At 34.9% G+C, this 57,671-nt stretch carries 44 protein-coding genes (2 of these 44 running past the window's edge); 20 read left to right on the top strand and 24 right to left on the bottom strand.

The features are described 5' to 3' along the window. The 11 genes from L1S35_RS04065 to L1S35_RS04015 all read left to right on the top strand — a co-directional run. Positions 1-83, top strand: partial view of an NAD(P)-dependent oxidoreductase gene (locus L1S35_RS04065; RefSeq protein ID WP_236396872.1) — the 3' end only. 1,123 nt of this gene lie to the left of the window's left edge; only the last 83 of its 1,206 coding nucleotides appear in the window; its start codon lies beyond the left edge, outside the window; the stop codon is at positions 81-83. 92 nt (positions 84-175) lie between these two features. Beyond that, on the top strand, positions 176-2,920 hold the full coding sequence (locus L1S35_RS04060; protein ID WP_236396870.1) for a helix-turn-helix and ligand-binding sensor domain-containing protein: 2,745 nt from the start codon (positions 176-178) through the stop codon (positions 2,918-2,920). A 250-nt stretch (positions 2,921-3,170) separates the two neighbouring features. Next, complete coding sequence (locus L1S35_RS04055) at positions 3,171-6,152, top strand: SusC/RagA family TonB-linked outer membrane protein (RefSeq protein ID WP_236396868.1); 2,982 nt, start codon at positions 3,171-3,173, stop codon at positions 6,150-6,152. A gap of 12 nt (positions 6,153-6,164) precedes the next feature. Next, the gene (locus tag L1S35_RS04050) at positions 6,165-7,628 is read left to right on the top strand and encodes a RagB/SusD family nutrient uptake outer membrane protein (RefSeq protein ID WP_236396866.1); all 1,464 of its coding nucleotides are present in this window, start codon (positions 6,165-6,167) and stop codon (positions 7,626-7,628) included. Positions 7,629-7,670: 42 nt separating this feature from the next. Further along, on the top strand, positions 7,671-8,576 hold the full coding sequence (locus L1S35_RS04045; RefSeq protein ID WP_236396864.1) for a LamG-like jellyroll fold domain-containing protein: 906 nt from the start codon (positions 7,671-7,673) through the stop codon (positions 8,574-8,576). An 80-nt stretch (positions 8,577-8,656) separates the two neighbouring features. Beyond that, complete coding sequence (locus L1S35_RS04040; RefSeq protein WP_236396862.1) at positions 8,657-10,024, top strand: glucoamylase family protein; 1,368 nt, start codon at positions 8,657-8,659, stop codon at positions 10,022-10,024. A gap of 15 nt (positions 10,025-10,039) precedes the next feature. Next, entirely contained in the window at positions 10,040-10,738 is a 699-nt protein-coding gene (locus L1S35_RS04035) for a carboxylesterase family protein (RefSeq protein ID WP_236396860.1), read from the top strand. Between the two features lie 14 nt (positions 10,739-10,752). Next, positions 10,753-13,035 carry a beta-glucosidase BglX gene (gene bglX, locus L1S35_RS04030; RefSeq protein ID WP_236396858.1) on the top strand — a complete coding sequence of 761 codons (2,283 nt, stop codon included), beginning with the start codon at positions 10,753-10,755 and terminating at the stop codon, positions 13,033-13,035. Positions 13,036-13,134: 99 nt separating this feature from the next. Beyond that, positions 13,135-15,234 (top strand): glycoside hydrolase family 97 protein, encoded by a 2,100-nt coding sequence (locus L1S35_RS04025; RefSeq protein ID WP_236396856.1) that lies wholly within the window; start codon positions 13,135-13,137, stop codon positions 15,232-15,234. Positions 15,235-15,241: 7 nt separating this feature from the next. After that, on the top strand, positions 15,242-16,999 hold the full coding sequence (locus L1S35_RS04020; RefSeq protein ID WP_236396854.1) for a discoidin domain-containing protein: 1,758 nt from the start codon (positions 15,242-15,244) through the stop codon (positions 16,997-16,999). 100 nt (positions 17,000-17,099) lie between these two features. After that, positions 17,100-18,536: an MFS transporter gene (locus L1S35_RS04015; protein WP_236396851.1), complete on the top strand. Its 1,437-nt coding sequence runs from the start codon at positions 17,100-17,102 to the stop codon at positions 18,534-18,536. Positions 18,537-18,633: 97 nt separating this feature from the next. Here the strand turns inward: L1S35_RS04015 and L1S35_RS04010 are convergent, their stop codons facing one another. Further along, positions 18,634-19,251, bottom strand: coding sequence for a hypothetical protein (locus tag L1S35_RS04010; RefSeq protein ID WP_236396849.1), 618 nt, complete (start codon positions 19,249-19,251; stop codon positions 18,634-18,636). Positions 19,252-19,534: 283 nt separating this feature from the next. On the opposite strand from L1S35_RS04010, the gene L1S35_RS04005 reads away from it, so the two are divergent. Next, positions 19,535-20,713 (top strand): M28 family peptidase, encoded by a 1,179-nt coding sequence (locus tag L1S35_RS04005; RefSeq protein WP_236396847.1) that lies wholly within the window; start codon positions 19,535-19,537, stop codon positions 20,711-20,713. Positions 20,714-20,758: 45 nt separating this feature from the next. On the opposite strand, the gene uvrA is transcribed toward L1S35_RS04005, so the two are convergent. Beyond that, the gene (uvrA, locus tag L1S35_RS04000; RefSeq protein WP_236396845.1) at positions 20,759-23,548 is read right to left on the bottom strand and encodes an excinuclease ABC subunit UvrA; all 2,790 of its coding nucleotides are present in this window, start codon (positions 23,546-23,548) and stop codon (positions 20,759-20,761) included. Positions 23,549-23,853: 305 nt separating this feature from the next. On the opposite strand from uvrA, the gene L1S35_RS03995 reads away from it, so the two are divergent. Next, positions 23,854-24,441, top strand: coding sequence for an RNA polymerase sigma factor (locus L1S35_RS03995; RefSeq protein ID WP_236396844.1), 588 nt, complete (start codon positions 23,854-23,856; stop codon positions 24,439-24,441). A gap of 219 nt (positions 24,442-24,660) precedes the next feature. On the opposite strand, the gene L1S35_RS03990 is transcribed toward L1S35_RS03995, so the two are convergent. Then, positions 24,661-25,320: an endonuclease III domain-containing protein gene (locus L1S35_RS03990; protein ID WP_236396841.1), complete on the bottom strand. Its 660-nt coding sequence runs from the start codon at positions 25,318-25,320 to the stop codon at positions 24,661-24,663. Positions 25,321-25,398: 78 nt separating this feature from the next. Between L1S35_RS03990 and bcp the strand changes: the two genes are divergently transcribed. Then, positions 25,399-25,857, top strand: a complete 459-nt coding sequence (bcp, locus tag L1S35_RS03985) for a thioredoxin-dependent thiol peroxidase (RefSeq protein WP_236396839.1) — start codon at positions 25,399-25,401, stop codon at positions 25,855-25,857. Between the two features lie 52 nt (positions 25,858-25,909). On the opposite strand, the gene L1S35_RS03980 is transcribed toward bcp, so the two are convergent. Then, positions 25,910-27,376, bottom strand: a complete 1,467-nt coding sequence (locus tag L1S35_RS03980) for a TonB-dependent receptor (RefSeq protein ID WP_236396837.1) — start codon at positions 27,374-27,376, stop codon at positions 25,910-25,912. Between the two features lie 138 nt (positions 27,377-27,514). On the opposite strand from L1S35_RS03980, the gene L1S35_RS03975 reads away from it, so the two are divergent. Genes L1S35_RS03975 through L1S35_RS03965 form a run of 3 tightly spaced genes read left to right on the top strand, consistent with a single transcriptional unit; the run spans position 27,515 to position 29,294 of the window. Next, entirely contained in the window at positions 27,515-28,282 is a 768-nt protein-coding gene (locus L1S35_RS03975; protein ID WP_236396835.1) for an MBL fold metallo-hydrolase, read from the top strand. 4 nt (positions 28,283-28,286) lie between these two features. After that, positions 28,287-28,787: a hypothetical protein gene (locus L1S35_RS03970; RefSeq protein ID WP_236396834.1), complete on the top strand. Its 501-nt coding sequence runs from the start codon at positions 28,287-28,289 to the stop codon at positions 28,785-28,787. Positions 28,788-28,805: 18 nt separating this feature from the next. Next, complete coding sequence (locus L1S35_RS03965) at positions 28,806-29,294, top strand: hypothetical protein (protein WP_236396833.1); 489 nt, start codon at positions 28,806-28,808, stop codon at positions 29,292-29,294. 33 nt (positions 29,295-29,327) lie between these two features. Here the strand turns inward: L1S35_RS03965 and L1S35_RS03960 are convergent, their stop codons facing one another. From L1S35_RS03960 to L1S35_RS03915, 10 genes are all read right to left on the bottom strand, one after another. Continuing rightward, positions 29,328-29,972 carry an alpha/beta hydrolase gene (locus tag L1S35_RS03960; protein WP_236396832.1) on the bottom strand — a complete coding sequence of 215 codons (645 nt, stop codon included), beginning with the start codon at positions 29,970-29,972 and terminating at the stop codon, positions 29,328-29,330. Continuing rightward, entirely contained in the window at positions 29,972-30,295 is a 324-nt protein-coding gene (locus L1S35_RS03955; RefSeq protein WP_236396831.1) for a magnetosome magnetite crystal formation protein family, read from the bottom strand. Before L1S35_RS03955 ends, L1S35_RS03960 begins: the two co-directional genes overlap by 1 nt. Before the next feature lies 1 nt (position 30,296). Continuing rightward, the gene (locus L1S35_RS03950) at positions 30,297-31,550 is read right to left on the bottom strand and encodes a dihydroorotase (protein WP_236396830.1); all 1,254 of its coding nucleotides are present in this window, start codon (positions 31,548-31,550) and stop codon (positions 30,297-30,299) included. Next, a complete protein-coding gene (locus tag L1S35_RS03945) occupies positions 31,547-33,475 on the bottom strand; it encodes a vWA domain-containing protein (protein WP_236396829.1) in 1,929 nt (642 codons plus the stop codon). Before L1S35_RS03945 ends, L1S35_RS03950 begins: the two co-directional genes overlap by 4 nt. 105 nt (positions 33,476-33,580) lie before the next feature. Continuing rightward, positions 33,581-34,924 (bottom strand): DEAD/DEAH box helicase, encoded by a 1,344-nt coding sequence (locus L1S35_RS03940; RefSeq protein WP_236396828.1) that lies wholly within the window; start codon positions 34,922-34,924, stop codon positions 33,581-33,583. 210 nt (positions 34,925-35,134) lie between these two features. Then, on the bottom strand, positions 35,135-37,183 hold the full coding sequence (locus L1S35_RS03935) for a M3 family metallopeptidase (RefSeq protein ID WP_236396826.1): 2,049 nt from the start codon (positions 37,181-37,183) through the stop codon (positions 35,135-35,137). 171 nt (positions 37,184-37,354) lie between these two features. Continuing rightward, complete coding sequence (locus L1S35_RS03930) at positions 37,355-38,398, bottom strand: ligand-binding sensor domain-containing protein (RefSeq protein WP_236396824.1); 1,044 nt, start codon at positions 38,396-38,398, stop codon at positions 37,355-37,357. A 623-nt stretch (positions 38,399-39,021) separates the two neighbouring features. Next, positions 39,022-40,260, bottom strand: a complete 1,239-nt coding sequence (locus tag L1S35_RS03925) for a DUF6161 domain-containing protein (RefSeq protein ID WP_236396823.1) — start codon at positions 40,258-40,260, stop codon at positions 39,022-39,024. Between the two features lie 203 nt (positions 40,261-40,463). Next, positions 40,464-41,420 (bottom strand): hypothetical protein, encoded by a 957-nt coding sequence (locus L1S35_RS03920; RefSeq protein WP_236396821.1) that lies wholly within the window; start codon positions 41,418-41,420, stop codon positions 40,464-40,466. Position 41,421: 1 nt separating this feature from the next. Beyond that, on the bottom strand, positions 41,422-42,180 hold the full coding sequence (locus L1S35_RS03915) for a hypothetical protein (RefSeq protein ID WP_236396819.1): 759 nt from the start codon (positions 42,178-42,180) through the stop codon (positions 41,422-41,424). A 414-nt stretch (positions 42,181-42,594) separates the two neighbouring features. On the opposite strand from L1S35_RS03915, the gene L1S35_RS03910 reads away from it, so the two are divergent. After that, complete coding sequence (locus tag L1S35_RS03910; RefSeq protein WP_236396817.1) at positions 42,595-43,113, top strand: hypothetical protein; 519 nt, start codon at positions 42,595-42,597, stop codon at positions 43,111-43,113. Positions 43,114-43,241: 128 nt separating this feature from the next. Here the strand turns inward: L1S35_RS03910 and L1S35_RS03905 are convergent, their stop codons facing one another. The 6 genes from L1S35_RS03905 to L1S35_RS03880 all read right to left on the bottom strand — a co-directional run bounded on the left by L1S35_RS03905 (position 43,242) and on the right by L1S35_RS03880 (position 52,355). Next, complete coding sequence (locus tag L1S35_RS03905; RefSeq protein ID WP_236396815.1) at positions 43,242-46,886, bottom strand: ABC transporter permease/M1 family aminopeptidase; 3,645 nt, start codon at positions 46,884-46,886, stop codon at positions 43,242-43,244. Between the two features lie 33 nt (positions 46,887-46,919). After that, positions 46,920-47,807 (bottom strand): ABC transporter ATP-binding protein, encoded by an 888-nt coding sequence (locus L1S35_RS03900; RefSeq protein ID WP_236396813.1) that lies wholly within the window; start codon positions 47,805-47,807, stop codon positions 46,920-46,922. A gap of 115 nt (positions 47,808-47,922) precedes the next feature. Next, a complete protein-coding gene (locus L1S35_RS03895; protein WP_236396811.1) occupies positions 47,923-49,098 on the bottom strand; it encodes an acetyltransferase domain-containing protein in 1,176 nt (391 codons plus the stop codon). A gap of 144 nt (positions 49,099-49,242) precedes the next feature. After that, positions 49,243-50,007 (bottom strand): TIGR02757 family protein, encoded by a 765-nt coding sequence (locus tag L1S35_RS03890; RefSeq protein WP_236396809.1) that lies wholly within the window; start codon positions 50,005-50,007, stop codon positions 49,243-49,245. Next, positions 50,000-51,691, bottom strand: coding sequence for an LIC_10190 family membrane protein (locus tag L1S35_RS03885; RefSeq protein ID WP_236396807.1), 1,692 nt, complete (start codon positions 51,689-51,691; stop codon positions 50,000-50,002). The genes L1S35_RS03890 and L1S35_RS03885 overlap by 8 nt, the downstream gene beginning before the upstream one ends. A gap of 4 nt (positions 51,692-51,695) precedes the next feature. Next, positions 51,696-52,355, bottom strand: coding sequence for an ABC transporter ATP-binding protein (locus L1S35_RS03880; protein WP_236396805.1), 660 nt, complete (start codon positions 52,353-52,355; stop codon positions 51,696-51,698). A 150-nt stretch (positions 52,356-52,505) separates the two neighbouring features. On the opposite strand from L1S35_RS03880, the gene folE reads away from it, so the two are divergent. Next, the gene (gene folE / locus L1S35_RS03875) at positions 52,506-53,177 is read left to right on the top strand and encodes a GTP cyclohydrolase I FolE (protein ID WP_236396803.1); all 672 of its coding nucleotides are present in this window, start codon (positions 52,506-52,508) and stop codon (positions 53,175-53,177) included. Between the two features lie 41 nt (positions 53,178-53,218). Here folE and L1S35_RS03870 read toward each other — a convergent pair whose 3' ends face one another. The 4 genes from L1S35_RS03870 to serC form a co-directional block, all read right to left on the bottom strand. Further along, the gene (locus L1S35_RS03870; RefSeq protein ID WP_236396801.1) at positions 53,219-53,533 is read right to left on the bottom strand and encodes a DUF6787 family protein; all 315 of its coding nucleotides are present in this window, start codon (positions 53,531-53,533) and stop codon (positions 53,219-53,221) included. A gap of 30 nt (positions 53,534-53,563) precedes the next feature. Next, the gene (locus L1S35_RS03865; protein WP_236396799.1) at positions 53,564-53,998 is read right to left on the bottom strand and encodes a DUF6146 family protein; all 435 of its coding nucleotides are present in this window, start codon (positions 53,996-53,998) and stop codon (positions 53,564-53,566) included. A 112-nt stretch (positions 53,999-54,110) separates the two neighbouring features. Further along, on the bottom strand, positions 54,111-55,073 hold the full coding sequence (locus L1S35_RS03860) for a D-2-hydroxyacid dehydrogenase (protein ID WP_236396797.1): 963 nt from the start codon (positions 55,071-55,073) through the stop codon (positions 54,111-54,113). A gap of 126 nt (positions 55,074-55,199) precedes the next feature. Next, positions 55,200-56,291: a 3-phosphoserine/phosphohydroxythreonine transaminase gene (serC, locus tag L1S35_RS03855; protein ID WP_236396795.1), complete on the bottom strand. Its 1,092-nt coding sequence runs from the start codon at positions 56,289-56,291 to the stop codon at positions 55,200-55,202. Between the two features lie 285 nt (positions 56,292-56,576). Here serC and L1S35_RS03850 point away from each other — a divergent pair, with 285 nt between their 5' ends. Continuing rightward, positions 56,577-57,671, top strand: partial view of a T9SS type B sorting domain-containing protein gene (locus L1S35_RS03850; RefSeq protein WP_236396793.1) — the beginning only. 1,629 nt of this gene lie beyond the right edge of the window; only the first 1,095 of its 2,724 coding nucleotides appear in the window; the start codon lies at positions 56,577-56,579; its stop codon lies off the right edge, out of view.

Genomic DNA, 57,671 nt, shown 5'->3' with positions numbered 1-57,671 from the left:
TTCTGCAACGAGCCAAAATAACTGAAAACGGAAAACTAACAGAACGTTTTGCTTATCTGCAAGATTATGTTGATGGAAAATAGTTAATTTTGCTGCGGATACATTTGTTTGTTTCCCATAAAATTGGAGTTTAATACAATATCTTTTTTACATTTGGATTGTCAAATCTAATTTCGTGAAAAAGATATTTTTTTATTTTTTATTACTACTATCTGTTTGTTCAGTTCAATCTCAGGAACTGCTTCCCTTTGTAGAAAATTTCACGAAGTCAAATTATTTTGGAGACAACCAGGTTTGGAGTGTTGCACAAGGAAGTGACAATGCACTTTATTATGCCAACAATCATTATTTTTTGCGTTATAATGGCGTAAAATGGGAAAAATATACTTTGCCAAACAAGACTATACTTCGTTCCGTTTTTGTTGATGGTGATAAGGTGTATACAGGTTCTTATAATGAATTTGGTTATTGGAAAAGAATCTCCGGAAAAATGGTGTATACCTCATTAAGCAGAGACAAGAAACTTTTTACCGGCGCTTCTATTAATGAAGAGATTTGGAAAATTTTCAAGCATCAGAATAAAATCTATTTTCAATCGTTTAATGAGCTTTTTGTTTATACCGATGGCAAAATTGTAAAGACCAGAATTCCGTTTCAGATTTCTTATTGTTTTGTTGTGAATGATAGCATTTATATGGCTTCAGTAAATAATGGAGTGTATTTATTTGAAAATAAATCGTTTAAAAAAGTCACTAAATGGCAAGGATTAGAAAATAATATCATTCATGGAATTGCTACTAACAAAGGCCAAATCTATATTTTTACCCAAAAAAATGGTGTTTTTGTAGAAGAAAACGGAAAGCTAATTCCGTGGAATAATTCCTTGAATGCGATACTTAAAAAAGAAATAATCATCACGGCTAAGTTTATTGATGATAACCGATTGGCTATTGGAACCGCTTTTAAAGGTCTGTACATAGTCGATTTAAAATCTAATGCGCATCAGAATATCAACAGAAACAATTCGCTGATAAACAATTCAGTGCTTTGCATTGGTTTTGATAAAGAGAATGATTTGTGGTTGGGTTTGGATAATGGCATTTCTCATATCGAAATTAATTCGCCTTACACCATTTTCTCTGATAATACGGGTGTTTTAGGTTCTGTTTATACATTAGCAGCTATAAAAAACGGTTACTTGCTAGGTTCTAATCATGGCGTTTTTAAATATCAGGATAAAAACCTGCAGTTGTTACCAAACTCGCAGGGACAGGTTTGGGACATTCATAAGAATGGAACAAAATATATTATCGGTCACAATGACGGAACGTTTATTTATGAAAATGATGTGCTTAAAAAGGTAAACACTATTAGTGGAGGATGGAAATTTCAGGAAAGTGATTATGACAATAAATATTTTCAAGCTAATTATTCGGGAATTATTTTATACAATTCGCCTATTGACTTTACAAAATATAAAATCGTTGATAATTTAACCAAACCCATTAAAAACATAGCCCAAAATAAACCAAAAGAACTTTGGGCGGTTGACAACTATAGAAGTCTATACCGGATAACTTTTAATAATCTTTATGAAGTCGAAAGGGTTGAAAACATTACGCATCAAAACAAAATATGGAATGATTATGGTGTGAAGATTTTTGATTATAAGAATGAAATTTTGTTCTTTATAGATAATGTTTGGTACAACTTTAATTCCATTTCCAATAAGCTGGAAAAGAATGAAATCTTTAATAAAAACTTTGCCGATATTTCTGAAATAATCCCGGTTAACAATTCTAATTTCATTGTATTAAAAGATAAATTGTTATATGTTATTCATCAAATAGGTGAGAACTATATTTGGGATTTAATTCCCGAAAAGTATTATGAAGGAAAAATCATTAATCAGGATACTAAAGTTTTTAGAGATGGTAATCAATTATTGATGAATCTCGATGATGGTTTCTTTTCTTTTCCTCTTAAAAACGCTAAAACTAAAAATCAAAAAATTGCTACTGAAGCATTTTATCAAGGGAAAATGATTGATGGAAATACTTCTATACACTATAATCAATCTGTTGAAGTTGATATAATTTCAGAATATTACGGTTATAACCGACTCGGATTATTTTATAAGCTAAATGATACCAAAACATTTTTTCCGGTAAAATCAGGAAATATAGTTTTAAATAATCTTTCGAGTGGCAGCCAGAGTTTGAAAATATATTACAATAACGGAGAAAATTTTATACAGGTTGCTGATTATCAATTTAATGTTGATAAGCCTTGGTATTTCTCTTTGGTGATGATTTTGGTTTATATACTGATAATTTCAGGTAGTTTTTATTTGTATTATAAATGGAATAAGATACGCTATCTCGAAAAGTTAAAACTAAAGGAAGAAGAACTGAAGCATCAAAAACAAATTCTTCAATTAGAGCTCATTGCCGAAAACAAATTGAAAATGCAGGAATATGACAAACACATATTAGAAATGCAGATACAATCAAAAGCTTCGGAGGTTGCGGGCAAATCACTTTCGATTGCAAAACAGTCGGAAATGATTGATACTATTCAGAGTATATTAGATAATGAAAGCGATATAAATCAACTTAAGAACAAAATCAAAAAGTCGATCAAAATTAATTCAATCAATAAAAATGAATGGCAAAGTTTTGAAAAGAATCTAATGCAAAGCCACGAAGATTTTGTACATAAACTAACACATAATTATCCTCAGCTAACTTCAAAGGATATAAAACTCTGTATCTACCTAAAAATGAATTTATCATCTAAAGAGATTGCACCTTTGATGAATATTTCATTTAGAGGCGTTGAACTTCATCGCTACAGATTAAGAAAGAAATTAGAGCTCAATCAGGATATCAACCTTTCCAAGTTTATGATAAACTTATAAATTTTTATTTATTTTTATTAATAATAAAATAAATATCCACTTTTTTTATCGTTTTATAATGCATCATAACTACATCAAATAATTATTTATTAGATGTGTTTTTTGCAATACAATATCATTTTAAATCATTGTTATTTAGGTTTTTAAAACAATAAAAAATTGTTTTGATGTAGTATTGTAGTGATTATTGTATGCAAACTATAACGATGTAATTGACTATATTAGCCTTACCAAACCAAAAACTTATTTTATGAAAGGCATTTTTAGTTTCTTATTACTTTTTCTGGTTACTTCAATCGCGAATTCACAAACAATAAAAGGAGTAGTTTTAGATGATACAAATCAGCCTTTGCCAGGTGTAAATATTATAGTCAAAGCCTCCGGCAAATCAGCCGTGTCAGACATTGATGGAAAATTTTCAATCGAAGCCAATGTTGGGGATATAATTAGTCTTTCCTTTATAGGTTATGAAACTGTCACCCAAAAAGCAACATCAGAATCAATGACTGTTGTTCTAAAAACCGTATCAAATAATCTAAATGAAGTTGTTGTTATTGGATATGGAACAAAGAAAATGGGTTCTATTACGGGATCAGTTGTACAAATAAAATCAGCTGACATTACAAAGACTGCTGCTCAATCGCCAATACAAGCCATACAAGGTAAAGCTGCCGGAGTTAATATAGTAACAAACGATGAACCCGGAGCCAATCCTTCGATACGAATCAGAGGTTTAGGAACCATACTTGGTGGCCGTGATCCATTATATGTTGTAGACGGAATTGAAACAAGTCTGAATGGATTAAGTCCAAACGAGATAGCTACAATTGATATACTAAAAGACGCATCTTCATTGGCAATCTATGGTCAAAAAGGAGCAAATGGCGTTGTTATTATTACTACCAAAAAAGGAAAATTAGGACAGATTAAAGTTTCCTATGATTCGTATTACGGACAAAAGTTTATTCAGAAAAAAGTAGAGATGGCCGATTCGTATCGTTTTGCCTATTATAATAATACGGCTGCAGGTTCTTCTTCCTATTATAGTTTTGACCAACCTTATAATACAAACTGGCTTGATGAAATAACAGATACCGGTGAAGTATTGAATAATCATGTTTCGATTTCGGGCGCTAATGAAAATGCGAGCTATTATTTTGCCGCTACAAACTATAAAGAAAAAGGTATTTTGATGGGAACAGAATACGAGAGAAACAATATCAACTCGCGCAATGAATTCAAATTGCTTGACAAAAAATTAAAAATTTCTCAAAACATCAACGTAACCATAGCCAGAAACAATACAAAACCATTAAGTGCCTTTACAAATGCTTACAAGCAGTCACCAATTGTTCCGGTTCGTTTTGATAATGGAAGATGGGGAGTTCCGCTTAGAAATCCATCCACAGGTCTTATTGATATTAACGGTAGCGATCGTTTTAATAATGTTGGAAATCCTGTTGCGCAATTGTATTATACAAATGATAAAAACAAAGATGTAACATTATTTGGTTCTGTTGCTGCCGAGCTTAAACTCTCAAAGGACTTTACCTATACTTCAAATTTTGGAGCCAGCTATAATAACTACAAAGGCTTTTCATTTATTCCGAATGATCAAATTTATCTTTCGCAAAACGCCACCAGCAGTATTGAGGACTACGAGGCTTCATTTGGAACCAATGAGATTAAATACAATACACTCACACAAAAGCGAAGCGATTATTACGAATTCAACTGGGACAATTATCTAACCTTTAAAAGAACTTTTGGCAATCATGATGTGACAGCTGTAGTGGGTATGTCTAGAACGACTAAAAAGAATTTTGAAAATTTAGAAGGAACTCGATTTAACGTTCCGGTGCAACCTAACTATTGGTCTTTTGATTTATCTTCTTATAATACACCGATAGCACCAGATGCAGTAGTTACTAATCATCGTGATACACCAGTTGTATCGTTAGCTTATTTTGGAAGATTAGAATATGAATATAATGGAAAGTACTTGGTCTCTGCAACTATGAGAAGGGAAGGGACAAGTATATTTCAGGAAAGTAAAAAATGGGGCGTTTTCCCTTCTATATCTGCCGGTTGGTTGGTAAGTGAAGAAAAGTTTATGGAAAAGTTTAAATTCATTAACTTCTTAAAAGTACGTGGTGGTTATGGAGAAATCGGTAATGCAAATTCATTAAACTCTTTAAACATTCCAATTTTTTCATCCGGAGCAAATTATGCTTTGGGCAGCAATCAAAATATTTCTCCGGGAAGTTATCAGCCTTATACTGTCGATCCTAATTTAACTTGGGAAACGATGCAGGAACTTGATTTCGGTATCGATTTTAAAGTTTTGAAAAACAGATTATCAGGAACAATTGATTTGTATGACCGAAAATCATTAGATGTGATTTTACCCGTTGATCTTCCGGATGTTATTTCAGAAGGCAGAACAGTCGTAAATACTGGTGACGTTAGCAATAAAGGAGTTGAAGTTTCTTTGCGATGGGATACTAAAATAAATGATAATTGGAGTTATTGGGTAGGAGGAAATTACTCCTATAACAAAAACGAATTGGTAAAAGCGGATAACTCCTATTTCGCGACTTTAATTGGTGGTGGATTGGGTAACGGTCAATGGACAAAACAAGTACTCGTTGGAGAAGCTTTAGGTAGTTTCTATGTGTATCAGGTTACCGGTAAAAATGCTGACGGAAACTTTACTTACAGCAACGAAAGAGTGGTAGCAGGTTCGTATCTGCCAACTTATACTTATGGTTTGAGTTTTGGAATCAATTATAAAAACTTCGATTTTTCAACCGATGCCTATGGTGTTGGAGGGAATAAAGTTTATAACGGAAAAAAAGCGCAACGTTTTGGAGGTGAGAATATTGAGTATGATTATTTAAATAGTTTTTGGACACCTTCAACTCCAAATGGTACAAATCCGGCTCCATTCAATGAAGTGCCAATTGCATCAACTTATTATGTAGAAGATGGTTCTTATTTAAGAATAAACAACATTACACTTGGATATACATTTCCAAAATTCTTTGAAAAAATTGATAAGGTTAGAGTGTATGCAACCGCTATAAATCCATTTATTTTTACTAAATATTCAGGGTATTCGCCTGAAATATCAGGTAGCAATAATGCTGATCCATTAGGTAGTGCCGGAATTGAATTGGATGCTTATCCAACCAACAAAACATTTCTATTTGGTTTGAATGTAAGTTTTTAATAAAAGATTAATATGAAAAATATAGTAAATAGTAAACTAATAGCTTTTTTATTTTTAGCATTAACATTCACCACTAATTCGTGTGAAGACGATTTGAATGTGGAACCCAATGATGTTCAAAATGTTGATGATTTTTTGAAAGATCCGAATAACGCAATACAACTAGTTAACGGAGTTTACAGCAAACAGTTAGATTATAATATGTATTCCTTTTCATGGATTGGAATTACAAGCATAACTTCTGATGACGCTGATAAAGGATCAACGCCTTCTGATAGCGGAACAGATAAAAACAGAATGGATAATTTGACATTTTCGCCAAGCAGTATTTCATTCAGTGATGTTTGGGAAGGCAGATATCAGTTAATTGGAAGAGCAAATACAGCACTTTTCTATTTGGAGCAATTTGATATTGATGAAACTCAGAAAAGCAGATTTATTGGAGAAGTTAAATTCTTAAGAGCTTTGTCTTATTTTGATTTAGTGCGCTGCTTCGGAGGTGTTCCGGTAGTAACGACTAAAATCGATATCAATGATTCAGAAGCTATTAATAATATTGTTTACACCCGAAAAACCAAGCAGGAAACCTATGCACAAATAGAAGCTGATTTATTAGATGCAATAGACAGATTACCGCTCAAAAGTACCTATGCAACCAATGATTTAGGCAGAGCAAGTAAAGGTGCAGCCCAGGCTCTTTTGGCAAAAGCTTACTTATATCAGGAAAAATGGCAGCAAGCCTACGATATGTCCGGACTGGTTATTTCATCTGGTCAATATGCATTGCTCCCAAGTTATGCTGATGTATGGAGAGAAGTTGGTGAAAACAGCTCTGAATCCATCTACGAAGTACAAGCCACACTTACAAAAGGACTTGTAGATTATACCAATGTACAAGGCCCAAGAGGAACACCCGATTTAGGATGGGGTTTTAACACACCGTCTTTAACTTTAGTAAATTCTTATGAAGCCGGAGATCTTAGAAAGGACGCAACGGTTATGTTCGTTCCATCAGTATTGTGGGATGGATTTATTGCACCAATTACATGGACAAATCCAAGATACAATTATAAGGCCTACCAAAGTACAGTTGCTGAATCATGGAATGGAGACAAAGGTCAGACGGCTAAAAATCTGAGAATATTAAAATACAGCGACATTCTTCTGATTAGAGCTGAAGCAGGCTTCCATATTGGTGCGACGTCTGAAGCTGTAGATAGAATTTCAGAAATCAGAGTTCGGGCTGGATTGTCAGCTGTTACTTCGGTAACACTTGAATCAATTCTTAAAGAGCGAAGAGCCGAAATGGCAATGGAACATGATCGTTGGTTTGACATTGTAAGAACAGGCCAAGCACAATCAGCAATGAACCTTGATGGAAAAACCTTTATAGTAGGAACACACGAATTGTTTCCGATTCCACAAGACCAAATTATCGCAAGCGATAACAGGTTAACACAAAATCCAGGATATTAACATTAACATTTATATTAACTTAATAATTAAATATTTTAAATCATGAAAACAAACAAAATTTTAGTTTCAGCATTTGCATTTTCTTTAGCATTTGCATCATTTACAAGCTGTAGCAGTGACTCGGGTAGTTCATTACCGCCAATTGGAGGTTACAACAATTCTGATGAAGTAGCAGCTTCAGCTTTAAAAGCGTATTGGCCATTGGACGGGAACGGAAAAGAATCCGTTTCAAACACATCTCCATCCACTACCGTTGCGACAACCTATGTAACTGGTATGAAAGGTCAGGCAGCAAATTTTAATTCAGGTTACATGGCATATCCTGAGATACCGGCATTAAACACAACTTCGGGAAGTGTATCTATTTCTGCTTGGGTTAAAGTTTCTAATAATAAAGTAAACCCAACTGCAGTTAGTACAACTTCTCCAATCTTCTCTTTAACAAGAACAGGAGAAGTCTTTGGTAATTTAAACCTTATGGCTGAAACTCACGGATTAGTTACTAGTGATTCTATTCAGATGAAAGGTGTATTCAGAATTAAAAATACTGACGGTTCTGAATTTGGTGGTGATGCTGTAAACATGATCAAACAAGAACCATGGATGGATGCAACTCACACATGGGCAGCTAACAAAATTGGAGGACAATGGGCTCATGTTGTTTATGTTTTCGACGGACCAACAGGGACTAACAAAATTTATGTAAACGGAGCAAAAATTTCTAACTCTGCATGGGAAGTTAGAAATGGTGGTGCTCCAAAACCATTAAACCACTTCCTTCCAACAAGACCGGTTATAGGAGCTTTAGAGACAGTAGTAAACGGTACAAATGTTGACACTTGGAACGCTGCTTTAAAAGGAGGAGTTGACGAGCTAAGAATTTATGACAAAACCCTTACTACAGCAGAAATTGGAGCTTTGTATGAATTAGGATTAGCAGGTAGATAATTAGTATAATTAAAGCCTAACAGGTATACTATCTGTTAGGCTTTATATAAAAACCACACCCAATTTACACATCATCAATCATGAAATGTCTAGTTAAATTATTAATAATTTTTCAGTTTTTCCTTGTTTCCTGTTCTTGTTCCAACAAGTCGGGAGATGCAGAGGAAGAGGTTATTCCTTTAACCGATGATCAACTGCTGGACAAAGTGCAACAGGATGCTTTTAAATATTTTTGGGATTACGCAGAATTTAACTCTAAGCTAGCCCGGGAACGTTATCATACTGATGAAACTTGGGTAGATGCAAATTTGGTAACAACAGGAGGTTCGGGTTTCGGACTAATGACAATTTTAGTAGGTATAGAAAGAAATTTTGTGCCAAGAGACGAAGCTGTCGCCAGACTAAATACAGCCTTAACCTTTTTAGAAAATGCAGACCGATTTCATGGAGCATGGCCTCATTGGATTAACGGAACTAATGGAAATGTAGTTCCTTTTGGAGCAGATGATGACGGAGGCGATATTGTAGAAACCTCATTTTTGTGTCAGGGATTAATTTGCGTTAGAGAATATTTTAAAAACGGAACTCCAGCCGAACAAGCCTTAGCTCAAAAAGCCGACGACCTATGGAAAGGTGTTGAGTGGAATTGGTATACCAAAGGCGAAAACGCAATGTATTGGCACTGGTCACCAAATTTTGCATGGATTAAAAATTTCAAACTAGAAGGATACAACGAATGTCTGATTACCTATGTTATGGGAGCAGCTTCTCCAACTCATGCCATACCATCCGCTGCTTATCATGAGGCTTGGGCAAGAAATGGAGCAATTGTTCACGCAGGTAGTCGATACGGAATTCCTGTAGTTTTTAATTATAACGGTTCAACCGGAAACGTTGGCCCAATGTTCTGGGCTCATTATTCCTATCTAGGTTTAGACCCAAGAGGATTATCTGACCAATATGCAAATTATTGGACATTAGTTCAGAATCATGCCAAAATAATGAATCAATATTGTGTTACTAATCCTGTTGGTTGGATTGGATATGGAGAAAATTGTTGGGGTTTAACCGCAAGTTATACCAGAAATCCTAATGGAAGTGTCGGTTATACTGATCATAAACCTAGTAACGACCGTGGTGTAATTTCACCAACAGCCGCTTTATCCGATTTTCCATATACACCAACAGAATCAATGAAAGCTTTGCGTTTCTTTTACGAAAATTCAGAATGGAAAGACAGATTGATAGGAGCAGCCGGACCTTATGACGCATTTTCACCACATCATGATTGGGTTACACCAAGATATTTAGCTATCGATCAAGGTACAATCGTTCCGATGATAGAAAATCATAGAACCGGACTTTTATGGAATTTATTCATGCAGGCACCGGAAGTCCAAACCGGACTTCAAAATTTAGGATTTTCATCAACACAACACGGATTTTAAGTAAGTTATAAAATTATGAAAATAAAAACCATACTTATTATCTGTTTAATAAGCACGCCTTTTTTGTCCCAATCACAAGAAATAAAAGCGACATTTTCAAAAGAAGTTATTACTAAACTGGAATTAAATTACATTCTACAATTGCCTGATAGCCAAAAAGATAAATTTCCATTGTTAGTTTTTCTCCATGGTTCCGGTGAAAGAGATTCTGATTTAGAATCAGTTAAAAATCATAGTCCTTTTACCTATCAAAATTTAATAAAAAAACCCTTAGCTTTGCTTGCGCCTCATTGCCCAAAAGGCATTCAATGGGATACAACTGCTTTGTATAAACTTATAATAGATATTAGCTCTAAATATAATATTGATAAATCCAGAATTTATCTAACCGGTTTGAGTATGGGCGGATGGGGAACATGGAAATTGGCAGAAGAACATCCCGAACTTTTTGCCGCGATTGCTCCGGTTTGTGGTCCGGTTGATGATTATATGTTGGAAGATGCAGTAAAATTAAAAGATTTGCCTATACGTATCTATCATGGTGCTTTGGATGATCTTGTTTCACCAACTTATGCAATAACAATGCATCAGGAACTTAAAAAAGTAAATGCTAATGCCCAGATTTTTATTTTTTCAAATGACAATCACAATAGTTGGGATTCGACGTATTCTGATCCTAAATTTTATGAATGGATTTTAGCACAACATAAATAATTAAACCAACCAGAATGAAATTGCAGCAAAACATATCGATTCTACTGCTAATAGTAAGCTTTACAATTCAGGCACAACAAAATCCGGCAAGAGAAAAATTTGTCAATGAACTAATGGCAAAAATGACTTTAGATGAAAAAATCGGGCAACTAAATTTACCAACATCCGGCGATATCACCACAGGTCAAGCCAACAGTTCTAACATCGCCAAAAAAATTGAAGAAGGCAAAGTAGGTGGTTTATTCAATATAAAATCGGTTCAGAAAATAAAAGAAGTTCAAAAAATAGCCATTGAAAAAAGTCGTCTGAAAATCCCGCTGCTTTTTGGTATGGATGTTATTCATGGATATGAAACGACATTTCCAATTCCGTTAGGTTTATCCAGTAGTTGGAATATGGATTTGATAAAACGAAGTGCTCAAATTGCTGCACAGGAAGCTTCGGCAGATGGAATCAACTGGACATTTTCGCCTATGGTTGATATTTCACGTGAACCACGCTGGGGAAGAGTTTCCGAAGGTTCAGGAGAAGATCCTTACCTCGGAAGTCAAATCGCAAAAGCAATGGTTCAGGGCTATCAAGGCGATGATTTATCAAAAAACAATACGATTTTATCCTGTGTAAAACACTTTGCTCTTTATGGTGCGCCCGAAGCAGGAAGAGAATACAATACGGTAGATATGAGTAGAATTAGAATGTACAACGATTATTTTCCACCATACAAAGCCGCAGTTGATGCCGGAGTAAGTTCTGTAATGGCGTCTTTCAATGAAATAGATGGAATTCCGGCCACATGCAATAAATGGTTAATGACTGATGTTTTAAGGAAACAATGGGGTTTTAAAGGATTTGTAGTTACTGATTATACAGCAATACCGGAAATGTCAGAACATGGAATTGGCGATTTACAAACCGTTTCTGCCTTAGCATTAAAAGCCGGAATTGAAATGGATATGGTTGGAGAAGGTTTCTTAACTACTCTGAAGAAATCACTTGATGAAGGAAAAGTTACTTTGACAGAAATTAACAATGCTGTGAAATTAATTCTCAATGCAAAATACGACTTAGGATTATTTCAAGATCCCTATAAATATTGCGATTTAAACAGAGCAAAAACCGAAATTTTTACAAAATCAAACAGAGCCGAAGCCAGAAAAATTGCTTCTGAATCTATGGTTCTGTTAAAAAATAAAAACCAACTTTTACCTTTAAAAAAATCCGGAACAATTGCTCTTATTGGCCCATTGGCTGATGCCAAAGAAAATATGGCAGGAACTTGGAGTGTAGCAACTAAACAGGAAAATTCAATTTCATTATTGGCAGGTATGAAATCTGTCGTTGGAACTTCTGCCAAAATACTATATGCCAAAGGAAGCAATCTCGATGATGATGCAGCTCTTGAAGAAAGAGGAACTATGTTTGGAAAAACCCTGCATAGGGACAGTAGAACTAAAGAAGAATTGCTAAACGAAGCATTAAAAATTGCCATTCATTCTGATGTTATTGTAGCGGCACTTGGAGAATCAGCCGAATTAAGCGGCGAATGCAGCAGCAGAACCAATCTTGAAATTCCTCAGACTCAAAAAGAGTTATTACAGGCTTTATTAAAAACAGGCAAACCGGTTGTTTTGGTTTTATTCAACGGAAGACCTTTAGTTTTAAATCAGGAGAACGACACTGTACCTGCCATATTAGATGTTTGGTTTGCAGGAAGCGAAGCTGGATTAGCTATTGCTGATGTTTTGTTTGGCGATGAAAATCCGTCTGGAAAATTAACGATAACTTTCCCAAGAAGTTTAGGGCAAGTGCCAATTTATTACAATCATAAAAATACAGGAAGACCATTAGGTAACAAGGATGGCGTTTTTGAAAAGTTTAAATCTAATTATATTGATGAAAGAAACGAACCTTTATTTCCTTTCGGTTACGGACTAAGTTATACTACTTTTGAGTATTCCAACTTAAAAATTTCATCGACTAAAATTTCAACTTCGCAAACGTTAAAAGTAACTGTTGATGTTGTGAATACAGGAAATTTTGACGGAAAAGAGGTGGTGCAGTTATACATCAGGGATTTAGTTGGCTCGGTTACAAGACCTGTCAGAGAATTAAAAGGATTTCAAAAAATTGCTATTAAAAAAGGAGAAAAACAAACCGTAACATTTCAGATTACGGAAGAAGATTTAAAGTTCTATAATTCAGATTTACAATTCGTTGCAGAACCAGGTCAATTTGAAATTTTTGTTGGAAGCAATTCCAATGCAGAGTTAAAAACTTTATTTGAGTTAGGTCAGTAAGTTTTTTTTGTGTACTTCGAGGAAAACCCTTTAGTCAGAACTAGAGGGTTTTTTTGAAAATAATGCTGCGTTCTTTTTATCTTTATAAAAATTATCATCATGAAAAATTATATTGCCATTTCATTTTTGCTATTCGCTTTCTACAGCAATGCACAAACCGTTCAGTCTCCGTCAAAACAAATTACACTCGATTTTAATTTGGGCGAAAACGGAAAACCAACGTATTCAGTAATATATAAAAATAAACCGGTAATTGTCACGAGCAAATTAGGCATAAAACTTAAAGAAGGTGGCGACTTACTGGATGGTTTTAGCATCGATAGCGTTGGACGATTGACTATTAATGAAACTTGGAAGCCGGTTTTGGGCGAACAGTCCAGTATCAAAAATAACTGCAATCAAATAACTATTGCGCTTTCGCAAAAAGCAACCGGAAGAAAAATCAATATTATTTTCAAAGCTTTTGATGAAGGCGTTGCTTTTCGTTATGAATTTCCAAAACAAAAGAACCTAAATTATTTTATTATTTCGGATGAAAAATCAGAATTCAATCTAACCGGAAATCACAAAACATTCTGGCTTCCCGGAGATTTTGACAGTCAGGAATATGCTTATACCGAATCAAAACTTTCTGAAGTAAATACCGATAATATAGATAAAAATAACGGTATCAATTTAAAAAGCATAGCCGGAAAATATGTTATTCAATCACCATTAATGATGAAATCGGCTGACGGTTTGTACATCAATATTTTTGAAGCTGCTGTAGTAAATTATCCTTTGATGCATTTGGATTTGGTGCCAAATGAATTCAAGCTAACATCACATTTAGTTCCTAATGCTATTGGCGATAAAGCCTATTTACAAACGCCATGTGTTTCGCCTTGGAGAACAATTATGATAAGCGATGATGCTCGTGATATTGTGGGTTCCAAAATGATTTTAAACTTAAATGAACCGTCCAAAATTGAAGATACTTCCTGGATAAAACCAATGAAATATGTTGGTGTTTGGTGGGAAATGCATGTCGGGAAATCAACTTGGGATTTTGCCGGTTCACAAAATGCACAAAATGCAGCCGATGGAAAATTAATTCCAACTGGAAAGCACGGAGCTACTACTGAAAACACAAAACATTATATTGATTTTGCTGCCAAAAATGGTTTTGACGGCGTTCTCGTTGAAGGCTGGAATGTAGGTTGGGAAGATTGGTTTGGCAACTGGAAAGAAAATGTATTCGATTTCACTACACCTTATCCCGATTTTGATTTGAAAGCAGTTAATGATTATGCCAAATCTAAAGGAGTAAAAATGATTATGCATCACGAAACTTCGGGTTCGGTTGCCAATTATGAAAGACATTTAGACAGAGCAATGGATTTGATGAAAAAGTATGGTTATCCGGCAGTGAAGTCAGGTTATGTTGGAAGAATTATTCCGCGTGGTGAATTTCATGATGGTCAAACTATGGTCAATCATTTTAACTATGTAGCCCAGCGAATGGCAGAAAATAAATTGATGGTGAACTCGCACGAGAGTTCAAGACCAACAGGTTATAGCAGAACGTATCCAAACTACATAGCAGCAGAAGCCGCAAGAGGAAATGAATTCAATGCGTGGAGTAACGGAAATCCGCCAATGCACGAAACCATTTTACCATTCACAAGATTACTAGGCGGACCAATGGATTACACACCCGGAATTTTTGAAATCAAGATGAGCTTTTATGACAAAACCAAAACTGCTCAAGTACATACTACATTGGCAAAACAATTGGCACTATATGTAACGATGTATTCGCCACTTCAAATGGCTGCTGATTTACCTGAGAATTATGAAAAATATGCGGATGCTTTTCAATTTATAAAAGATGTTGCTGTCGATTGGCAGGATTCCAAATATCTCGAAGCTGAACCTGGCGATTATTTGACAGTTGCCCGTAAAGACAAAAAATCAGAGAACTGGTTTTTAGGAGCAGTTAGCGATGAGAATCCAAGAAATACCGAAATCAAACTTGATTTTCTTTCACCAAATAAAAAATACAAAGCCATCATTTATCAGGATGGAAAAACGGCGCATTGGGAGAAAAATCCAATCAATTATGAAATCAAAACTATGACTGTAACTTCCAAAAGCAAATTGAAATTAGTTTTAGCGGCTGGTGGTGGAGCAGCTGTTAGTTTTCAACCTATCAACTAAACTTTAAATGAAAAAAAGCATTGCTCTATTGTTTTTGTTATTGATTGTGGAAAGTAGTTTTTCGCAGCAAAAAACGTATTGCAATCCGATTAATATTGATTACGGTTATTGCCCGATTCCCGATTTTGTAAAACAAGGGAAACACAGAGCTACAGCCGATCCGGTAATTACTTTCTTTAAAGGAGAATATTATTTGTTTGCGACGAATCAATGGGGTTATTGGCATAGTAAAGACATGTTGAACTGGAAGTTTATTTCCAGAAAGTTTTTAAAACCTGAGAATAAAGTTTGGGATGAATTGTGTGCGCCATCTTTAGCATTTATAAATGACACCCTTACTGTAATTGGTTCAACACACACCAAAGAATTTGCTTTGTGGATGAGTAAAAATCCTGATAAAGATGATTGGAAAAAACTGGTCGAAAATCATCAGACCGGAGCTTGGGATCCACAAATTTTTTGGGACAAAGAAAAAGATGAACTTTATGAATATTACGGTTCGAGTAATTTATATCCTTTGTATGGTGTAAAACTCAACAGAAAAACATTCCAACCCGAAGGCGAAGTTATTCCGGTTTTAGCTTTGAATGATGACGAACACGGTTGGGAACGCTTTGGCGAACACAACGACAATACCTTTTTGCAACCGTTTACCGAAGGTGCTTTCATGACCAAGTTCAACAATAAATATTACTTACAATATGGTGCGCCGGGAACGGAGTTTAGCGGTTATGCCGATGGCGTTTATGTTGGCAACAATCCATTAGGACCGTTTGAATACCAATCGCACAATCCGTTTTCGTATAAGCCTGGAGGTTTTGCCCGCGGTGCCGGACATGGAGCCACTTTTCAGGATGCCAACAATCAATATTGGCATGTTTCAACGATTGGTGTTTGTGTAAAAAATAATTTTGAAAGACGCATCGGAATTTGGCCAGCCGGTTTTGATAAAGACGATGTTCTGTATTCGAATACGGCTTATGGTGATTACCCAACATATTTACCTTCGCAGAATAAAAACCATTTAGATTCTAATTTTTCAGGTTGGATGTTGCTGAATTATAACAAACCAGTGCAGGTTTCTTCAACACTTGGAGGATTTCAGGCTAATCTCTCGGTTGATGAAGATATCAAAACCTATTGGAGTGCCAAGACAGCAAACCAAGGCGAATATTTAATTTCTGATTTAGGTGAATTGAGTACTATCAATGCTATTCAAATTAACTATGCTGACCAAGATGCTGAGTTAATGGGAAAACCCGAAACAACTTCTGGTCATAAATATATTATCTATTCTTCTGATGATGGAAAAAAGTGGAAGGTTTTAATAGATAAGAGTAAAAACACTACTGATGTTCCTCATGATTATGTTGAACTTCAAACACCATCAAAGGCACGTTTCCTTAAATTAGAAAATATTCATATGCCAACGGGTAAATTCGCGGTAAGTGGTTTTAGGGTTTTTGGAAAAGGAGCAAGCGATAAGCCGGGTGCGGTTCAGAATTTTGTTCCGTTGCGTTCCGGTCCAAAAGTAAAAGGAGAACGAAGAAACGTTTGGTTCAAGTGGCAACAAGAGCAAAATGCTGATGGTTATGTGATTTATTTCGGAAAAACATCGGATAAACTATATGGTTCTATCATGGTTTATGGAAAATCAGAATATTATTTTAACGGATTAGATAAATCAGATGCTTATTATTTTCAAATAGAAGCTTTTAACAATAATGGAATCGGACCAAAAAGCGAAATAAAAAAAGCAGATTAAAAAATGAAAATAAAATTAGAAATTACATTTCAATTGCCGACTTTTATGAATTAATTTAAACAACCAAAACAATAATAATTAACCAACACCAAACCAATTTATGAGTACATCAACCGCAAAGACCAATTGGGCGCAATTTATTCCTTTAGTAACCGTTTTCTTCTTTTGGGGATTTGTTGCCGCCAGTAATGACATTTTAATTCCAGTTTTCAAAAAAGCATTTGATTTAACCCAAGGGCAAAGTCAATTGGTTTCAGTAGCTTTCTATGTTGCTTATACAGTAGGTTCCATCATTTATATGATTATTTCGTATCTGACAAAAGGTGATTTAATCAATAGAATTGGATATAAAAATTCGTTAGCCTTAGGATTAGTGATATCGGCATTGGGGACATTATTATTTTATCCGGCAGCAAATCTGCATTCGTTCCCTTTAATGCTTTCGGGATTGTTCACGGTGGCCTTGGGCTTCTCTCTGCAGCAAACGGTAGCCAATCCATTAGCTATTGCATTAGGACCAATAACTACAGGCTCACAGCGATTAACATTAGCAGGAGGAATCAACAATTTAGGAACTACCATTGGACCACTAATTGTGAGTTTTGCCATTTTTGGAGCAGCAACTTCTGCCAATACCGAGATGAGTATTGAAAGTGTGAAAACGCCATATTTGGTTTTAGGAGCCGCTTTTTTAATAGTGGCTGTTATGCTCAAAATGTCTTCAATTCCGGATAAACCTGAAGCTGTAGTTGAAGCTGAAGGCGATTCAAATGCAAGCCGCAGCTCAGCATTAAAATATCCTCAATTGATTTTGGGAATGATAGGAATCTTTGTTTACGTTGGAGTAGAAGTTTCTACTGCAAGTAATTTACCGGCTTATATGGAAGGAGATTTAGGATTTCAAACTAAAGATATTGCACCATTTATCTCTTTGTATTGGGCGAGTTTAATGATTGGTCGCTGGACAGGTGCGGTTGAAGCTTTTACCGATAATATGAATACACAAAAGATCTTACGTTTTTTAGCACCTTATTTAGCATTTGGAGTTTTCCTTGCAGTAAATAAATTTATGGATCACGATTTGTCTCACTTTTATATTTATGCTATAATCATTTTGGTATTGATAGTAGCCGATATGGCGAGCAAAGGAAATCCGGCCAGAATGTTATTGATTTTCTCCATTATGGGAATTGTAGCTTTGTTAGTTGGTATGGCAACTACGGGAATGACCAGTGTTTACGCCTTTACTTCGGTTGGATTATTCTGTAGTACACTTTGGCCATGTATTTTTACTCTGGCAATAAGCGGATTAGGAAAGCACACCAGCCAAGGAAGCAGTTTCTTAATTATGATGATTATGGGTGGTGGTATTGTAAGCTGGCTCCAAGGTTATATTGCAGATATGACCAACATTCATGTGAGTTATATTGTTGGAGTTTTATGTTTTGCTTATTTAGCTTTCTATGCATGGAAAGTAGTTGGTATATTAAAAAATCAAGGTATCGATTTTGATAAAAAAGTTAGTGGCGGACATTAATCTTCTAATTATATAAAATCAAAAATCCCGCTCGGTATTACTACTTTGCGGGATTTTTTCATCAAAACCTAACCAATCAATCTTAACTAACCTAAACTTATTTTTTTTCTTTATCGTCTTCTACTTTTGCTTTCGTACCATCAGCTTTGTAATAGTAGTAATCGTTATCATTATAGTTTGACGCTGTATAATTATCATAATGATTATTATAGTTGTAAGCGTATCCAGAGTTACTGTAACCTTTTATGCGTCCAACGGTATCAACGATTTCACCTCTTCGGTTGTAAATGATTCTCATTCCACCAATTTGTGCAAGAGCAGTTCTGTTGTATTTCATATAAACAGTTCCAATACGACTTACCCTATCTCTGCTGTCATAATTGATAAACGTGTTACCAATTCGTCTTACTCTACCAAAACTATCATGTTCAATTCGTGTACCATAATTTATTGGACCTCTTGCCTGAACTGTAGTTCCTCTTTTTCCTGCGCCTTTATAAAAGTAATCGCCTTGACTGTCTTCCGGGCGAGTGTTAAAATCAAATTCTCCATTTGGAAAAACGAAAAACTCAATGCCTCGTTCAATAAATGAAATTGGCTCATCAAAGCTAAATCTCATTCTTTTTTCTTCACCAGTTTTTTTGATTATTTCTGATGCATTCGCTACACTTCCAACCAGTAAAATGCTAGCTACTAAAAGGGTAATTTTTTTCATAATCAATATAATTTGAGTTTTTTGCTTACTCTTTCGATTTTCAGCTTCTTCGAACAAATTCTTTTGTTGATTAGGACTTTTCAATACGTGTGCCAAAACGACAAAACGAATTCTTAAGGTTTGATTAAGATAAAGTAACTGATAGATATTCAGTGCTTTAAAATAAAATGAATAACAGATTTATTTGCAAATTAAATTATTATAGCTAATTAACAATTGCATTTTTTTAGTACATTTGTTGCCAACTTGCAAACAGAAACAAACAATCATTATCATATTATCAATGAAAAACCTACTACTTTCATTATCCTTCTTTTTTTTATTATCAAAAGGCTACAGCCAAAATTATATTCCATATTACCAAACTATAGTTAATCAAGTGTCTGAAGCCAATGTTTTGTCCAATTTAACCGAATTTGAAAATCTTGGCATCAAAAGAAGAGGAACAACATCGCTGCAAAATACACTCGATTGGTTAAAAGCAGAATATTTAAGTTATGGTTATACCGCTTCGCAAATGCAGGAATACAGTTTTACTAACGGCTCTTCAACTTGTAAAAATTTGGTTGTAACCAAAGTAGGAACGCTTTATCCAAATACATTCGTGATTATATGCGGGCATTATGATACCATTACCGGAAAAGGAACCAATGATAACGGAAGCGGCGTTGTTACGATTTTTGAAGTCGCTCGATTGTTGCAAAATATCCCAACTGAATACTCGATAAAATTCATCAATTTCAGTGGAGAAGAAGATGGTTTGGTTGGAAGTCAGAATTTTGTTTCTTCAGTAGTCAATGCGACTTCGCCTAAAATGAATATTAGATTGGTTTTTAATATAGATGAAGTAGGAGGAAGAGCTGATATGACAAACGATACAGTTACTTGCGAAAGGGATACAGGAAGTCCAACTTCAAATAATGCCGCTTCGAATACTATTACAAACGAATTGATTACTTGTGTTCAATTGTATTCACCTTTGAATACTTATCTGAATTACGCTTACGCTTCGGATTATATGCCTTTTGAAGAAAACAATGAAGTTATAACCGGTTTTTTTGAAAGAAATGAAACGCCACATCGCCATACATCGACTGATCTATTGATTAATATGGATCCTGTTTATGTTTATAATATTGCCAAAGCGGCTACGGGCGCAATGCTTCATTTTGCGGTAGCTGCAACTTCAGCACTTGCTTCTAATGAGTTTAATAATGACAACCAAGTTAGTTTCTTTCCAAGTCCGGCCAAGGATGTTTTGAATATTAATTTAGGGAACATTATCGATACGGATTATTCTTTTTCCTTAATTGATTTGCAAGGAAAAGTTGTTATTAATAAGCATGTCGAAAATGCACACTTAATAGAATCAGTTTCATTAGACGGTTTATCAAAAGGAATGTATTTAGCTGTTTTGCAGACTTCCAATAAAAGAATTGCTAAAAAGATTATTGTTGAATGATTTGATATATAATATAAAAAAGCCTTCCACATTGGAAGGCTTTTTTTATAGTTTATCTTTCAGATAATATCCGGTAACGGATTTTTTGTTTTTTACAATTTCTTCAGGCGTGCCAACAGCTAGTATTTGTCCACCATTTTCGCCACCTTCCGGACCTAAATCAATAATCCAGTCAGCACATTTTATCAAATCTAGATTATGTTCAATTACAATAATCGAATGTCCTTTTTCGATTAAGGCATCAAATGAAGCCAATAGTTTCTTAATGTCGTGAAAATGTAAGCCTGTTGTTGGTTCATCAAAAACGAATAATGCTTTTTCTTTGGTTACTCCTTTAACTAAAAACGAAGCTAACTTTATACGCTGCGCTTCACCACCCGAAAGAGTAGAAGAGGATTGTCCCAATTGTACATAACCTAAACCAACATCTTGTAGTGGCTGCAGTTTTTGAGTAATTTTTGTCTGTTTGTTTTCGGTAAAAAAAGCAATGGCATCATCAATTGTCATCGTCAAAATGGCGTCAATGTTTTTACCTTCAAAGGCAACTTCCAAAACTTCTTTTTTGAAACGTTTTCCACCACAAGCTTCACAAGGCAAAGAAACATCGGCCATAAAAACCATTTCTACATTTATTGAGCCTTCGCCTTTGCAGGTTTCGCAGCGCCCACCATCTACATTAAATGAAAAATGTTTGGCCTGATAACCACGAACTTTCGATAGCTTTTCTTTGGCATACAAATCACGAATGTCGTCGTACGCTTTGATATACGTCACAGGATTTGAACGTGAACTTCTTCCGATTGGATTTTGGTCAACATATTCAATATGTCTGATATGCGAAAAACTTCCCGATAATTCTGTGAATTGTCCGGCTTTATCTCCGATTCCTTCGAGTTTTTTCTGCATTGCCGGAAAAAGAATTTTCTTTACCAACGTACTTTTTCCGCTACCTGAAACTCCGGTTATTATGGTTAAACTTTCCAACGGGAAAGCGACATCTACATTTTGAAGATTGTTTTCTCTGGCACCTTTTATTTCAATAGCATTCTTTGAAGCTCTTCGCTTTTTTGGTACAGAAATTTCTAATTCTCCGTTTAAATATTTTGCTGTTAAAGAATCAGCTTTTAAGATTTCGTCAAATGTTCCTTCGGCAACCAATTCACCACCAAAAGTTCCGGCTTCCGGACCAATATCGATAATTCTGTCGGCAGCTTTCATGATATCTTCGTCGTGTTCAACAACAATAACGGTATTGCCCAAATCTCGTAGGTTTTTCAATACTTTAATCAAGCGTTCAGTATCTTTTGGATGCAAACCAATACTCGGTTCATCAAGAATATACATCGAACCAACCAAACTACTTCCCAACGAAGTTGCCAAATTAATACGTTGTGATTCACCGCCGGAAAGCGTAGCCGAATTTCTGTTTAAAGTCAGATAATCCAGACCAACATCTCTTAAAAATGCCAATCGGTTATTGATTTCTAGTAGCAATCGTTTTGCAACTTTTTGATCGTATTCTGAAAGTATAAGTTCATTAAAAAAAGGAATCAATCTCTTAATTGACATATCAACCAACTCGGAAATAGTTTTTCCGCCAACGGAAATATAGTTGGCTTCTTTGCGTAAACGCTTGCCTTTGCAGGTTGTACATTTGGTTTTGCCACGATAGCGCGACAGCATTACCCGATTCTGAATCTTATAATTTTTTTCCTCTAATTCTTGAAAGAAATCATCTAAGCCTGTGAAATAGCTGTTACCTTTCCAGATTAAATCTCTTTGTTCATCAGTTAATTCGAAATAAGGTTTGTGAATTGGAAAGTCGAATTTATAAGCGTTGTTTACCAATTGATCTCGGTACCAACTCATGCTTTCGCCACGCCACGGAAATATAGCATTTTCAAAAACAGAAAGTGCAGTGTTTGGAATAACCAATTCATCATCAATCCCAATGATATTCCCGTAACCTTCACAGGTTGGACAGGCACCATACGGATTATTAAAACTAAATAAATGGATATTTGGTTCTAAAAACAACATGCCATCCAGTTCAAAATTGTTGCTGAATGTTAGTCGATTATTATTTTCTAAATCCTGAAGATAGCAAACGCCTTTGCCTTCAAAAAAAGCAGTTTGTGTAGCATCGGCCAAACGGTTGAAGAATTCTTCTTCCTCTTTAACTACGATTCGGTCAATAATTAAAAGAATGTCTTTGTTATCAAAAGAATGCTGGTCGATTTCATCCAAACGCACCATTTCGTTGTTGACTAAAATTCGGGCAAAACCTTGTTGTAATAACACTTTCAGTTTGTCTTCCAATTGTCTTCCTTCTTCTAAATGAATAGGAGATAGGAGTAGCCACTTACTGTCTAAAGCAAAGGTTTTAACTTTCGAAATCACATCAGTAACGGTATCTTTTTTAACTTCATTTCCCGAAACTGGTGAAAATGTTTTGCCAATTCTGGCAAAAAGTAGTTTTAGATAATCGTATATTTCGGTTGAAGTTCCAACGGTTGAACGTGCATTGGTTGTATTTACTTTTTGTTCGATAGCAATGGCAGGAGCAATTCCTTTTATATATTCAACTTTCGGTTTGTCTAACCTACCTAAAAACTGACGCGCGTAGGATGACAGACTTTCAACATAACGACGTTGTCCTTCGGCATATAATGTATCGAATGCTAAACTCGATTTTCCCGAACCTGAAAGACCGGTGATGACTACTAATTCATTTCTTGGAATTACAACATCCAAATTCTTTAAATTATGGATTTGTGCTCCTTTGATTAGGATATTTTTTTTCGGTTCGAGTGAAGCAATCTCTGTACTTTTCATGGTAAAAAGGGAATGAGTGCAAAGGTAATCATTTCCCAATTTATTTCTTATAATAGGTCGTAACCAAATTGTATGTTTTTCTATAAATTTATTGAAAAAATTTGATGTCGATTTATCAAAGTTTGTGCACATCAAAATAATACTCATTAACATTTATTTTTACTTTTTTTAAAATTAATTTGTTTAATTCATAATTTTTATGTTAAATTTGGCTAATAAATAACTCTCAAAACGGTATAGCCTATACAAAAAATTACTTTTTAGATTAAAAACTCTCTTTTTAACCCTTACTAAAAGGTAATATTATGGCTAAATCAAATCTTTCCGATGCAATATTGGTTAATAACTACATCGCTGGCGATGAGAATTCTCTTGCTTTATTAATTGACAGACATCAATCCAGAATTTACGGATATATCTTTTCCAAAGTTTCGGATAGAGATTTAACGGAAGATATTTTTCAGGAAACTTTCTTCAAAGTTATTCACACACTAAAATCGAAAAAATATTACAATGAAGAAGGTAAATTTCTATCATGGGTTTTGCGTATAGCAAGTAATCTTATTGTGGATAAATTCCGTAATGATAAAAAAATGCCGCTAAAAAGAGATACTGAAGAATTCTCAATTTTTTCTAATATAACTGACAGCTCTCCTGATATTGAAAAGAAATTAATCAAAAGTCAAGTTGATATTGATTTAAAAATGATAATTCAAAAATTGCCTCATGATCAAAGAGAAGTGATTATGATGCGTTATTATTCAGACATGAGTTTTAAGGAAATAGCTGATTTTACTGGGGTTAGCGTTAATACAACACTTGGAAGAATGCGTTATGCGATTACTAATTTAAGAAAGGTGATAGAAAAAAATAAAATTTATTTACCTTCTTAAATAATAAAATATAATTTTTTACGTTATTATACTATCAACTAAACCAATTTGATTTTACATGGCAAAACTTTACTCTAAAAGAAAATTAGCACCCAAAAAAATGTTACCTAAAAAAGAAACTATTCGTTTAATCCTTCAATATTCTTGTGCATTAAGTATTGTTAAGGTTGGTAACATAAACTTCGATTTAATTGCTAATTAGGAAACATCCCGGTATTTTTATCGGGATGTTTTTTTATAATACTCTTCCAATACTGATTTTCTACCAATAGCTTTGGTAATTGGGTCTTTTTCTAAGTCCCAACCTCTTGCCGGAGAATATTCTCTGCCATACCAAATTATCTGAAGATGCAAATCATTCCACAGTTCTTTTGGAAAAATGGCTTTGGCATCTTTCTCGGTTTGCGCTACATTTTTTCCGTTAGTTAAATTCCACCGATACATCAAGCGATGGATATGTGTGTCCACAGGAAAAGCAGGAACTCCAAATGCTTGCGACATTACTACACTTGCAGTTTTATGTCCAACAGCAGGCAATGCTTCTAAAGCTTCAAAACTTTGTGGTACTTCACCATTGTGTTTTTCAATAAGTATTTGAGACAATCCATAAATGCCTTTTGATTTCATTGGTGAAAGTCCACATGGCCTTATAATTTCTTTGATTTCTTCTACTGAAAGTTTCACCATATCATAAGGATTATCCGCTTTTGCAAATAGGATAGGAGTAATTTGATTAACGCGAACATCTGTGCATTGAGCCGAAAGCAAAACAGCAATCAGTAAAGTATATGGATCTTTATGATTAAGTGGAATTGGAATCTCCGGATAAATTTCTTTTAACGTATTTATAACAACTGTTGCACGCTCTTGTTTGGTCATTTTAACTAAATTTGGATTGTAAAAATACTAAATAAAACTCAGCAACTTAGTAACGCAGTAACTCAACAACTTTAAAAAATGACAACACTAAAAAAAGGTCACAAAGCACCTGATTTTTCGGGCTTTGACCAAGATAATAAATTTCATCAATTAGAAGATTATGCCGGAAAAAAATTGGTAGTCTTCTTTTATCCAAAAGCAGATACTCCGGGTTGCACTGCTGAAGCTTGTGACTTGAGAGATAATTTTGAACGTTTTAAAGCTAACAATTATGAATTGCTTGGTGTTAGTGCTGATAGTGCTAAAGCGCAAGCTAAATTTAAAACCAAATTTAATTTACCTTTTCCATTGTTGGCAGATGAAGATAAATCGGTTATTGAAGCTTTTGGTGTTTGGGGACCGAAAAAATTTATGGGAAGAGAATATGACGGCATCAACAGAACTACTTTTGTTATCAATGAAGAAGGAATAATTGATGATGTAATTACCGATGTTAAAACGAAAGCACATGCAGCACAGTTATTAACACGAGCGTAAGCGAACCGGCGAAGCAAATAACAAAAAAGCCAAGATTAAATCTTGGCTTTTTTTATACTTTCTGCATTACTCTGTTTGGGTCATACCCAAAAAGTTGGTGTTTCTTTATAATTTCCGCAATACCTTTAGGAAGTAGCGCTTCCCAACCCGGCGTTCCGTTACTAATCATTTTCAACACTTCACGAGAGAAAATTTTAAGATGTCCTTTATCAAAATCGGTGATATCGACAACTTTTCCGTTGTAAGCGAAGAATTTGTATAATTCTTTCATACGCGGGTGTACTTTTAAGTTTTGAGAAGTTATTATCTCTCCGGTTTCATCTTCCATTGGATAGAGGAAAACTTTTAAATCACGATAGAATAATTTTCCGAATGCTTCCAGAATTCCACCACTCAAATGACGGTAATATTTTTCATCAAAGATATCTATCAGATTATTTACTCCCATGGCTAATCCCATACGGGCTTTTGTATAACTGGCAAAATATTCAACTACTTTATAATATTCCTGGAAATTAGAGATCATTACGGTTTGACCAAGTGAACATAATAATTCAGCTCTGTCCATAAAATCTCTTTCGTCAATTTCACCTTCGGAGCGTAAATTTGATAAAGTGATTTCAAAAACTACTAATGTATTGTCTTTTTCAACTTTGCTTTCGTCGAGGAACATTTTTAATGATTTCTCATACATATCCATGTTTACCTGAGTAACCGGACGGAAACTCCCTCGTAGTGCTAAGATATTTTTCTTGTAAAGGATAGAAGCCGGAAGAATATTTTGTCCATCCGGACCAAACATCACCGCATCGGTCATGCCATTTTTTACTAACTGCAAACTCATCAATCGGTTATCAACATTGGCAAAACGTGGCCCGGAAAAGTTGATTGTATCAATTTCAAGTTGGTCTTTATCCAAATGATCATATAAATAACGCAATAATTTTTTTGGGTCATTGTATTTATAAAATGCACCAAAAATCAAATTAACACCAAGAACTCCTAAAGTTTCTTGTTGTAATCGGGCATCATTTTCTTTAAAACGGATATGTAATGTAATTTCGTTGTAGTCTTCATCAGCTTCAACCTGGTATTTTATTCCAACCCAACCGTGACCTTTGAATTGCTTTGCAAAATCGATAGTCGAAACGGTATTAGCATAACTGAAAAACAATTTGTTTGGATGTTTATCTCGGCTTAATCGTTTTTCAATCAACGCAACTTCATGACTTAACATGTTTTTTAAACGTCCTTCAGTAACATACCTACCGTCTTCTTCCATGCCATAAATAGCATCACTAAAATCTTTATCGTAAGCAGACATTGCTTTTGCAATCGTTCCAGAAGAACCACCGGCTCTAAAAAAATGTCTTACTGTTTCCTGACCGGCGCCAATTTCAGCAAAAGTTCCGTAAATATTTTCGTTAAAGTTAATTCGCATCGCTTTGTCCTTCAATGAAGGAATCTGCTCGATAACTTTATCGCCTTTTAATTTTATATATGATTCTGATCTTTCCATAACAAGTTTAATACTTTGCAAAGTTACTAAAATACCTATTTTTATAAAAGATAATTAACTGCTATTTTTGTAATTAATTACATTAAAAAAATTACTTTTATAAGTAGTTAAAAGGTCAGCATCAAAAATCGTGCTATTATGCAAGTTTATTTTCTTGGAACCGGTACATCACAAGGCATTCCTGTTATAGGAAGTAATCATCCGGTTTGTAAAAGTCTTGATTCAAAAGATAAAAGATTGCGTGTTTCTGTATGGATAAGCTGGGAAGATAATTCGGTTGTCATTGATTGTGGTCCCGATTTCAGGCAGCAAATGTTGACTTCCGGTTGTGAGAAGATTGACGCCATACTTTTTACACATGAACATGCCGATCATACAGCAGGATTAGATGATATTCGACCTTTTTTCTTTAGACAGAAAAGCGATATTCCGATTTATGCTCATCCTCGTGTTTTAGATAACTTAAACAGGAGGTTTGATTATATTTTTGAAACCGAAAACAAATATCCCGGTGCGCCTGGAGTTCAGACTTTTGCTGTAACCAATAATGAAGATTTTAAAATAGGACAAACTAAAATTACTCCGGTAGAAGTCAATCACGGAAACCTTCAGGTTTTTGGGTATCGAATTCAGGATTTTGTATATTTAACAGATGTAAAAACTATCGATACCGCCGAAATTGAAAAACTTAAAGGAGTAAAGGTATTGGTTGTGAATGCTTTGCGCGAAGAACCACATCAGACACATTTTAGTTTGCAGGATGCATTAGATTTTATACATTTGGTTCAACCCGAAAGAGCTTATTTGACTCACATTAGTCACCTCTTAGGTTTTCATGAAGAAGTGCAACAACGATTGCCGAAAAATGTGTTTTTGGCTTATGACAATTTAACAATTATGCTTTAGTTTTATGAGAAAATCACTTTTTTTATATCTTTTTATTATTGCTGTTTTGATGAATATTTTTACCTATAAATATTTTACATCAAAAGCGGTAGACGAGCAAAAAGCAAAATCGGAAGTAACTGATACAGCTTCTGTAAAGCCCACGGAAGGTAACATTACTAATGATCCCGATGTTTTTTCTTTGGAAAATAATGACCGTGCTCAAAATTATTTGTATGAAAGTTATAAAGTAAATGATGTTCCTGCTTTTGCTGAAAAAGTGAAACAGGCACTTTTGACTTATAATGATAACCCGGAAGGAAACAAATACACCGATCAGCCAAAAATGGGTGAACAGAAGTTTATAATCAATAGCATGAAATTAATCAACCATCGTTGGATTGTTGCCAATTACAGCAATGGTCAACTTTGGGGAGAAGTGTTGTTGAAATATTTTGTTGAAGAGAATGGCAGTATTTCATTTGAAGTAATGAATTCTTATTTATATCCTGCTAATTTAAATTAGTAGTTAACACCATTGAGTATGAAAAAAATCACCACGCTTTTAATGATAATACTAATCGTTAGTTCCTGTAAACTAATCGATCATAAGGAAGATACAGACGAAAAGGCTAAAGTGGCTGCAGCTATTAAAGACTCGACTATGGTTAATGATAAAGATGAAAACGGTTGTTTGGCATCTGCTGGTTATGTATGGTCGAAAGTGAATAAGGAATGCGTAAAAGGCTTCTCGGGTATTCAATTAAATCCAACAGACAAGCAGGATAATCAGGATGAAACGTTGAGTGCTTATGTGTTATTTAATGAAGATGCAAGTCAGGCTGAAATATTTCTTCCAAAAGATACTACTTCTATAGTTTTATCGAGAGCAGCCGAAGGCAAGCCATGGGTTTTAAATGAATGGCAACTTGTTCCTTGGAAAGGGTATGTACTTAAAAAAGGAACTGTAACCATGTTTTCGGGTGATGGTGAAATAGGTAAAAAGGAAATCGAAACCGATACTGAACAATAACAAAAAAGGTCTTAATTAAGACCTTTTTTTATTTTAAGATTGCAACCAATTTTTAAAATCGAAGAAGTTTTGTGGCGCAACGCCATGACCAACCGGATATTCTTTATAAACCACACAAATATTCAAATTCTCTAAAACCGGAATTGATTTTCGTGCCCACTCAACCGGAATAACCTGATCAACTGTTCCGTGTGAAGCAAAGATTTTCAAATTGCTAAAATCATTCTTTGCAAAACCTTCTACTGCAATTTCGGTGTTCAAATAACCGCTCATTGCTACCAATCGCTGCACTTTTTTAGGATAGGACAAAGCCACTGCATAACTCAAAATAGAACCTTGACTGAAACCAATCAGTGTCACTTTATTGGAGTCTATCGAATAATTAGCAACCAATTCATCAATAAAATTTGCAATAATGTCTCTGGATTGTTGTGCCTGACCAATATCGGAAAACTTATTTTCATCGGCATCAAAATTAATCGCATACCAGGCATAACTGCCATACATCATATCATAAGGCGCACGCGCAGAAATCACGTAATACTCATCCGGAAGTTCAGTAGCAAACGAAAACAAATCCTCTTCATTACTGCCATAACCGTGAAGGAGTAGTAGTAAAGGATTCTTGTCTTTTTTTACTTTAGGCTCTCTGACTAAGTGGTGAAGCGATAAACTCATTACAGGCTTTTAAAAGTATTTTGAAATAATTTACCCACCAATGGCAACTCTCTTTTTTGACCTTGTAAAGCTCCTGAAAATCCATATATCCAAAGGATAAAATAAAAGAGATAAAAGGCTGAAGTAACTGTCCAGCTATTGGCATAACCCACAAAATAGCCTAGCAGAAAGAAGGAAAGAAACAATCCTAACGCCTGACGGATATGAAAGGAACCAAAATCACTTCTGTTTTCTTCCTGATTCATAAAGATGGCAATCACAGCGCCAATGATAGTTAAGTAAGCAACAATTGCTGTGTTTTTTGATTTTTCTAAATTTTCCATATTATGATAAAATTAATTTTCCCTGATTGTAAATCCCGATAGCTTTCCCTTTCATAGACTGTCCAAGGAAAGCAGAGTTCTTTGATTTTGATAAAATGTGTGCTGCGTCAAATGTCCAATTATCAGTAATTGTAAACAATGAAATGGAAGCTTTATTTTTTTCTTTAATTTCCTGACTTTCAATTTTTAAAATGGTTTTACCGAAAGTCAATTTCTCTATTGTTTTTTCTAAAGGAAGTACAGTTAGCAATGCTCCAAAAGCGCTTTCTAAACCGATGGTTCCGTTTTTAGCCAAATCAAATTCCATCTTTTTATTTTCAATGTCAATTGGATTGTGATCGCTGGTGATGCAGTCAATCGTATCGTCTAAAATACCTTTTATCAATGCTTTTCTATCGGCTTCGGTTCGCAATGGTGGCGTAACTTTGTATCTCGAATCAAAGCCTTCCAGTTTTTCATCTGTCAAAACCAAATGATGTACAGTAACACTGCACGTAACGTTTAATCCTTTCTTCTTAGCTTCTTTGATTAATGCTACCGATTTGGCAGTCGAAATAGTTGGAATGTGTAGTTTTCCACCTGTATATTCCAGCAAAAATAAATTTCGGGCGATGATTAGTTCTTCGGCTAGATTTGGAATTCCTTTTAATCCCAATCGTGTAGAAACGATGCCTTCATTGGCAACACCATTTCCTTTTATGGTTTCATCCTGAGAATACGCTATCACTAATCCGTCAAAATCCTGCACATATTGCAAGCCAATTTTCATCAGATTGGCATTGGACAAACTCTTATTATAATCTCCAAAAGCAACAGCTCCGGCGTTTTTCATATCATAAAGCTCGGCTAAATCTTTTCCTTCACTTGCTTTGGTTAAAGCACCAATCGGGAATAATTCGGTAGCAAAACCTTTGGCTTTTTGTTTTACAAAATGTACCTGCGATTGGTTGTCTATAATAGGATAGGAGTTGGGCTGTAATGCTATGCCGGTGAATCCGCTCTTAGCTGCAGTTTCTAATCCGTTAGCAATGGTTTCACGGTCTTCAAATCCAGGTTCTCCTAATGAAACGCTGGTGTCAAACCAACCTTGTGAAATATGCAATCCCTGTTGTTCCAATTCCTGATGGGTTTCCGATTTTGGTATAGCCTTTCCAATTTTCTCGAAGACGCCATTCGTAATTTTTACATCAACAGTTTGATTGTGAAATGGACTTTGCGGGTCAATAATCGTGGCTTTTCGGAGGATTAGGTTCATTTTACAAATTTTTGAATGAGTAGTTCTAATGCTAAAAAGAGTAAGGCTAAAATCACAAACCATTTCCAGATTTGCGTGTCGGTTCTGTCTATCTGAATTGTATTGAATACGGTTTCAATATCATCAATTTCTTTAAAGTTGTTTGCCGCAACAGGGTTTGCCAATGCCAAATTACTTTCAGTACGATTATAATTAAAACTGATGTTTTGTACCAAATTCGCTCCGTTAAAGATACTAAAATTTCCGGCTTCAGTTGGATTGTCATTAAAAGTCATTTTTACTTTGGTGTTCAAAAGCTGTTGCACCGGAATAAAACTCTCAGCAGTATTTTTTACCGTTAGTATCTCATCTTTTGATAATAGCACATCCACTACAAATGGTTGGTTTTCTCCAATTATAAGTGCGTTTACACCAGTTTTCTGACTGCTTTGCGCCATGTTATAAAAGGTTGGAACAATCAGCGGTGAGTTTTGAAAATTGCTGTTGGTTTTGTTGATTGGTGCCGCAAAAACATAGACAGATGATAAGTCATTTGGCAATGAAGTCAGAAACGGACTCTGATCATCATAAGTCAATATCGATGGTGTTGTGCTGCTTAATCCAAAAGCTGTTTTTGTTGTTGGATATTGAAAGTTATCAATCTTCTTCTCAAAAACTGAGCTAAACAGCGGATGATTGAAATTGATTTTAGTTACTTTCTTTTCAGCTGGAGTTGCGGTTTTGAATTGTAATGCGCCAAAGTTTGCCACAAACGAATTCAAGGTATTTACACTACTTTCCTGAGCAGGAATGACTACTACGTTTCCACCTTTGGTTACAAAAGACTTCAATGTAGTTTGCAAAGCCTGCGGAATATCTGATAATTCATTCAACACAATCGCATCTTGTTTTTCCAGCAGATTATAATCCAAATTAGCTAATGGGAAATTGTTATAATTGAATTCGTCATTCGTATAAATTCGAGCCAAAAACTTACTCTTATCTGCATCGCCAATGCTGATAACATTGGTCAGACTTGGTTTTGAAATACTGAAGTAATAGGTGTTGTCATATGCCAAACCTTTGTCGGCAACGGAAACATAACCATGAAAATCTTCTTTCGGAATGGTAAAGTTGATAGTTTTGGTATTCGTTTCAAAGTTAATCAGCGTTTTAGCTGTCAACTTATTTTTATTGTACAAGGCAATTGGAATGTCCTTAAAATCTTCACCGTTTGCCGAAAGCTTGATGCCAATTTCATAAAAGCTGTCCAGTGTTTGTTCGATGTAAACGCTATCAATGGCTATGTTGTTCTTTTGTTCTGCTTCGGGAATGATGAAATAGACATTATCTTCTTTTTTGAAGCTTTTGGTTTGATTGGTTTCTAAACCAACTGCATCGGTAATCACAATGATGTCTTTGTTTAATGCCGACTTCCGGGCATTGACTTTGGCAATCAGATTATCTAAACGGAAAGGTGAAGCACTGTATTTCAAATCCTGTAAATCCTTTTGAATGGTCTTGATATCCGTATTCCAATAATTATCCGAATTGGTAATCAAAGAGAAGCTTTGTGTTTCCGGAGCATGTTCTAATAAGTCCTGAATGGCACGTTTTAGCAATTCGCCTTTTTTGCCTTTGGCCTGCATACTATAGGAATTGTCCAGAATGATATACATTTCGTTGGTGTTCTTTTTACTGTCTTTGGCAGCAAAGAAAGGTTGGGCAAAAGCCAATATCAAAAAGGTAAGCAGCAACAATCGGGTTAAAAGCAACAACCATTTCTTGATGGTAGAGCTTTTACGGGTTTGTATTGAAAGTTCTTTTAGGAATTGTACGTTGGTGAAATATTCTTTCTTGAAACGACGCAGTTGAAATAAATGAACCAGAATTGGGATGACCAATAAGAAGAGAAAATAAAGTACTTCCGGGTGTTTGAACTGCATTTTTATAAATGTTTGTCAAAAATAGTAAAAAAGTGTTCAGTGTTCAGTATTTAGTGTTCAGTTTTTTTAAATTAAGCGAACTTATCCCTTTTCTCTAATCCCTTTTTACTTCTTCTTCTTTTTCGCCGCTCTCGTTTTCAATATATTTCTATTAACCGATGTTCCGGTTTTCTTTTTGGTTTTTGATGGACCGCCAAGGTTTACTTTTGTATTCTTTTTTGCTTTCTCATGAAATGATGCGCCACCTTCGAGTTTGTTGGTTTTTAAAATGACCTTTTGTTTCTTTTTGTCTTTTTCAAATTCTAATAGGCGTTCAGCTATTTCTACAGTTGTTGGCAAATCTAAAATCTTTAGTTCTTTATCCATCAGCATTTCGGCTTCTATGTGGATTTCACGCTCATTTGGACCAATCAAACTGATTGCAATACCCGTTTTGTCGGCACGACCTGTACGACCAATACGGTGTATATATTGTTCGGGAACTTCGGAAAACTCTACGTTGATTACGTGTGTCACATCCGAAATATCCAAACCTCTTGCCATTACGTCAGTAGTAACAATTCCTCTGATATCGCCAGCCTGGAAAGAAGCCATCGTTTGCAAACGATAGTTTTGTGATTTGTTCGAATGGATGATTCCAAATTGTTCAGGATAGATTTCATCCAGCTTGACTGCTAATAAATCAGCCGTCTTTTTATTGTTGACAAAGAGTAGGACTTTTTCTAAAGATTCATCTTTTAATAATTCAGCCACCAAATTCACTTTGGTTAAAAAGTTAGGCACAAAGTAGCCCAACTGTTCTATTTTTTCTAATGGTGTTCCCGATTTTTCTAGAGTAACTTCTTCAGGAAAATTGAAGTAATCTTCCAGCATATCATCCACTTCATCGGTCATTGTTGCCGAGAATAAGATATTCTGACGTTTGTTTTTTAACATCGATAGGATGGAAGTAATCTGAGTTCTGAAACCTAAATTCAGCATCTCATCAAACTCATCTATCACCAGTTTTTGCAAACTGTCAAAACGGATTACATTATCCAAAGCCAAATCCATAACACGACCCGGAGTTCCAACTAATATATCAATACCTTGATAAACAGCAGTTTTTTGAGTGTTGATATTAACACCACCATAAACGCCTAATGTTCTAACGGACATGTATTGTGTCAGCTTTTCTACTTCGGCAGCAATTTGAACAACCAATTCACGTGTTGGCACCAGAATTACAATTCTTGGTGTATCGGTTGCTACAAACTTCCATTGTTTTAGAATTGGCAATAAGTAGGCAAAAGTTTTACCGGTTCCGGTTTGTGCAATTCCCATTACATCGCGACCTGACATAATCACCGAGAATGATTTCTCCTGAATTGGAGTAGGCGTGGTTAGTCCTAATTCATCAATGGCTTTTTGTAATGATTTTGGAAGATTGAATTGCTCGAAAGTGCTCATTAGGTTTTGATTTGAGCGCAAAGATAGGGATTTTTGATTAGAAGGAAGAAGGAAGATGGAAGAGGGAAGATGGAAGAAGTTTAATACGTCAGTTCGAGTGTTTTTGCAAAGCAAAAATGTATCGAGAAGCTTCATTTAAAGAAGTGTTCTCGATACATTTTTTATTCCATTGCATTCCATAAAAAACACTCGAACTGACGTAGGGTTTAATTAAAGCCCTAAACTTTTAATATATGCCTTATTATCCGACGGTCTTCCTAAGAACTCATTAACTGCTTTTACAATGTCTCTTTGGGTACCGTTAGCAAGGATTAATTCACGGTATCTGATTCCGGTTTTAGTATCTAAAAGACCATTTTTTTCAAATTGGGTAAACATGTCCATTGCGTATACTTCGGACCATAAGTAGCCATACATATACACCGGATGTGTATTCACATGTATCCAGTTGGCCTGATAATGTGTTTGTGCATAGAAATCCATAATGTCCAATTGCTTATTGATTTGTTGCCAGATTTCATCGGTTGGCGTTGGATTAGTTGGGTTGTATTTGTCATACAGATTCATGTCGAATAAACAACGTTGCAGCATTTGTATAGCACCCAAACCCGATGCTACTTTCCTAGATTCAAGCATTTTATCAAATGTTTCTTTTGGCAGTACTTCACCTGTTTTGTAGTTTTTGGCAAATGTACTTACAATACCGTAATCTAAAATCCAGTTCTCAAATATTTGCGACATGGCTTCTGTAAAGTCTGCTTTTGAACTCTGCTGAGATGAGAATTCTCCATGAAACGACATCATGTTCATGATATGCCCAAATTCATGAAATAGTGTTCTCAACTCCTTTTGACTCAATAGCGAAGGCTGAGTCTTAGTTGGCTTTGTAAAATTACCAAGCAGCATGGCTACAGGTATTTCTTTACCTTTTCCCGAAACAATGTTTACGCCATAAAACCAGGTTTCTTTATTTGGTCTCGGAAATAAATCCAGATAAAAACGTCCTTTTAGCTTTCCGTTTTCGTATACTTCATACATATCAACATCATCATTCCATACCGAAGGATTAGTTACTTTTTTAAATTCTAATCCCAACAGCTTCTGATAAATGTCCATCATCCCTTTTAGGCATCCTTCCATTGGAAAGTACTCGCGAAGCTCTTCGTTGTTGATTTGGTATTGTTTTTTTATTATCTGATTTTTATAGAACGCAACATCCCAAGGCTCTAATTTAGCTTCCTGGTTGGCTGACTCTACTTTCTTTTCAAGATCTAAAAGTGCCACATCGCTTTTAGCTTTTTCTTTGGAGCGGCTTATCAAATCATTCAGGAAATCCCATACATTTTTTGGATTACCGGCCATTTTTGGAACCAAAGCATACGCCGCATAGGTTGGGTAGCCCATTAGTTTCGCCAATTCATCACGCTTTTTTACCATTTCATCAAGAATAGCCAGATTTTTATCGGCTGCTCTGTTATAAAATTTAATGTAATACGATTTTCTTGTTTCTTCAGATTCCGCATTACTCAATACCGGGTCACTGGTTGAATTGATAATCGGGATTTCATACTTTCCTTCTGCCACTTTGTAGGTCTGCTTAAAACTATCCGGTAAACCGGCAGCGCCTTTTTCATCGAGCGTCAAGATTTCTTTAGAGGAATTCATGTTGGTGGAGTAAGAAGAAGAAAGTTCTCCAATTTCCTTAATCAGGTTTTTGAATTTGGCAAGTTTTTCAGTACTCAGGTTAACTCCGGAATTCTCAAATCCTTCAATCATATCATCTACCAAAATTTTCTTATTTCCTTTAAGTTGTTTATAGGCTGCTGACTTTTTAAAACCAATCATCTTATTATAAATTCCTTTATCAGAATAAATAACAGTACCTAACGAATCAATCAACTGATAACTGGCTAAGCCTTTCTCGCGGATAGCGGCATCGGTAGAAACCCAATAAAGCATAAAACAATTGTTGCTGGTAGTTCCCAATTTGTTTTTGATTTCATCCATGGCACCAAAAACATTGGTGAATGTTGCCGTTTTTTGTTTCTTAATAGTAGCAACCATTTTGGTTATATCATTGATAGTATGACCGGCATAGTCTTCCACATTTTGTGAAGTTACCTTGGCATAGTCAACCACTACATTGCTGCCAACAAGGAATGGATTGCCTGATGCTTTTATATCGGACTGAGAAAAACTGTTAAATGAGAATAAACAAATAGGAAGTACTAAACAAAGCAGGTTCTTTTTTAAGGTCATTGTGTTGAATTTATATACGTTGGTCTTATTTTTTATTGGACGCTAAAGGTACTTTATTTTTTGGAATTATTTAAGAGAGAAGTGCAATTCAAGAAAAACCGGCACACGAGCGCAGTGACTGCTGAAGGAATTGCGGGAAACCGATGTTAGTGGTAGCTCTTCTGTTGTTCGTCATTGTAAAAATTTTACAAATGTTTGTCCGTTAAATTTCCATGCTCCATTTTCGTGTGTTCCAAGCCAAAGGGCGCCATTGTTGTCTTTGTAAATGCTGAATAATGTAATGTTTTTTGAATTATCCTGAACTGCATAATGAGTAATTTTCTTTCCATCATATTTCCAAACTCCATCACGATAAGTTACAAACCACAAATCACTATTATCGTCTCTTACTGTTGAAAGATACTCGTCTAAATTGCTTTCTGTTTTCCCATCTAAGCCACCTATGCTTTTGTGTCTTGTGTATAATTTATTGTTTTTTAGTGTGGTGCTGTCGTAAACACTATAACGATACTCGGTATTGAACCAAAAATCACCATTTTTGTCTTCTGTTATCGAACGCACTCCGTTTGCACCTTCGTTGCGAAATTCTGTTACATCTTCTTCTGTAATCCATTCAAACGATTTTCCATTGTATCGGCAAACCCCGACTGGGTTTGTGCCAAACCAAATGTTTCCTTTTCTATCTTTATAAATGCTATAGATATCAAATGGATTGTATAAATTTGGTGGCTTGGGGAATTGCAATTCAAATAATGTTATGCCATCGTAGCGATATACTTTCCCCGTATTTCCATAAGAATATTTAAACCACATGTCTGTTGCTTCAAGTTTCCAATTTTCACTGGGAACAGCCTTTAAAGTCGTGAAATTATTTCCGTTAAATTTTGATATTGATGACGTAGCGTTTGCGCTGGTAAAATAAATGTTGCCAAATTTATCTTCTTTTATTTCATCAATTCTGTTGTTAAGCAAACCGTGTTTTGTTGTGTAATTAACTAATTCATTTCCATCGTATTTATAGACACCTGTTTCCCAACTCCCAAACCAATAAACATTCTTACTGTCTTGATAAATAACCATTATACTTTTACCAAGTTCTTTTACGGTGTCTCCTTTAATAAATTGGTCAGTGCTTTTCTTTTGATTAGAGGTCTGTCCATTGCATGATGCAAATAGCGTTAAGGTGCTCAGAAATAAAAGAATGTTTAATTTCATTATCATCTTTTTTAATAATTGCAGTTTTGTCACAGAGTTACAACTAACGTTCCGCGGCTCGCCGACTGTGGCGATTCCGGAGAACTGAGTACTTTCTGCTAAGATAGCGTTTTTAGGTGTAGAAAGAAGTGTAATTCAAGAAAAACCGGTATACGAGCGCAGCGACTGCCGAAGGAATTGCGGGAAATCATTTAGCGTACTATCTACGTTTCATCTACGGCGTATCTATGACTTATATACGGCTTTGATACGGCTTTGATACGGCTTTGATACGACTTTGATACGACTTTGATATGGAGTATACATGACGCATACATGACGCATACATGACGCATACATGACGCATCTACTTTTTATCCTTTTATAAACTTCATATATTCCTCGAAACAATTTCCACCAACAAACTTTTTGTTTCGTTCCGGAAAATCTAATAATAGGAGTGAAGTTTAAGCGAAAGTTGTTAAGAAGGAAAAGCTATTATCGTTAACGTTTCGCTGCTTTGAGTCAGTAGTGGCAAGATAAGAAAAATATAAAGCGGAAGACAAGGTTTCAGGAATCCGTTAGGATTCCGGCGCAATGCTTAGCAGCTATTGCGCCAAACCGCTGTTATAGCCAGTCGCTGTTTAATTAGGGCGCAATTTGTCAATTATCCCAGGCATTGTTGGGCTACTATCTTCTTTTAATAACCCAGAGTCTGCTCTGCTAAATAGAGATTGAAGAATCAAAATTTTGTCTTCGTTAGCGACTGCACCTTCTTTAATTAAAGATAAATAATACATCGTTAGCTTTTCTCTTTCTTGTGCATCGCGTGCTAAATGAAAACTTGAGAACATTGCTTTGCGCAAAGCTTGTATTCCAACAAATAAAAGAGAAATGAAAGTTACAAATACTATTGACCATCTAATTGCAGAAGCTTTATCACCGTTAAAAAAACTTGCTAACATTCCTTCGGGAGTCTTCCAAAGAAGAAAATATAAAGCAAATCCTCCAATTACCAACAAAGCAAATAATGCTCTCATAAACATATGCCCTTCATCAAGCAACTTTTCTGATGAATCTTTCCAATGTTGGGCAGGAGCTTGTAATTGCAATAATTCCTTATATGTCCTCTCTATATTTTTTCTCTCTTCATTTACTTCATTAGTGAAATTTTTGGCTGTTGATTGGTTTAATGCAAACCATTTGTCTAATTTTTTTTGGCTATCAATTTTTATAGTTTCTAATTCCTTAGTAGTTTCATTCATTCTCTTTTCACCTTCTTGAAATAATGTTTTTAAATCTTCGTCTGATTCAGAAACGTATTTTTCAACTCTACTTTTTAAAGAATTAAAAGAACTTCGTTCATGAGAAGTTCTATTTATAATCGGACTATCATTTAATTTGTGTAAAGCTGCAACCAAAACTCCTTGGACGTATTTTGCATTAGAGAATGAACTGTAATTCACATTCCCTAATAAGAAGGAATATGCAGCTGCAAATTGTTCGGTTGATTCTTTAAAAACTGAGACAAGGAATGGGGCTTCTGGAGAATCACCTGGAAGCATTCTGTTTGAACGTCTTGATATTGCAGCATTTAGTTCGTTGATATAATGAGCTGAGTCTTGCCCTACTTTTACATCCTCAACTAGTTGTTCGATACGTTCTTTAATAGTAGCGAAATAATTTCTACTTTCTAATAATTCAGCTGGTAAAGATTCAAAAGAGTCCCAAGCCTTTACTTGAGCTGTGCAAAACTTGTAAAGAGTATTTAACCCGAAAGAGTTATTAAAATTCGAAATAGGGAATACTAAATTGAATTGCAAATCTTTAATTTCAGAGCCTGCATTTAATTTGACAAAACGGTTTAATTCTGAAGCATTCATAAATTTTACTATTAATATATTTTGTAAACTATAAATATCGTTGTCTCATAGTTGTAGGTTTTCAGGCGATTGGCTATAACGTTCCGCCGCTTGGCGTAGTAGAGGCAAGTTAAAGAAAAATGTAATAAGAAATGCTGAAGTTCAGAGTATTTTCCAAGAAAGTCAAGTGAGCTATTACGCCAAACCGCTGTTAGCGGTAGTTTTTACTTTTTAGTCTCTTTTTTTGTTAATTCTTGATTCTTAATGTCTTCTGTTTTTGAACCTTCAGTTGTCATGTTAGTTCCTATCTGCCAAACGATTTTACTGAAATTATTTTCTAATGCAGGCATACTCGTCACATCGATACCAAATCTTTTATAAGCGGGAATTTCGTAATATGCCAATTTTCCATGAAATTGATGGTTGAAAGATTTTAATTCACTTCTCCTTTTTAATCCTTTTAAATATAGAGTTTCTTCTATTGTTGTTTCAGGTGGATTTTGTGGAGCAAATAACATGTATTGATTGTGCGGAATATCATTAATACCATTAATACTAACTAATCGTTCAATCATTAAATTCCATAGCAATTTTGATTTTGTAAAATATTCACCAAAGAAGTATTTTATTGTTTCATCATGGATATTGGTTGGACTATTCTCAATAGAAAGATATCTTTCTTTAATTAATATTTCTAAATTGTGTATGTAATCAAAAGTAGCTTGTAGGTCAATATCATTCTCATTTAGTGGTTTGATCATTGTACCTAAATTATAACTACCACCATGATGTATTCCAAAAACTTTTGAACTGATAGATTCAACAATATTATTAGCTATTGATTCCATTAAAGTATTTGCTTCTTTCTTAATATATATATATTCATCATCATTAGTGTTGTCACTTAGGTAAGAGATAATTTCATTTATAACTACGTCAGCAGAATTAAATAAAATATAGTTCTCTTTACCAACAAATACAACTGATCCTGTGCTTCCTAGTTCAAAGTTTTTTGAAAGATAAATTTTAAATAGTTGACTTTCGTTAAAGTATGCCTTATGAAAACTAATAATCTTAAAATGATCATTAACTTCATGAAAGAAAAATGACACTCCATCGAAATAGATTGGTATCGCAAAAGAATTTTCTTTAATTGCTTGTATGTAACCTATCAATTTCATTTTAATTTTTTAAAAAATTTAGGTATTCATTTCTAATTATACTAAAATATTCTTTGGGATTTCCTCTGAAAGTATTATAGCCTATAGGTTCGTCAATATCGAAATTAGTCTTTATTAAATCAGTAATCTTTGTATCATCTTTAAAGCAATTAGGAATTATAATTTGTTTTATAGTTTCCTTATTCAAATTGATTGGCTTGTCAAAGATAATTTCTATACTTGAGGTTCTATCGTCTAATTTACTATTTGTCTGATTTCCTATCAAATTACTATAACTTATGGCTTCGAAATCAAATTGACTAAATTTTTTTGTTGTCTTTGGATTATGATACAAGTAGTTATCGTTAGTTTCGTAAAATGTTTTTATTACTTTTTTGGCACTGGAAATAGAGCTATCAAGTTCAAAATCTAAAATTTTAGTATTATGATGAAAAAAAGTTTCTTTCATTTCTGGTAATTTTTCGAAAGCACCGCTATCGAAAGGATATATCTTGTGAAAATCATTTAGTTTTTCTGATTCAAGAATTATGCAAATCATGTAGTAAGCTGGATTAGTCGTTGCTTTGTCATAATTTGGTCGGTAAGAAGGTAAGCCATAGTATGTATAAAGTAAATCAAGACTGAACACGTCACATAACTTGGGAATTAAGGTCATAGATGCTAAAATTTCCCTTAAAGCATGTGCATCACATGTATGAAGTAATGGTAAAGTAATTAAATCGTCTACTTCGTCAATCAAAATGTCTTGAAATTTACTCATTTTTTGTCTATTAGATTTAAACCATCCGAATATAAGAAAAATTTCAAAATTAATCGGTTCGTGTCAAAAATTACCGCTAACTCACATATATCCACTATAAGCAGCGCACACTAACATACTACTTTTCTGCTATTAATGCTATATCTCTTTATATATTTATCGTCAAACAGCAATCTTTTCCGATAAAATGTAGTTTTTCCCGGCTAGACATTGGCTAAAATCCCCGCTGCTATGGGTACCTTTTGTTTGGTGTAGGAGGAAAGGTATTTTTGGTTGTCTTATTTATTTAAGGTATATAATTTTTGGACACAATATGTCCACTTATTTTTCGGGAGCTATTTTTAGGACACAAAGTGTGGCATAATTTTTTCTATATCTTTTTTTGGACAACCGTTTATTTAATACACTGATAGTATGAATGATAAAGAAACCTTAAAGACTTTTCTGGGTTTTACCAATAGGGAATTGGCTATGTTACTTGAGGTAGAGCAAAGCACCATGGCAAAATATGGGAAAGGTCAAAGAAAGCTGCCTAAGGATGCAACCCTTTTAATGTCGACGATGATAAAGTATATGTGTGAAGGAGCGGCAGCAAGTACCATCGGCATGGCCGAACAGCATGCCCAAAAGCAAAATATACTGGAGCGCCTGCGTAAAGAAAACGAGTACCAGCTCGAGACTGTTGAGCGAAAAATTAAAGCCATTGAAAAGCGATACAATGACAATCTGAAAGCGCTGCAGTTAGTCGAGTTCCTTAGCCAAAACCCAGAACTTCTCAAAAGGGAAGAAGCTATTGACCTGATGAGGGTCATCAACCGCAGAGCAACTAAATCTCTAAAAACAAACGGATTGGGAGCTTTGCTGCAACTCAATATTACACTCGAGAAGCTCAAACTCGAAAAACAGCTGTTGGATGCTGAACCCGAATCATAAGCTGATTGCACAAAAAAAGCTGTCCATACGGACAGCTTTTTTTTATAAATAACTCAGCCACCATTTGTCTTTATGGCTTTGTTAATTGCTTCTCTTTCTATTTAAGCTATTTCAGAAAAGGCTAAACCTTACTCTGCATTTTCCTCTAAAGTCTTCATGTTGTCATCCGGAATACGGTCTATCATTTTGTTATAAGGGTCGATACCTACTTTTACCGGCAATTTTTTTGTGATATAAGTAAAAGTAGATTTTCCCGGTTTTACCCACACTTTCTTAATAACCAAAGGAGCCTTTATAGTCATCCCTTGTTTGTTTTTGGTATCATTGTCAAATACTGCAATTTCCAGTAAGTTGGGTTTAGTTCCTTTAGATAACAATTTTCCGTTACCATTAAAATAGCTTTTTGAACTTTCCACTTCCATAGTCACCTGATAGTTACCGTTGCCCATTTTTTTATAAGAGGCTTTATTCACTTTGTTAGAATAAAGGGCAATCTTCTTGAAACTATCTTCTAAATAATAGTGTAGGTTAGCCGGAGTTGCTGCTTTCATAAAGTCGTACCATTCCAAGGTAGTAGTAAAAGGCGCTTTTTGTCTAAAACGAGCCGCTTCCATATAGGCTTTGAAAGCGTTATTTAAGTTCTTTTCGCCTATTAAATCCTGAAGGGCATAGAGCACCAGACCACCTTTTTGATACCACACATATTGTTGATTATCATTGTCCATCAACGTTTTTTCAAACTTACTTTCGTTGGCTCTTCTGTTTAAGTAGGTGTCTAATTCTTCTTTTAAGAATTTTTGCATCGCATCAACGCCATATTCTTTTTTCATTACCATTAACGAAGAATACTCCGCCATAGATTCTGAAATCTGATTGGCACCACGAGTAGCTGAAGGCGTAATTTGATGACCCCACCATTGATGCGCTACTTCGTGTGCTGTCACGGTATACACATAATCTAAATCATTTGGATCGCTAAAATCACCTACCCAACCAAAGCTTTCTGCAAAGGGAACTGTATTAGGGAAGGATTGCGCAAAGCTAGCATAACGGGGAAATTCAAGTATTCTCATTTGAGTGTACTGATAAGGACCATAATTTTCAGCATAATAATCCATAGAATGTTTTACGCCTTTTACAAAACGATCAATATTATAGGTATGCGTTGGATGATGGTATATCTCGATATTTACTTTTTCGCCGGCTTTACCTTTCCAAACTTCTCTATGAACCGCATAGGCAGCCGATGAAATGTTATAGAAAAAGTCAAGCTCATCATTCATTTTATAGGAGTAATACTTTCTGCCGTTGGCTTTCCATTCTTTCTGCAAGTAGCCGGGCATAATAGCAATTTGATCGGGTGCTGTGCTTACCGTTCCTTCAAAAGTGATATAATCGGCATCGTCGTTAAATAATAAATTACTCAATCCCCAGGCATCTGTTTGTGACGGCAATGAATAATCTTTAATTGGTAATTTGTATTTTTTTCTGTCCTGGTCACTGGTTAATTCGCCATTGGCATCGTAACCAAAAGAAGGTAAGAAGTTGTTGTTTAAAAATGTCCCGTTGTAAACAATATCGGAGCCTGAACCTTCATTAGGAAAGCCTTTATAGAATCCCGTTACTTCTAAAACCATAGTAATGGTGTCTTTAGGCTGTAAAGGTTTCTCAAAAGCATATATTTCATAACCAAAATCCTTGTAACGTTTACTTAGTTTTGGCTTTTTACCTTCGATAGTAAAGGTGTTTACTTCTTTTTTCAACAAACCTTCTGACCCCCAATTCAAATGTAGAGAAGGGATTATTTCATTGGATTTATTAACCATTTTATACGTCACCTTAATTTTTGCAGATCTGTTTTCTGGAAATAAATCGGCGTTTACTTTCACATCAATAACTTTTGGCTGCGCAATTTTATCGTATTTACCTAGTTGTTTTTCATATTCTGCAGTAGCAATGATTCCTTCTTTTTCGGTTTTGTAATTGTTCAGAATTTTGGTGTTGTAATAAATAAAGCCTCCCGAGCCAATAAAAATGCCAAGCAAAATAAAAAAGGTACTTATCGTTCTGACATTCAATCGTTCTTTTGCTATTTGCCAACGAGCTTTTCTGCCAGAGTCAGTTCCGCGCTTCCAGAAAAGATAGCCGATGACCAGCAAAACACCGCCACAGGCCAGCCAATAGGTTCGGAACCAAAATTGCGCTTCGGCAAAATGTCCAAATCTATTCATATCAGATACGGTATAGTTTGGTGCATAACTATATAAATATAAATTGTTATCTATATTGGCTAATTGATTTAATCCAAAAAGGAATACCCAAATAGCAATAGCAATGACGTGTCCCATAAACTTTTTGGTCACTAAAGAATGCACAAAAAAGGCTAACAAAACGAAAATGATGTACTTAGGAAATTCTATTAAATACAAATCGGTAAAGTACTTATCAAATTCAAAATTAAAATAGCCTTTAATGACCTGATTGATTACGCCGCTTACCATAATCATGTTTACTAAAACAAAACTAATCATCGCTAAGGCTAAAAACTTAGATCCGTATACCAAACGATTCGGTAACGGAAGCGCGCCAAATATTTGATCATAATTCACATTGCGTTCTCTATGCAATACTTCACCGGTCATAAACACTATAAGAATAAAGATGAGAATGATATAGGTGTTGTTTTTCATTTCCAACATATAGTAGGTCATTGGCAAAGAAGGTGTTCCGTATATTGGAGCGCCAAACCATGCATCAAAAAACAGGAAGAGTACTGCTGCTATTAAAATTGCTATGAAGAAGTTATCTCTGACAATATTTTTAAATTCCATAAATGCTAAATCAAACAATAATCTAACATTTAAACTTTTGGAGAACACTTTTGAAACCGTTGGGATTTTAGTATAAGCTGCAGCTGCATTGCTTTCATCTATATTGTCGTTCTTCTTTTTTGAAGTATAATTTTTATTTAGAAACTTTAGGAAGTCAAATCTAAACAAAGTAAAAAGCAGGGCAGACACACCCAGCCCAACCCATATAAGACGGTTCCAAATTATCATTCCCTGAAACGGAACGGTCATCGTGTTTTGTTCTTCAGGCGTCCAATATCGGATAACATTTTCATAGGTGCCTAAACCAAATGGATCTAGTAAGCTTACTAAATCTTTGTTCTCAATATCCTGCGTTAAGGTTAACGTGATTAAATAAGTGATAAAAAGAATGGCACCACCGGCATAGGCTAACATTACTCTTTTAGTCAAACTAACCAAAGCAAAGAAAATACATCCGGCAAAGAAAAAGTTAGTCCAATACAACATTAAAGTAGGCTGAATATAATGCCAGAGGTTCAAGCCGGTAAAGCGTTCCGGTTCCTCATAACCGGCATAAGGGCCAATCATAAAACCTATAATTAATCCTAAATGCAATCCCAGACTTACCATAAAAAGTACTGACATAGAACCAAAAAAGCGTCCCAGCAAATACCCCTTTTCAGTAATAGGATAGGAGAAAAAGTAATTCTCTGTTTTATGTTCGATATCTCTGTAAACCGGCACACCCATAATGGCACTGGCGAGCATAATACCAAAAATACTAATCGTTGAAAGCATTGTAGCAATAGCGATAGGAGAGTTTACAAACACCTTCTCTGAAGCAGGACCGTTTCCACCGATGGATACAATCAATCCAAACAACATTAGTATACCAAAGTAGGACCAGGTAGCAGGACGTTTTAATCTATATCTAATTTCGAATAAGAATATTTCTTTAAACATAATTGAATAATTTTAAAGGGTTAGGTTAATCAATTATACTAAAGTACTATCCATACGTGAAGTGATTTCAGCAAAATACACATCTTCTAAATTGGCTGCAAAGGCTTCAAAAGAAGCATCGGGTTTGTTATCGCTCAATACATGAATAACAGTTTTCCCCGCTTTTAAATGCGTAGAAATAACCTGTAAATCTGTTTTATAATTTACTAATTCGTTTTTTTCAATGGCTTTTGTCCATATTCTGCCTTTAACACCTTCGGTCAATTCATTTGGATTGCCTTTCGCCACAACTTCACCCAAACAAATAATTGCCATGTTATTACATAAATTAGAAATGTCATCCACTATATGCGTCGATAAAATAACAATCGTATTTTCTCCAATTTCGCATAATAAATTATGAAAGCGATTACGTTCAGCAGGATCTAGACCCGCGGTAGGTTCATCAACAATAATCAATTTTGGATCACCAATTAAGGCTTGCGCAATACCAAAACGCTGCTTCATTCCACCGGAATAGGTTCCCAAACTTTTATTTCTGACATCCCACAAATTGGTTTTGTTTAATAAAGATTCAACCAATTCTTTGCGTTCCCCTTTATTAGCTATGCCTTTTAAGGAAGCAATATGATCGAGCATATTATAGGAACTAACTTTTGGGTACACCCCAAACTCCTGAGGCAGGTAGCCCAGAATTTTTCGCACTTCGGCTTTGTCTTTTAAAATATCCAAATCACCTAACATAGCTGAGCCGGAATCAGCTTGTTGTAACGTAGCCAGCGTTCTCATTAGGGATGATTTTCCGGCTCCGTTTGGTCCTAAAAGACCAAACATACCCTGCGGTATGTCTAATGTAATATCTTTCAATGCCTGAACACCGTTTGAATAGGTTTTGCTTAAATTCTTGATTTTTAATTCCATAACGTATAAATGACTTTTTGATTAATGTTTTAAAGATACTTAAATTATCGATAATGTAGGGTTTCTCGAATAAAAATGCGATAGATAAAAATCACATAGCATTCTTAGTTTGTAGTTACAAGTAACTCAACCACCATTTATCCTTGTGAGCTTGTTTATAACTATCAAACCATTTGCACAATGGATATAGCAATAAGATTATACCAACCCAAATGGCATATACCCATAGTAAGGCAAGTCCGTAGCCTCTCATTCGGGGCAATTCGGTTATCCATCCTTCGAGAATTAATTTGTCGGCACCAAAACCTGTTAGCTGGGCATAAAGCATAGCTGCTAAATGAATAGCAAAAATATGGATGATATAATAGAAGAAAGGCACTCTTCCAAAAACAGAAAAGAAGTTCACTACTTTGCCTTTAAGGTTTTCAGCATTGGCTAAGAACAGAAAAGCAACTCCTAAGGTCATCAACAAATAGTCTAGTGATGGTGGATATTTAGACGGATTAAAAAATACGATTATATTTTTAGCTAAAGTATCCTGCTGTGTAAAAAGAGTAGCGTCACCATAAACATTTGTAAATCGCAAGACTGCAAATAGTGCTAAAGCCGAAAAACCAATGGTATTGAATAGTTTTCTTCTTCTTTCGGGAGTGTATTCGGAATTATAAAAAGCTCCAAAGCAATACCCTAATGACATTACAGCAATCCAAGGAATAAGAGGATAACCTACAAAAAAGAAATAGTCTTTATTTATTGGAAATCCTCCCGGTTCGTGGAGTACATTCCAAAGTATATTGCCTTCAAAATGCACATTATCTAATAGATTATGGCCAGCAATCAGGATAAGACTAAACCAAAATATAGCTTTTCGAGGCAGATGAATTAAAATCGACAATGCAATCATGCTGATACCCAACGCCCAAATAACCAATAAGGCTGGGTTTCTAAACTGTACATCAAAAAACCAAGAGAAGTTTACTATTGTCATTTCGATAAAAACCAACCATAGACCACGCTTAAATAAAAAACCGGATAATTCAGCTTTTGATTTCCTTTTCCCTACCATAAAGGCCGACATGCCCGCCAGAAAACTAAAAGTAGGTGCACAAAAATGCGTTATAAATCGCGTAAAAAAGATAGGCAAAGTGGAGTGGGAAGGGTCGGTTGGATCAAACTGCATTGCCGACCAGTGAAAATAATCACGTGTATGGTCTAATGCCATGATTACCATGACTAAACCTTTTAATAAATCGATAGAGTCAATGCGGTACTTGGTTAGTGTTGTCGTCATTTGGTGTTGGTTAGTGGTTTTTAAAATACCGGGTTAAGTGACGACTTGGGGAAGTGTGTTGTAAATGTAAGTAAAATAGTTGGAAGGGAAAAGGGATAAGGGATAAGGGATAAGAAATAAGTTTTTTTACTATTCCTCTTCAAATTAAAACCCTTCAAACACACCTAAACCAAATAATGCAAAGTCATATTTTACCGGATCGTTTGAGTCGAGTAGGCGAAGTGAAGTGTCTAGTTCGGCTAATGCTTTACTGTCGTTTTGCTTTCGCGTAAGTAAACCAAGTTTTCTTGCTACGTTACCGGAATGTACATCCAATGGGCACGAAAGTGAAGCCGGAGAGATGCTTTTCCAAATGCCAAAGTCGACTCCTTTTTGGTCTTGTCGAACCATCCATCTTAAAAACATATTGATGCGTTTGGCTGCTGAACCTATTGTTGGGTCTGGAAAGTGTTTGGTGTTCCGCTGTTGATGCTTAACTTCAAAGAACAATTTTTTGAACTCAGCAATGGCAGGCTGCATAGACAAAGCTTGTTGGTTTTTGGCGAAAGCCATTTCCAATCCATTATGATTGGTGTAAATATGCTGCAATGCTTTGACAAAGGTTTTGAAATCATCGCTGTTAAAGGTGCGGTGTACAAAGCTATCAAGTCTTTCGAGTTGGGTTTTGTTGTGGTTCATGATGAAATCGTAAGGCGAATTGCCCAACAGTTCCATCATTCGTTTGCTGTTGTTGATAATCATTTTGCGGTTTCCCCAGGCAATGGTTGCTGTTAAAAAACCGGCAATTTCAATGTCTTCTTTTAATGAAAATTGATGCGGAATCTGAATAGGATCGCTATCGATAAAAGCTAAAGTGTTGTATTGAATTACTTTCTCGTCGAGGAATTCTTTGAGTTCATTCTTATTCATGACCGCTTATTTTTTGGGCATAAAATCCATCATTTAAATCGGTACTGCGCTGTTGTGGAATATAGAAAAAGCCTTGTTCAAAGTATTTTACCTGAACATCATTAACACAAGGCAATTCACCATTTGATGTTACCCAAAAAAATGAAGTATCAACCGGAGATTGATAGGACATATTGCCGACGCTGTCACCTTTGTATTCTTGTTTCCATTTTGAATTGGGTTCAGGAACTACGATATTTTTTAAGTGAAATGTACTGTTTTGAGAAAGTAAAGCATTTGCTGTCAGGCTTCCAAACGATAACGGAACACATACTAAAACGCCAATTATAACAATGTTTAAAGTATAAAAACGAACTATCCATTTTGGGTTGGTCATCCATCGCGATAGCAATAGCAACAAAAAGAATAGTGTGAAGTAAACGTAAAAACGATATTGTGGAGAACTAAAGCACAATACAGCTACCAACATTAAAAAAGCAAAATAGACTGTCCAAAGTGTTTTTGGCAAACGTTTTTGGAAGATTATAATTGGTGTAACTAAAAGCATTAATAGTGATACAATACCAATATAACCCGACATCCCATTTTGAAAAAAATAATGCTTGACAAGATCAAATAGCGATGCGCTTGAAAAAGCAGCGTGATCAATATAAAAAGAATGCATCACACCTTTGCTAAAGAAGAAATTCATAATAATCGCAGGAACCGTATAATCTAAATCATCCATTCTGAAACAAAGCAGTGGAAACAATGGATAACCTGTCAGCATAGTATTTTTCAAAACAAATAAAAACAAAACCAAACCACCGATTAAACTTAATGTGAGCAGTTGTTTTTTTAATACGGTAAAATGCTTTAGCAATAAAATCAATGGGAAGAGCAGTAAAATAAATGCGGTACTCTTTATAAAAACGGCAAACAGCCCAAAGATTGTAATGATAATGAAAGTGTCTTGAGTATCTTCATTAAGATACATCGAAAACAAAATAAACGCCAAAACATAAACCGGTAAATCGGGCGACGGTGCGCTGATAAACTGAAACAGGAAAGCATATGTTAACGGTAATAATCCAAAAAGCAAATCCATTGAATTGCCTTTGGTGAAATAAGATTGCAGTTTCTGAAAGGCAAAGAAATTCGCCAACAGCAAACAAAATCCATTCAAATCATTAAACCGTTCATACAAAAAAGAAAAGCTGTACACACTTTGCGCAATATGCCAACCGCTGGTTTGCCCTAAGAACAAATGCAAATTTGCCAAGCCTTTAACAAAGCCATATTCATTAAGCCATTTAATCGTTTGAATATAATACGATTCGTTGTCGATGATAAAAGGCAAAGTTGAGCTTTGGGCTAAAATCAGCAGACTGCTTACGGCTAATAGTATTTTGATAGGGAAGGAGAACAATCGAATTTGTCCGGATGTTCCCAGTATAACCGATAGAAACGCTGCTTTATTGTAATACCAAAAAAGAATAGAAGTGGCAAGCAAAACAGCATGAAACACAATAGCAATCGGACCAAAGAATGCCCATATAGTGGCTAAAAGCGTCACCGAAAACAATCCAATAATAGTAGTGACAACCAAATCGAGCCGCATGATGCGCAGCATTTTAGAAAAAGCAATACCAAAGCTAAACGCCGTGAAAAAAATATAAAGCCAGCTAAGTAAAATTAGTATCATACCATCAAACGATTAGTCCGTCTTTCATGACCAGTTTTCGGTCGGCCATATTGGCAAAGGCTTCGTTGTGCGTCACAATAACAAAGGTTTGTCCAAACTCGTCTCTTAATTTAAAAAACAATTGATGCAGGTTTTCTGCCGAAGCAGTATCTAAATTCCCCGAAGGTTCATCAGCAAAGATAACATCAGGTTTGTTGATTAAAGCACGTGCCACAGCCACACGTTGTTGTTCACCGCCTGAAAGTTCATTTGGTTTGTGATTGATTCTGTGTGATAAGCCAAGGTAATCCAATAGCTTTTTGGCTTCGGTCTCTGTCGTCGTTTTGTCTTTACCTGCTATAAAAGCCGGAATACAAACGTTTTCTAATGCAGTGAATTCGGGTAGTAATTGATGAAACTGGAATATAAAACCGAGGTGTGTATTTCTAAACTTTGACAATGCTTTATCTTTCATTATCAATAAGTTTTGTTTATTTATCTCAAGCGATGTGTCAGTTTGTTTCGCCGGAATATCTAAAGTACCCAATATTTGCAATAGAGTTGTTTTTCCGGCTCCTGATGCCCCGACTATAGAAACAATTTCGCCTTGTTTGATATGCAAATCAACACCTTTTAAAACATGTAAACTGTCGTAGTATTTGTGGATATTTTTGGCAATAATCATCGAATGAATTTTTCACAAAGTAACAAAGTATTTTCTTTTATTGAATGGTATAGTTTTTATTTATGCCTGAATAATTTATAAAGTTGTGTTAATTAAATTATTTTGTTTAATTATTATATATATTTGTTAAACAAAAAAAAGTTAATTCTTATGAACACAACCATTGAAAAAGAATTATTTGAATTGATAGGGGACAATCATCAAATGACTTCGGCAGAAACTCCATTACGTGATGATGCCTTCCAAAAATCAGATGCAGAAAAAATGTTAGCGATCGAAGACCACTTCTTTCAAATCATGGAAGAGCTTGGTCTCGATATGACCGATGACAGTTTAAAAGGAACGCCACACAGAGTAGCCAAGATGTTTATTCAGGAAATATTTTCCGGTTTAAATCCGGCCAACAAGCCAAAAATATCAGTTTTTGATAACTCCTATCAGTATGATAAAATGTTGGTAGAAGCAGATATCAGTTTTAATTCTACTTGTGAGCATCATTTTTTGCCTATTACCGGGAAAGCCCATATAGGCTATGTTTCGAGCGGAAAAGTAATTGGTTTATCTAAATTGAACAGAATAGTCGATTATTACTCAAGAAGACCTCAAGTTCAGGAGCGTTTGATAATGCAAATTTTTAACGAATTAAAATCAGTTTTAGAAACAGATGATGTGATTGTAGTTATGGAAGCCAAGCATTTATGTGTGTCGAGCAGAGGGATAAGTGATGAGAGTAGTTATACATCAACAATACAGTACGGTGGAATATTTAATGAAAAAGAAAATAGAAATGATTTCTTTAGCTTAATTAAGAAAGAGAAATAAAAGAGAGTTGTTAGGTTTTTTTGAATGAAGGAATCCCCAATTTATTTGGGGGTTCTTTTTTTGTTAACCAAAAATCCTAAGCCACAAGCACAAAGCATTTTCTTTTCGAAAGCCCAAAAGAAAGTAAACTGTCCAAACAAAAATCCGAAACTCACGAGTAATACTTGATACACCGGAAATATAAGAATAATGTATAACGGATAATATTCCCATGGATTGGATTTACTGATTCCGAGAAAAGCTAAAATGGGTTTAGAAAGATAGGCTGAGGTTGAACCGGTGACTGCAAATACGACAATAATGACAAATAATTGCCAATTCGATTTAATATTCCAACGTTCTTTGAAGTTTGCCATTTATTTAAAACTTATACAAAGCTACTCAATTTATGGTCTTGGAGCAAATCCGCCCAGCTGTTGTTTGTTGACAATTTGAAAATAAATCATGTAGTTGTATATCAAATAGTTTACTTCATAACCGTAATGAATATTGCGGTCATAATTTATTTGCATTTCATACAAATTGGGATTGTAACGTTGTGGTTGTAATACTCTATTGTTCCATTCAGTAACATAAATCTGATTGCGGTTTTCAAGAAAACTTTCAGAATAAAAACCTCTCGGTCTGGCATTTCCATAAAGCCAGGAATTAAATCCGGCGTCGATAATAACTACTTCATATTCCAGAGAATCATTAGCAATTCTGACAGTATCTGAAACTTTTGGAGCATCTGAAGTTTTTGCTTTTGTTGTAATATTTTTATCGAAATGACAGGAAGCCAAGGCAACAATTAAAATCAGCGGTATAATTATCTTTCTCATGGCATTGTAGTTTGTCATAAAATTACAAAAAACAAGAACTGTTTGCTCTAATTTTAACATATAAAAAAACCACGCCATTAGCGTGGTTTTTAAAATATATGAAATATAAATATTATACTTTTTCCGATTTTAACAAGCTGATAACCTGATCTGCTAATTCTGTTCCGATTCTATCTTGTGCTTCCAAAGTAGCCGCACCAATATGTGGTGTCAATGAAATTTTTGGATGCATCAATATTTTAATTTCCGGAGTTGGTTCGTTTTCAAAAACATCTAATCCTGCAAATAATACTTTGTTGGAATCTAAAGCTTCAATCAACGCTACTTCGTCAATTACACCACCACGGGCACAATTCACAATACCAACACCATCTTTCATCTGTGCAAACTCAGCGGCACCAATCACATAACCGTCCTGAGCCGGAACGTGAAGTGTAATAAAATCTGAGTGTTTGAACACGTCTTCCATTGGTTCAGTGATAAACTCAACATTGATGAATTGTCCGTTGTAGAAATCTACTTTTACCTCAGCGTTGTCAACAAATTTATCAGCAGCTATTACTTTCATTCCAAGTCCAAGTGCCATTTTTGCAACCGATTGACCAATACGTCCAAAACCAATAACACCAAGCGTTTTACCACGCAATTCAATTCCGTTTGCGTAGGCTTTTTTCAAACCGTCAAAGTTGCTATCGCCTTCTAAAGGCATATTTCTATTAGAATCGTGTAGGAAACGAACACCTGTAAACAAATGCGCAAATACCAATTCAGCCACACTTTCCGATGAGGATGCCGGCGTATTAATAACATGCAATCCTTTTTCACGAGCATATTCCACATCAATATTATCCATTCCAACACCACCGCGACCGATGATTTTCAGACTCGGACAATTATCAATAATGTCTTTACGCACTTTAGTCGCGCTTCTCACAAGAATTACAGAAACCTTGTGTTCATTGATATAATTGGCTACTTGCTCTTGTGCAACCTTAGTTGTAATAACTTCAAAACCACCTTTTTCTAAGGCTTTTATTCCGCTTTTAGAAATTCCGTCGTTGGCTAATACTTTCATTTTTTATGCTGAATTTATTTCAGCATCTTTCGATGCTAATGTTATTTTATATTAATTTTTTTAGGAGCTGTTTCCCGCTTTCCGCGCTACATGGTAGCTTGCTGCAATCGGGGCTAGGGCTATCTTTTAAACTGTAACTTCGTTTTGTTTTACAACTTCTTCTAATTTCTTCATCACATCAACTAACACCTGAACGCTTTCCAACGGCAAGGCATTATACATAGATGCACGATATCCGCCTACAGAACGGTGGCCTGCAATACCGGAAATTCCGGCTTCTTTCCACATTTTGTCAAATGTTTCCTGATTCTTTTCATCAACCAATAAGAAGGTAGCATTCATATTACTTCTGTCTTTTTTATCTGCTGTTCCAATGAACAAAGGATTTCTGTCGATTTCAGTATAAAGTAAGTTGGCTTTAGCTTCGTTGATTTTTTCAATAGCTGCAATTCCACCTAGGTTTTTCAACCATTGTAAAGTCAGTAGACAAGTATATACTGCAAAAACTGCTGGCGTATTGTACATGCTTTCCGCTTTGATATGTTTTTCATAATCCAATATACTTGGAATAGTTCTACCTGATTTTCCTAAGATTTCTTCTTTAACCACAACCAATGTTGCTCCGGCAGCACCCATATTTTTTTGAGCACCTGCATAAATCAAATCAAACTGAGTAAAATCTAAACTTCTGGAGAAAATATCTGAACTCATATCACAAACAACCGGAATATCAGTCTTTGGAAATGATTTCATCTGCGTTCCAAAAATAGTATTGTTGCTAGTGCAGTGAAAATAACTTGCATCTGCAGGAATGGTATAATCCGTTGGAATATGATTATAGTTTTGCTCTTTTGAAGAAGCAACCACAACCGTTTCGCCAAACAATTTAGCTTCTTTAATAGCATTGTTTGCCCAAGTTCCGGTATCTAAATAAGCTGCTTTTCCGTCAACTTTCATTAAATTTTGTGGCACCATCAAAAACTCTAAACTCGCTCCACCTTGGAGAAACAAAGCTTGATATCCTTTTCCGTCAAGACCTAAAAGTTCTAAAACCAAAGTTCTCACTTCATCCATCACGGCAACAAAGTCTTTGCTGCGATGTGAAATTTCAAGAAGTGATAAACCTGAATTATTAAAATTTAAAACGGCTTGTGCTGATTTTTCAAATACTTCTTGTGGTAAAATACATGGACCGGCACTGTAATTATGTTTTTTCATGGTGACAGATTTCTAATTTGTGAAATGCAAATTTCGGAAACACCATTTTAAAAAACGTTTAGAAATTAGCAAGATTATAACGATGTTATTAACGAAAACGATTTAGTTTATAACAATTATTTAGCGAATTTATATGATTAAAAATAATATCAATACAATATCCTATTATTATCAGTAATTATCAATAATTGAAGAAAAAACGCACATGTTTTTTTTAAAGTCTAACCTAAAGTTATTACATTTGTTTACAAGCTATTAAACTTAAAATTAGATAAAAATTGTTAATTGAAAAAGATAAAAGAAATAGAATTCAATTTTAAAATAATAAGACTAGTATGCTTGTTATTCTTATGCTGTATTCCGTTGGAATTTAACGGGCAGGAATTTGAATGGGTTTACAGTACTAAAGGAACCGATGAAAATCCTGGTTTGCCACGAGGAATTGTAAAGCAAATAATAACCAATAGCAATAATGATATCTATATAGCCGGATGGATTGACGGAATAATTGATTTAGGGGATGGTCAGACTGGATTTGTTCGTAATACCATGACATCAACGATTAGTTTTGTTGCGAAACTTAATGAGAGTAAAGAAGTTATATGGGTAAAAGAATTGAGGTTATCCAGTTATGTTATTAACACAATTTTATTAGATGAAAATGAAAATGTAATAATAAGTGGTAATGCTACACCTCATGCCACTACTTTATTTTTCAATTCCAATCCGCCTAATCCATTGCTTCCTAATGTTTTAAATCCAACTCACGAAAATTTAAATAGTTTGAAGCTTTACGGGTTTATTTATAAATTAGATCCGAATGGAAATTATATTGATGCTAAATTATTTAATGATACCTCAATTAATAACATAGTAAAAGATAATAACAATAATATCATTGCTGTCGGATGTAAAGTAGAATATAGTACTGTTATACCAAGTGAATATAAACAAAAATGGGGTTTTGTCACTAAAATGAATACTAACTTAAATACTATTTGGGAGAAAACAGTCAATAATCAAAGTAGTACTAGTAATAATGGTTTTGGATATGTTGCCTGTGACAGTCAAAACAATATTTATTGCACAGGGTCGTATGCTGATAGTTTAGTTTATGGAAGTACAACTCTGCATGATGATGAATCAAGTCAGTTTGTGAGTAAATTATCTCCAAGTGGAAATGAAAGTTGGATTGTAGAATTTCATGAGTTTTCAGTTTCCCAAATACGTATAGATAATTCTGATGGTATTTATTTTTTAGCCAATTATGCAACTCCATTTTCTGTCGAGTTTAATAATCGACTTGTTGAAAATCTACCATTGGTTTTAGACAATGAATTGGTTTTGTTTAAAATTAATGCCAACGGAAATCATATTTGG

Source organism: Flavobacterium anseongense, assembly GCF_021608185.1.
Taxonomy (GTDB): domain Bacteria; phylum Bacteroidota; class Bacteroidia; order Flavobacteriales; family Flavobacteriaceae; genus Flavobacterium; species Flavobacterium anseongense.
This window is presented reverse-complemented; position numbering and strand designations above follow the sequence as displayed.

Coding starts and splice junctions, on each gene's coding strand:
- L1S35_RS04055 (WP_236396868.1), top strand. CDS start 3,171: ATGAAAGGCATTTTTAGTTTCTTATTACTTTTTCTGGTTACTTCAATC.
- L1S35_RS04050 (WP_236396866.1), top strand. CDS start 6,165: ATGAAAAATATAGTAAATAGTAAACTAATAGCTTTTTTATTTTTAGCA.
- L1S35_RS04045 (WP_236396864.1), top strand. CDS start 7,671: ATGAAAACAAACAAAATTTTAGTTTCAGCATTTGCATTTTCTTTAGCA.
- L1S35_RS04040 (WP_236396862.1), top strand. CDS start 8,657: ATGAAATGTCTAGTTAAATTATTAATAATTTTTCAGTTTTTCCTTGTT.
- L1S35_RS04035 (WP_236396860.1), top strand. CDS start 10,040: ATGAAAATAAAAACCATACTTATTATCTGTTTAATAAGCACGCCTTTT.
- bglX (WP_236396858.1), top strand. CDS start 10,753: ATGAAATTGCAGCAAAACATATCGATTCTACTGCTAATAGTAAGCTTT.
- L1S35_RS04025 (WP_236396856.1), top strand. CDS start 13,135: ATGAAAAATTATATTGCCATTTCATTTTTGCTATTCGCTTTCTACAGC.
- L1S35_RS04020 (WP_236396854.1), top strand. CDS start 15,242: ATGAAAAAAAGCATTGCTCTATTGTTTTTGTTATTGATTGTGGAAAGT.
- L1S35_RS04015 (WP_236396851.1), top strand. CDS start 17,100: ATGAGTACATCAACCGCAAAGACCAATTGGGCGCAATTTATTCCTTTA.
- L1S35_RS04010 (WP_236396849.1), bottom strand. CDS start 19,251: ATGAAAAAAATTACCCTTTTAGTAGCTAGCATTTTACTGGTTGGAAGT.
- L1S35_RS04005 (WP_236396847.1), top strand. CDS start 19,535: ATGAAAAACCTACTACTTTCATTATCCTTCTTTTTTTTATTATCAAAA.
- uvrA (WP_236396845.1), bottom strand. CDS start 23,548: ATGAAAAGTACAGAGATTGCTTCACTCGAACCGAAAAAAAATATCCTA.
- L1S35_RS03995 (WP_236396844.1), top strand. CDS start 23,854: ATGGCTAAATCAAATCTTTCCGATGCAATATTGGTTAATAACTACATC.
- L1S35_RS03990 (WP_236396841.1), bottom strand. CDS start 25,320: ATGACCAAACAAGAGCGTGCAACAGTTGTTATAAATACGTTAAAAGAA.
- bcp (WP_236396839.1), top strand. CDS start 25,399: ATGACAACACTAAAAAAAGGTCACAAAGCACCTGATTTTTCGGGCTTT.
- L1S35_RS03980 (WP_236396837.1), bottom strand. CDS start 27,376: ATGGAAAGATCAGAATCATATATAAAATTAAAAGGCGATAAAGTTATC.
- L1S35_RS03975 (WP_236396835.1), top strand. CDS start 27,515: ATGCAAGTTTATTTTCTTGGAACCGGTACATCACAAGGCATTCCTGTT.
- L1S35_RS03970 (WP_236396834.1), top strand. CDS start 28,287: ATGAGAAAATCACTTTTTTTATATCTTTTTATTATTGCTGTTTTGATG.
- L1S35_RS03965 (WP_236396833.1), top strand. CDS start 28,806: ATGAAAAAAATCACCACGCTTTTAATGATAATACTAATCGTTAGTTCC.
- L1S35_RS03960 (WP_236396832.1), bottom strand. CDS start 29,972: ATGAGTTTATCGCTTCACCACTTAGTCAGAGAGCCTAAAGTAAAAAAA.
- L1S35_RS03955 (WP_236396831.1), bottom strand. CDS start 30,295: ATGGAAAATTTAGAAAAATCAAAAAACACAGCAATTGTTGCTTACTTA.
- L1S35_RS03950 (WP_236396830.1), bottom strand. CDS start 31,550: ATGAACCTAATCCTCCGAAAAGCCACGATTATTGACCCGCAAAGTCCA.
- L1S35_RS03945 (WP_236396829.1), bottom strand. CDS start 33,475: ATGCAGTTCAAACACCCGGAAGTACTTTATTTTCTCTTCTTATTGGTC.
- L1S35_RS03940 (WP_236396828.1), bottom strand. CDS start 34,924: ATGAGCACTTTCGAGCAATTCAATCTTCCAAAATCATTACAAAAAGCC.
- L1S35_RS03935 (WP_236396826.1), bottom strand. CDS start 37,183: ATGACCTTAAAAAAGAACCTGCTTTGTTTAGTACTTCCTATTTGTTTA.
- L1S35_RS03930 (WP_236396824.1), bottom strand. CDS start 38,398: ATGAAATTAAACATTCTTTTATTTCTGAGCACCTTAACGCTATTTGCA.
- L1S35_RS03925 (WP_236396823.1), bottom strand. CDS start 40,260: ATGAATGCTTCAGAATTAAACCGTTTTGTCAAATTAAATGCAGGCTCT.
- L1S35_RS03920 (WP_236396821.1), bottom strand. CDS start 41,420: ATGAAATTGATAGGTTACATACAAGCAATTAAAGAAAATTCTTTTGCG.
- L1S35_RS03915 (WP_236396819.1), bottom strand. CDS start 42,180: ATGAGTAAATTTCAAGACATTTTGATTGACGAAGTAGACGATTTAATT.
- L1S35_RS03910 (WP_236396817.1), top strand. CDS start 42,595: ATGAATGATAAAGAAACCTTAAAGACTTTTCTGGGTTTTACCAATAGG.
- L1S35_RS03905 (WP_236396815.1), bottom strand. CDS start 46,886: ATGTTTAAAGAAATATTCTTATTCGAAATTAGATATAGATTAAAACGT.
- L1S35_RS03900 (WP_236396813.1), bottom strand. CDS start 47,807: ATGGAATTAAAAATCAAGAATTTAAGCAAAACCTATTCAAACGGTGTT.
- L1S35_RS03895 (WP_236396811.1), bottom strand. CDS start 49,098: ATGACGACAACACTAACCAAGTACCGCATTGACTCTATCGATTTATTA.
- L1S35_RS03890 (WP_236396809.1), bottom strand. CDS start 50,007: ATGAATAAGAATGAACTCAAAGAATTCCTCGACGAGAAAGTAATTCAA.
- L1S35_RS03885 (WP_236396807.1), bottom strand. CDS start 51,691: ATGATACTAATTTTACTTAGCTGGCTTTATATTTTTTTCACGGCGTTT.
- L1S35_RS03880 (WP_236396805.1), bottom strand. CDS start 52,355: ATGATTATTGCCAAAAATATCCACAAATACTACGACAGTTTACATGTT.
- folE (WP_236396803.1), top strand. CDS start 52,506: ATGAACACAACCATTGAAAAAGAATTATTTGAATTGATAGGGGACAAT.
- L1S35_RS03870 (WP_236396801.1), bottom strand. CDS start 53,533: ATGGCAAACTTCAAAGAACGTTGGAATATTAAATCGAATTGGCAATTA.
- L1S35_RS03865 (WP_236396799.1), bottom strand. CDS start 53,998: ATGAGAAAGATAATTATACCGCTGATTTTAATTGTTGCCTTGGCTTCC.
- L1S35_RS03860 (WP_236396797.1), bottom strand. CDS start 55,073: ATGAAAGTATTAGCCAACGACGGAATTTCTAAAAGCGGAATAAAAGCC.
- serC (WP_236396795.1), bottom strand. CDS start 56,291: ATGAAAAAACATAATTACAGTGCCGGTCCATGTATTTTACCACAAGAA.